This window comes from Rickettsia sp. Oklahoma-10, assembly GCF_039954865.1.
GTDB classification, from domain to species: Bacteria; Pseudomonadota; Alphaproteobacteria; order Rickettsiales; family Rickettsiaceae; genus Rickettsia; species Rickettsia oklahomensis.
In genome coordinates, this window is the sequence record NZ_CP157197.1 from 824,902 (window position 1) to 882,572 (window position 57,671).

The following is a 57,671-nucleotide window of genomic DNA, read 5'->3' on the forward strand; positions in this document are numbered from 1 at the left end:
TACTTCTGTTGAAGAGGTTTTATATCCTGCTATGGAAGATTTTGAGCTTGATATAATTATTGGTGAAGGACCTGCAGCAAGATCAGTGAAAATAAATTTACCACAATTTACTTTAATAGGAGCTACCACTAGGCTTGGACTGCTTAGTAATCCTTTGCGTGATAGGTTCGGTATTCCTATGAGGCTTAATTTTTATAATAATGAGGAGCTTAAGATAGTTTTAAACAGAGTGAGTAAATTACTCGATATTGATTTGACAGAATCTGGTTCTGAGGAAATAGCTAAAAGAAGTAGAGGAACGCCAAGAATTGCATTAAGATTGCTGCGTCGTATAAGAGATTTTGCAGTAGTTGACGGTAAACCGGTAGTAGATAAAGAAATAGCTGATTTTGGTTTAAATCGTTTGGAAGTTGATCATATAGGGCTTGATAGTAACGATTATCGTTATTTAAAATTCATAGCGGCTAATTATAAGGGCGGTCCCGTTGGCATTGAAACGATTGCAGCCGCCTTATCTGAACAGCGTGATGCACTTGAAGAAACTATAGAACCTTATCTTATACAGATAGGTTTACTGCAAAGAACGCCCAGAGGTAGGGTAATCACGATTGCCGCTTTTGAACATTTAAAAATGCCGGTGCCAAATCAATCGCATAATCAATTTAATATTTTTAACGATAATGAGTGATAATAATTTAAATGATAGTTACACAGCGGTTGACGTTATAAAAAGGTTGATAAAAGAGCATGTTAAACCTTATGTAAGTAAAATATATTTTGCCATATTTTGTATGGCTATTGCAGCAATTTGTACGGCTGTGATAGTTCATGCAGTCCAACCTATTATTGATAAGATTTTTTTAACGCATGATAGGAAAATGCTTGTAATAATGCCGATAGTGCTCACAGTTACTTTTTTTATAAAAGGGATTGCAGAATATTATCAGAATTATCTAATAAAATTTGTAGGGCAGAGGGTATTAAATGATTTGCAGATGAAAATGTATGAGCATTTATTATTTGCCGATATTTCTTTTATTCAAAAACAATCTTCGGGGCGTCTTATATCTCGTGTTACTAATGATATTTCTTTGATGCGTGGGGCTGTTTCTAATTTGCTTATTGGGTGTGCTAAACATTTCCTAACGGTAGTATTTCTGATAGGGATGATGTTTAAGTTAGAACCAGTATTATCTTGCATAGTTTTTCTTGTTTTTCCGCTTGCTGTTTATCCTGTACAAAAAATGGGAAGAAAAATACGTAAAATATCATCACAATCCCAAGAGGAGCTAGGACATTATACTTCTAAGCTTGATGAAACATTTCAGTCAATTAAGATTATACAATCTTTTGTTGGTGAAAAAATAGAAAGCAATAGAGCATCATTGATTGTTAATAATATTTTAGAGTTTTATAAGAAAACTTCTAAGTTAGATGCGATGGTTTCGCCAATTATGGAAGGGTTAAGCGGTCTTGCAGTCGGGGGGATGGTATGGTATGGAGGTAATTTAGTTCTTGAGGGAAAAAGTACGCCCGGTGCTCTTTTTGCTTTTTTGGCGTCTTTTGCAGCGGCTTATAGGCCGTTTAAAAGCTTAGTATCGTTAAATGTCAATTTGCAAGAAGGAATTGCAGCTGCTAAGAGAGTATTTAATATTTTAGATAGCGAGCCTCTTATTAAAGATCGTGAAGGTGCTCAAGAAGTAGATTTATATAATTCAGAAATTACTTTTGAAAAATTAGCTTTAAGTTTTGAGAGTAAAATAGCTATAAAATATATAGATTTAAAGCTAGAACCTCATAAAATGATTGCATTTGTCGGGCGTTCAGGTAGCGGTAAAACTTCGATTAGTAATTTATTAGTGCGTTTCTATGATCCAAATGAGGGAAGAATTTTAATTAATAATCATGATATTAAAGATATTAAGCTTACTTCACTTAGAGGTCAGATTTCCTTAGTGACTCAAGATACTCATTTATTTGATACAACAGTTGCCGAAAATATAGCATATGCTCAAGCTTATACTACGCGAGAAGAAATAATTAGAGCAGCAAAATATGCTGATGCTCATGAGTTTATTATGCATCTGCCGAACGGTTACGATACTATGATAGGAGTGCAGGGGATAACTCTATCAGGTGGTCAACGTCAGCGTTTATCGCTTGCTAGAGCTTTCCTAAAAGATGCACCTATTTTAATTTGGGATGAAGCAACGAGTAGCTTAGACCAAGCTTCCGAACAGAAAATTCTAGAATCTTTAAAGAAATTACGTCAAGGAAAAACTACTTTAATTATTACACATCGTTTAAGCAGTATTACCGATCTTGATAATATTATTGTAATGAAAAACGGTGAGATTTGTGAGCATGGTACTCACAGACAATTACTTAAGAATAAAGATGAGTATTATAGGTTATATAATAAAGAATTAAGAGAAAATAGTTGATTTATAACATAAATAGTTTATACCTCTTATTTTTTATTAAATAATTTTGTATATAATTCGTAGCTAAAATCAGAATTCAGTAATTAAATAAATACAAATAATTAAAATTATGCAGGTGATTTTACTTTTTTCTCCTGCATTCGCGGGAAAATGACATAGGAGTCATAAAACAATGCTTAGCCTATGGGTCATGGTATCATCAACACAAGGAATAATATAATGCTTATTACCAAGATTTTTAAAGATTATCAATTATTTGAAATATTTATTTTAGGGATAGTTAGTGGTATGCCGCTGGTTATAATTTTTTCTACTCTTTCTGTATGGTTAAAAGAATCTGGTATAGATATCGCTATTATTACTACTTTTGCGGTTGCAAGATTATCATATTCGTTAAAAGTATTTTGGTCACCGTTAGTCGATAATTTTAAAATACCTTTTTTAAGTAGGTGGGGGCATCGAAAAAGTTGGCTTATATTATGTAGCTCTTTAATGGCTTTAGTGTTAATGGCTATAAGCAAAGAAAACCCTGAAGTTTCTTTAACTTCTTTATATTTTTTAACTATAGTATTAGGCTTTTTATCTAGTACTTTCGATATTGCTGTTGATGCATTGCGTATAGATAAGTTTGATCAGGCAACGCAGGGCATAGCTGGTGCAACTGCTGTACTTGGTTATCGAGTCGGCATGCTTATTACAGGGGCGGGTGCTTTATATATTGCAGAAATAACTGGCAATAATTGGCAACTAACTTTCTTTGTTATAGCTATAATATTTGCTATTTCTGTTGTTTTTATAATAACAGTAGATGAAAAAGAATTAGTAAGAGAAAAAATTAATATTACTTCTATTACTTCATGGATTTATACAGTCATTAATCCTTTCAAAGATTTTTTCACAAGAGAATTTGCTATAACTATTTTACTTGCAGTAATATTTTTTAAATTAGGTGATGCTATGCTTGGAGCGGTTGCTTCACCATTTTATATAGAGCTTGGTTATACAAAAGGTGAAATAGCAATAATTGCTAAACTTTATGGGTTGATTGCGACCTTAGTCGGTGGTTTTACCGGTGGTATTGTAATGTATAGGGTAGGGAATTTTAAAGGTTTAATTATTACCGGTATTGCTCAAAGTTTAACGCATTTTGCATTTATTTGGCTTAATCACCAGCCTCCTGCTTTTGAAGCATTGTTAATTGCTATTACTATAGAGAATTTTGCTGCCGCTATGGGTGCTACTGCTTTAGTCGGATATATCGGTAATTTATGTAATAAGAAATATTCTGCAACGCAGTATGCTTTACTTAGTAGTGCAAGTAGTTTATGTAACAATACTGTCACTATTTATGCTGGTAAATTAGTAAATATCCTTGATTGGGATTTTTTTTTCATCTTTACTATAATTTTAGCCTTACCCGCTTTATTTATATTAATGTATCTTAATAAAAAAGTTAAAGTATAGTAAGTATTATTGTCATACCGTGGTTTTGACCACGTTTAAAGTACTAATAATTTTAGTATTTTTCACAGGTTCCGCGATCACAAGTCACGTGATTACACAAAAAGAAAAAACATAATCCTGCTTGATTTAATTCAAAAAATATTTTATTTATTTAAAATGTTTAGTAAATTTTTATTATCCTATATTTTTATTGCAACATTTTTCTTTACTCCAATAAGCGAAGCAAAGAAAGCTGTACAAAATACCTATAAACCGCCTGTTCAAACTAGTTTAGTAATTGATGCAAAAAGTGGTAAAGTGCTGCAGGCTCATAATTCACAAATTCGGATTTATCCTGCTTCTTTAACTAAGCTAATGACTCTATACTTGATGTTTGAAGCAATTGAATCCGGTAAGTTTCCTTTAGATAAAAAATTACTTGTATCAGTAAAAGCTTCACAAATGCCGCCTTGTAAGCTTGGTTTAAAAGCAGGGGAAACTATAACCGTTCGAGAGGCAATTAATGGGTTAATAATAAAATCAGCTAATGATGCTGCTGTAACTGTGGCTGAGAATATGAAGGGTTCTGAGAAAGCTTTTGCTCACTTAATGAATATTAAAGCTAAACAGCTTGGTATGAAAAATACCTATTTTAAAAATGCTTCAGGTTGGCATGACCCATTACAGCAAACTACCGCAAGAGATATGGCTAAACTTGCTATGGCCCTGAAGAGAGATTATCCTAAATATTACCCATTATTTTCTAAAACCAGCTTCATATTTCGTGGGAACATAATAAACGGACACAATAGAGTTACTAAAAATTATCAAGGTGCGGAAGGTATGAAAACAGGCTTTCATACACCTGCAGGTTATAATTTAGTAACTACTGCTTCTAGAAACGGTAAATCATTGATTGCAGTTGTTACAGGTGGCAAAAGTGCTGTATCTCGTGATCAAAAAATGATTAGATTATTGGATCAGTATTTTAATATTAAGCCTATAGCCACTACTAAGCCTTCAATCAAGCTTGCTTCTAAGCATAAAGCTACTACAAAAGATAAATCAAAAATAATAAAGAAAAAGAATATACGTAGTTGATATATTATTTTTTGCTGTATTGCCTTTTTAGCTGTTTTATTGCATGGCTCATATTTTTGTCATTGCAAGGAAAAACTATAAGTTTTGACAAAGCAAAGAAGAATAAAAATGCTATAGCATTTTTATTACTTTTTCTAGATTGCTATGTTTCTTTTAGTGCTTGCAATGACACTTTTTGAGCCATACAACAAAGTTTAAATTTTATCGTAATGATGACTTAATATCTATTGTACCTTCTAGGGACTTACTGCCAGCTTATATTTTAAATTCACAAGTTTTATATGACAGTTAATACTACATTTACCATTTTTTGCTAATTTAGTAGATGAAGATTTTTGAGAGCTTTTAGCTACACTTTTACTTTGTATTTTTTTTAAATTAATATTTTTTAGAAATTGTTCGGTTTCATCAGGTAAATATTCTATTTTTACTTTAGTAATACCTTGATTTTTAAATGCTAAAATTTCAGCTGCTTTTTGAGAAACATCTATTATACGATTTTTCTTAAAAGGGCCTCTATCATTAACCATTAAAATTACTGATTTATTATTAGCTTTGTTGGTAACTTTGACTAAACAGGGAAGTGGAAGAGTTTTATGTGCAGCAGTTAATAAGTTTCTATTAAAGCTATCGCCGTTAGCTGTTTTCTTACCGTGGAAACCGTCTTTATACCCACCATACCATGATGCATAGCCTGTTTCAGTAAAAGATTTAGGATTGTGAGGTTTATAAGTTTTCCCATTTATTTTATAATTTTTACCAACTTTATAATGCCCTTTATAAGTTAAATTATAAGGATCATCTTTTGATAATTCTTTGTATGAATATTTGCAGGAATAAGGTAATTTTTTTGAGGTATTACAACCACTTAGACTAAAACAAAAAATTAATAAAATTAATAAACTAAGTTTATGGTGTTGTATCATCATCATACTTATTAAAGTTATCCATTATTTTAGTGTAACACACAACTTTTTCAACCCCTTTTATTTTTGATGCAATAGAAGCGAGTTTTTCTAGCTCTTCTTTTGATCGTGCAACTCCAAATAAATAAACAATATTATCTATAGTTAGAATAGTATAATTAGCAAATTTAATGTCTTTTCTGATTAAATTTTTAGCTTTAATTTGTGTGGTTATCATACTATCTTTAGTATATTGGGCTAAGTCAAAATGATTACTGTTTTTATTTACTTTTAATTCATTAATAACTTCTTTGACGCCGTTTTGATTCCAAGCAATTTTTACGGCTTTTAATGCATCTGGTTCTTTTTGAATATTTCCTGTTAATAATACTCTTCCTTGTGATACTTCGACTTTTATTTTAGCTCCTAAATCTCTAAAATTATTTTTTACTAAATCAGCTTTAATACTCGCAGAAATCCTTGCATCATTTAATGTTTCAGACATTGGTTGATCTTTTGAGGCAACAATACCGGTAGTGGTTGCTACGGTAAATATGGTAGGTAAACAAGCAGATAAATTAAAAGAGAGAGCTATAAAAATTAAAACCCTTAATAAACTGCTTGCATAACCTCCTTCTAAAGGTAATTTGTACATCAACCCAGTACTAGCATCTTCGTGATTGTATATATATGCTGCAGTGTTTCCTTCGAATTCCTCTTTATAAGATTGTTTATACAAGAAGTCTAATATATTGTTTATATAAATCATATCTTACTATCCGGTAATTTATTTTTTAATAAAAGCGGTAATTGCAGTAAAATAAATATAAAGGTAATAGGTATTACTCCGAATACTTTGAATTTGACCCATGTTTCATCTGAGAAATTACGCCAAACTATTTCATTAACTACAGCCATAAAAAAGAAAAAAGCTGCTGCCCTATAGCTTAAAGTTATCCAACTTTCCTCTTTAAGACGTACTATGCTCTCTAAAGCATATTTAATAAAAGGATTTTTCCTTATACCGCTCATGAGAAATATTATTCCAAAGATAACATATAATATAGTAGGTTTGATTTTTATATACATCGAATCGCCGCTAATTAAAGTTATACTCCCTGAAACTAATAAAACCGATACAGAGATAATAGAAAGTTTTGATACTTTTTTATCTACAAAATAACAAATAGTGACGCAAACAATGGCTGTAATAAGCATATAAAGAGTAGCGTTTTGTATACCGCCTCCATAAAAAAAACCTGCAAAAAATGCTATTACCGGACCAATTTCTGATGAAAGTTTTAACATATTTAATTTAATTGCTCTCTTTAATAAAATTAATTTAGTTCATTTTTGTAATAAAATTGAGGTATTTTTGGAATACCTTAATTTTATTTGTATGAAAATATTTATTAATAATATAGTAGTAAAATAAGCAAGTACTTGCAGTCCGTTAGGTCTTGCAATATAACCAGTAACAATATGTAAGATTTTGCCTACCATACTTCTATCCGCTACTAACCATGAACTATCCCAAAGTTGATCGGATAAAAACATAATTAGACCGGAAGAAGTTAGAATACCTGCTGCACTTGCTGCAAATCCCCCTGCTATTAGCATCAATAATATGGTAGAAATTTTAAAAATATATTTTTGATTAGCAATCTTAATTAAACCAAAATATATTACTATGCCAAGTAAGAAACCACTTGTAGCACCTATAATTACTCCTTGTAAGTAAATACTGCTTGATATTGTTTCAACTGAAGATATGCTGTATACTAAAATAATAATTTCTGCACTTTCTCGTAATATAGTAGTAGCAACTAAAAAAACCAACATGAAATAACTAGCATTACCTTCATGAATTTTTACTGATAAGTCGTTTATATGTTGTTTTACTTTTACACCGTAACCTTGCATCCATATTATGGTCCAGCTAATCAAAATTGTTATTAGTATCATAATTCCGGAATTGAATAACTCGTCTCCTATGCCACCAAAAGATAAAGATAATTTACGTGTAAAAAATGCAAAAATTGAAGCAAAGACTACTCCAAGCATTACTCCGGCAATAATATAAAGACGAGATTTTTCTATTTGTTTTGTTACAGCGAGTATTACACCAAGTAATAACGATATTTCTAAACATTCACGAAACACTACTAAAGCAATTTTAAACATATTCTTATCTAATCATTAACAATTATACAACCCTGATCTTGATGAAAATCTCCAAAAAATTCATATTTTCCAGGATTAAGTGGTGCAAGTATAATATTTATTGATTCATTTGGCATAACTATTTTTTCACGATGCAAATCATGACTTTCAAATTCTTCTATCGTATCATCTTCATTATGAACAATTAACTTTATCTTGGTAGATTTTGGTACTTCAACTATATTCGGAACAAATTTATGATCTTTTATAGCTATCTTTACTTCTAATATATTATCATTTATTTTATTGTTCGCACTCTTTATAGAGATATAAATGATTGTTGCTAGCAATATTACACCTACTATTATAATAGTATTTTTGTTTTTTTTAATAATTTCCATACTAAACTCATAGTTAATGAAAGTTTAAAGTAAGATTCTTAATATACTTGTTTAATTTGAAAAGTTGGTGTAAAGTTTTAATATAATAATATACTACCCTCTGAGGAATTTAGACCAATTACTCTTTTCCACATTAAATATTCTTCAGTTATGTTTCAAATTTTTAATAAACACACAATTTATCCTTCAATTTTTATGAAAGTTATAAGATATACAATTATTATCATAATGACAAGGATAGATAATAAAATATAATTTTTTTGTTTTTTGTTATCCGATATTTTATGTTGTTTCATATTTATTTAATTTTGTTTAAAATCATTAAGTTCAAGTAAAAGATATTCATTTATCGGTAATGATTCATGAGAAATAATTTTATTTATATTAGAACCTAAGGCTTTAAAAGTTTTGCCTTCAGCAATAACACTGCGTGTTCCAACCGGTACTTTACCCTGTAAGGCATAAGAAAAAATTAAAGGATATGTAATATCGCCGATTTGCATATCTATTTTTTGTCCTTTTGCTTTTGAGTCATATAATATTTTACCGTTTGATAAGCGAGTAATTTTAGCATTAAAACTTACTTTTTCACCACATAATAAAGGAACACGATAAGCTATCTCATCGTCATAAATTTTGACTGCATTACTTTTAACAAAATTTTGTGGTAATATAGATTTTAATATTATATTAACTTTATAATTATAAGCATTATCGAAGATAATATTATTACTATTATTAATGGCGTATTTTGCCGGAATAATTGCTTCGCGTGCTTCTCCTACCATCATACCTATTATTACATTATCTAAGCCAAGCATTATAGGAGCAGAGCCTAAAGTAAAAGTTCTAGTATCTTCCGATATTAAATTATTATTGATATCCAATATTTGATAAAATACGGTAACTACATGTCCACAAGAAGCGGGACCGATATTGCCGCTACCAAGAGTATTAATTTTAAACAGCGTTTTTACTAAATCCTTACGTACTTCAATAGTGTAATCATTAGGATTGATAGGTCCATTTAATGGCTGTAAAATATTTTCAAAGAATGCTTTCCCTTCTTCGGTTTTAAGAGCATTTATTACTATTTTTGAAACCGTACGTTCAAATAAATTGCCGTTTAATGAAATAGGGGGTTCATTATTTATACTAGTTTGGTTTTCATTGGTAAATGTATTATTTGAAGCCGATTGCTCTATAGTTATAGGATTATCGTTGTCTGGAGATATTTTTAATTTTACTATGTTGTATAGTATTAGAATTACAATTATTAAAGATAAAAATTTTTGCATATTGCATAATATATATTTTGGTATAACAAAGTTTACTATAACAATCAATTACTGAATAATCAAATGAGAATAAAAATAATTTGATTAATGTAAATAATTGATCTAAGATTTAAATGCAGATATTTAATAATGTTAAAATGGTGAAAAGTGCAAAAATTTATATTTTGTTTTTTATGTTTATGGACATTAAACATATTTGCTGTTTCTAAAGCTTACCCTAATAAGCTTAATCATTGTACAATTACTAGAAATATCTTTAACGATTATGAACCAAAAGTTTTTGACACTACTAATAATTTATTACGTAAAACAGGAAGATTGTCAAAATTTTACGGTGAAAGAATATTAATTAAAGGAAAAGTATTAGATCAAAATTGTGTACCGGTTGCAGATGCTAAAGTTTATTTATGGCAAGCAGGAAGCGGTGGTAAATATCCTTATGAACCTTTAAAAACTAGAGTTGATAAAAGAAGATTTACAAGTGAAGGTAATTCAAGCTTTACCGGTTCCGGTACTGCTACTACTAATAATAAAGGAGAATATTACTTCATTAGTATGTTGCCTTATAAATCTTCTCATCATTTAAGAAGTGCAAATATAAGAGTAGAGCATCCTAGTCTTACTACCTTAGATACTCGCTTAGATTTATCTAATAAAAATATATGTAATAATGAGTACGGTGAAGTGAATCCAATATTGATTGAACTGCAACAAAATATAGTGTCATATTGTTTTGATTTAGTATTACAAGGTACGACCTTTAAAAGGTATTAATAATGTTATGCTAGTTCCTTGACCAGGTGGGGTGTTATTACATAGATTGAAAACCACAATCTAGGTCATACTGTGACCCCTCCATAGTATCCAAAAAATTAAAAAAGACTGATCCTGCATCAAGGCATGGGATGACAGTAGTGTTTCCTTCTGTGGTGCTTCTAAAGGTTTTTTTATACCGCAACCGCATAATATAACGCATATAAGCGTTAATAAGAATAAATAAAATGTTTTCATTACATAAATTAGTATATGACCTTAAGAAATTATAATAAATATTTTTTATATATTATAGCCTTTTTATTATCTATAACAATTTTTATTCCTAAAATTTATGCTAAGCATCAGGATAAATTAAAATTTTTAAGAGGTTCAAGTGTTCCTGATAACGTAATTTTTTTTGATGAAGAAAACAATCAATATTCTCTTGATCAGTTTGAAGGAAAGACTATATTATTAGTATTTTGGGCTACTTGGAGTGCTTCATGCGTTAATGAGATTCCAGCTCTTGATATGTTGCAAAAAGATTTCAGGAATTTACCTTTTGCAGTAATTCCGATTTCAGATGATTATCAAGATATAAAGGTTATTAAGGAATATTTTAAAAGTTATAAAATAAGGTATTTACCGATTTACTATGATTATAGAAATCAACTGTTTAAAGCTTTAAGTATAGTAAGTCGACCTACTAGCATCTTAATAGACCCAAATGGTAAAATAGTAACTAGTTTTGTCGGTAATACGAATTGGTATGATGAGAAGACTAGAGAAACCATTTTATCATCTATCCCAGGAAATTATCCTGAGCCTAAGAATAGTTATAATGAGCAATCTCTTAATAAACTGTCCAGGCCTTTGCAGCCAATAAAAAATGATACAATGAAGGAAATTAACATACAAAGTAACAATGAGCAAAATTAATGAATGAAGTTAATAAATCAACTATTGCAGGTGCTGAATTTGATCAGATAATAACCAAACGGCAGATAAGTAAATTAGATCAACTAGTTGCTTCAGTTTTTGGTGATTCTAAAGATGTGATTGCAGTTTTGCGCCTTAGCGGTGTTATTGGTAAAGTCAGTACTGTGCAATCAGGGCTTACGTTAGAATCATTAAATGAGCTAATAGAAAAAGCTTTTAAAATAAAGAAGTTAAAAGCATTATGTTTAATTATTAATTCTCCTGGTGGTTCTCCAGTACAATCTGAACTTATTGCAAAACGTATTCGTAGCCTTGCTACAGAACATAAAATAAAAATTTATAGTTTTATTGAAGATATGGCGGCTTCAGGCGGATATTGGCTTGCTTGTAGCGGTGACCAGATATATGCTTTGTCAAGTTCGGTTATTGGTAGTATTGGAGTAATATCAAGCGGATTTGGTTTTCATAAAGCAATTAATAAACTTGGGATAGAGCGAAGAGTTTATACTGAAGGAAAAAATAAATCAGTATTGGATCCTTTTCAGCCTATTAATCAAGATGACCTTAAAATTATCAAAAATTTGCATAAGCAGGTTTACGAGCATTTCATAGATTATATAAAAACAAGAAGAGCCGGGAAGTTAACTCAGCAAGATGAAATTTTATTTAACGGCGAATTTTGGGCGGGACAAACAGCTCTTGATTACGGCTTAATTGATGGAATAGGTGATATGTATAGTGTAATGAAAGAAAAGTTCGGTAATAATATTAAGTTTCAATATTTGTGTGTTAAACAACCTTGGCTTAAAAAGAAACTTGGCATGGGAATGAAGATATTAACTGATAATCTTGCTAATTCTTTAATTAATGCTATTGAAAATAAAATTATTAACGATAAATTTGATATAAAGTAATATGACTATAACACAATTTAAAATTCAGAAACTAGAAAATTTTTTTGGTGGTTTACCGGAATATGCTACAGAGCGTAGTGCAGGGATGGATTTAATAGCCGCAAATGCGCAACCTATAATTATAAAGATCGGCGAAATACAACTAATCCCGACTGGTATTGCTATAGCATTACCTGATTCGTTTGAAGCACAGATAAGACCTCGTTCGGGTCTTGCTGTTAAACACGGTATTACGGTTGCTAATTCACCGGGTACTATTGATGCCGATTATCGAGGCGAAATAAAAGTTATTCTTATTAATCTTGGTAAAGAAGATTTTATTATAGAAAAAGGCATGCGAATTGCTCAAATGATAATCTCCAAGTACGAACGTATATTATGGGAAGAAAGTATTACACTTGATGAAACAGTACGTGGTAGCAGCGGCTTCGGCTCTACAGGTGTTTAGTTAGCTCTTATATCATTCCCGCAGAGGCAGGAATCCAGAATAAATAAATATTAAATATTCTAATATAGTACCTATTTGACAAAATAACCATATAAAAACTTATTTTACATGTTTTGCTGGATTTCTGCTTCTGTAGGAATGACATAAAAACTATGAATAAGCTTATATATTTATGAAAATAAAATTATTAATTGCTATATGTTTATTAGCAGTTTTAAAGGTAAATGCTAATTTTGATCCTGTAGATAATATCAAACAAATCTTTACCTATATTGATCAAAAAAGTTGGTTGCAAGCTGAGGATTTAGCTTTAAAGGTCAATAGTAAAGTTTTAACAAAAATTGTGCTCTCGCAAAAATTATTGGACAATAAATATTCAGATAATAGTTTTGAACAGGTAATAAAGTTTTTACTTGATAATCCGGATTGGCCTCAAAGTAAGTTGCTTGAAGAAAGGGCAGAAGAATATTTAAATAATAGTACAAATAAAAAAGTAATTTTTGATTGGTTTAGTAAACATCTGCCTCGTACCGGTAAAGGTTATAAATTTTATGCAATTGCTGCAAGTAGTTTAATCAAAGATCAGAAAATATTATTACCTATTATTAAGGAAGTTTGGGTATATGCCAATTTTACTCCTGAGGAAGAAAATGCATATTATAATAAGTGGCATAAATATTTAACTGCAAGTGATCATTTAGAGCGAATAGAAGAACATTTATGGAAAAATGATATTAGGTCTGCTGAGCAATCTCTAAAATATGTAGATCAAGGCTATCGTAATTCTTTTAAAGCACAAATTGCGATTATAAATAAATCACCAAATGCTGAAAAATTTTTTAGAAGTGTTCCTGAAAAATACTATACTTCCGGTTTATTATATCGTTATTTAGATTCTAAAAAAACGCAAAAGCCGACTAAGGAAGTTATTACTTTATTTAAGAAAGCCAAAAATAATCGTAAACATTTTGCTAAATGGTGCCGCATTCAATCTTATTATGCTCGTAAATTTATCGATTATAAAGATTTTGCAAGTAGTTATAAAATGGCGATACTTCCTTTTGCTACTTGTCCTGAAACCGTAAGAGAGCAGGAGTGGCTTGCCGGCTGGCTTTCTTTAAGTTTTTTAAAAAAGTCTGATCAAGCATTAGTACATTTTAATAAGTTTATTAAAGTTGTTAAGACTCCGATTAGTTTGGCACGTGGGTTTTATTGGCTCGGTCGCACTTATGAAGCAAAATGTGATAAGCAAATGGCTAGAAAATTTTATGAGCAAGCAGCAAAATATTCTTTTACCTTTTACGGGCAGGTAGCAAATATTGAATTAAATAGGACAAAGTTAGTGTTGCCTTCTATTCCTGTAATAACTTCTGAAGAAAGGGAAACTATAGAAAATAAAGAGATTATTAAAGCAATAAGGTTACTGGTTAAATATAATAAACACTACTTAGCCATGATATATTCCAAGTCAGCGATTAAGAATACTAAAAATCCTGCAGAAATTCAAATAATTGCAAATATTATTAAAGTAAATAATAATATTAATTATATGGTTGAGGTGGCAAAAATTGCTGCACAAAATCATGCTTTTATTCCGGATTGTGCTTTTCCAACTCCATATAATCTAGCAGGGTTACCTATTCCACCTCATTTAACTTATGGAATAATTAGACAGGAATCGGTTTTTGATCATAAAGCAGTAAGTTATACAAATGCTATGGGTCTCATGCAACTTATTAAAGGTACTGCTTGTGATACTGCAAAATCCATAAATGTTAAATGTAATATAGCTGATTTAACTAGAAACCCGGTATATAATATTAAACTTGGCTCGTATCATTTCAAAAAATTATTAGATGATCATAAAGGTTCTTATATTCTATCTATTGCTTCTTATAATGCTGGAAGTCATAATGTAATAAAATGGATAGGTAGGTTCGGTGATCCAAGGGACATAAAGGATACAAGAAAAGTTATTGACTGGATAGAACTTATACCTTATAGAGAAACAAGAGATTATGTTCAAAGAGTACTTGAAAATGTCCAAATTTACCGCACAATCTTGAATAAAAATAATAATTTTTATTTTAAACGTGACTTACATGCTTGCTGTGTATCAAAAAGTTGATTTTTATATTTTGACATATGATAATATAATATGATAGGAAGTAGTTGCAAATATCAATAAAGAAGCTACAAGTAACACAGCCAAATATGAAGACTTAAGTATTTAACTGGAATTCTAGTACTAAAGATGCAATTGAGTCTAATATTAAGACTAATAATATTACTCGCACACAAGTCAAGAAGAATTAGTAAAAACGGCTTTAGTAGAAGTGAAACGTATTATTAAAGTACATGATATAACTACTGAATTTAAAAATTATTTCTCAAAATTAAATTTGGATTCTGTAGCATCGTTTATAAATACTGCTAGTACACTAGGTATTAATCTTAAGGATATGGGGCACTATTCTGCAAAAATGGGGAAATATTCTAATGAAAGAGTTGGTAGAAAAATATGATACAAATCCACATGTCTCTTGTGAGAATAAAATAGAACTAAATGTACAAGTACAAGATGCAGATAAATGAAAGATACCCTGAGTAAAGAAAATTCTGATTCTGTGTCGGATATAGAAGTTATATCAACACCACTAGAATCTGAAGTGACACTTACTTAATGGTGAAAAGTATAATGTTGGAGACTTTATAAAACTATTGAAAGCACAAGAATTTGAAGCATTGGAATTTTATCAAGGGTTGTTGCTTACAGAATTTAAATATCCAATACAAAAAGAATTAGAGTTAGTATTAGCACAGATGTTGTGTAAAAAACACGTAGGTTTCAAATTTGCAAAAGAAATTGCGCAAAAAGCAAATGCAATAATGCTTGGTTTTGAAACAAGAATATAACTCTTTGTAAAAACTTATAGTGATACACAAATTCATTAAGAAGAAATGGCAATTTCTAAAGTTTCATATTTATTTGATTGTGATTATAACGGCTAATCAATTTTTATTCACGTGACTTAATCATGGGATTCAGTGATAAAATTATTAGTATGATAAGTTACTTTTTTAGATACTTTAGAGGGTACTTGGTATGAGACACTGAGTATACTTTACGATCTATTTAACAAAGTCCTTCTGTAGAGGAATGACATAAGAAAAAGAATAATACCCACAAATACATATCAATTATATTTATGATTCTTAAAAATTTATCTTTACTAATAATATTATTATTTTCAATTTCAGCTTTTTCTGCTGCTAATAGTCTACAAAATATCCCTATTACCATTGTTGCTACTGCTTCGGGGGCTGATAGTAAAACCTTGTCAAATTTACAAAATATTCATGGACTAAATTTACAGATTTCCTCTAAATGTTTTGCTAAAAGTAAGTTACCGTTTCTTGCAAGTAGTGATGAGATACGATTTAATTGTTTACAAGATGCATTATTTGATGATTCCAATTATATAGTATGGAGTTTACGCGGAGGTTATGGCTCGGCTAGATTAATTCCATATTTACAAAAACTCTCAAAGCCTCTTAAAGAAAAGTTCTTTATAGGTTATAGTGATATAACGGTTCTACATCTTTTTTTATCACAAGAATGGGGATGGAAAACTATTCATGGCAGTAATATAGCTGATTTATTAAAACCTGATAAAGATCAAAGCAATTTTACCAAGCTTGCTGAAATATTGAAAGGTAAAGTCAAGCAGGTTACTATAAATAATTTAGTGCCTCTTAACGATATAGCAAAATCAAGTGATCTTGTTAACGGCAAACTAACAGGTGGTAACTTAACTATGCTGCAAACTAGTATAGGTACAAATTGGCAGATAAACACTAAGGGAAAAATTCTTTTCTTAGAAGATGTAAATATAGTTGCTTTTAGATTAGATCGTGCGCTTGTGCACTTAAAGCAAGTAGGGTTGCTTGAGGGTGTGAAGGCCATAATATTTGGTTCATTTGATCAAGATTCTGAAGGCACAATGTTAGTGCTTAGTAATTTTGCAGATAGTTTAAATATTCCAGTATTTAAAACAAATAGATTCGGGCATGCAAAAATTAACGATCCGATTATTTATAATACAGATAGTAAGATTATTAAAAATAAAGGATTTAAGTTAGTGATGGGGTTGTATTAGTAGATCTTGCTTGTCATAACGCAATTAAGTTGCGGTATGACATCGACTTAAATGCAAATAATCATTATACTTTGATAAATTCAAATCATAAGAAAAGAATTTATTTGTAATATAATGTTCAAGTAATTTTACTAATCCTGCTTTATGTCTATTTAAAGTTTCAATATTTAAAGCTATTTCCGTTATTTGTATATAAGGATTGATACTAGTTATTTTTACATAAGCAATAGTGATTTCATGATTTATAACTGGATTCACGTGAAAGCAGGAATGACATTCTGTAAATCCATTTTCGAGTAACATTAAGCTTTCTATAATAAGTTGAGGTGAGAGTCCAAGCTCTATTTCTTTTTTAGTTGCAATAGTGCCGGTTTTATAATCAAGTATAGTTATATTGTTTGATTTGCTTATTTCAATTCGGTCAGCTATACCGATTATTTTTATATCCTGACCTGCAACATTTAGTCGTAATTCCCCTTTAACCTCAAAATAGATTTCTTTGCAATTTTTTCGGCGTTCTATGTCAAATAGAATAAAGGCTTTACTGAAAGCTACAAGTTTTATTTGCCAAGCTTTTTTTGTGTATACCGGTAAAATAGTATTATATAAAATATGATTACCAATATTTATTAAAGCATTTTGTTTATCAAGCAAATTTAAATTAATATATTGTTTGTCATAATTTTTAGAATATTCCTCTAAAACTTTATGAATAAAATTACCAAAAGCTGATATTTTAGGCTCTTCCCATATATTATCTTTTTTACGTAATCCAAGAATTTTCTTAGCATAAAAACCGTATGGGTTTCTTATTAATGTTTCTATATCGGTTACTGATAAGGTAGGTGGAAAAAAGGTATTGAGGGCTGTAGACTCATTGTCATACCGTGGCTTGACCACAGTATCCATATAGTGACTGGATCCTGTGATCAAGTTGTGGGATGACACACAGTCCTTCTGTAGCTTCAAAAATAAATTAGAAGTGTTTGTTAATTTTTCATCATATTTTTTAGCATTTAGTATAATTACTTGTTTATTTTGTAGAAATAAATTGAAGTAATCTGAATATAGAGTAGAGTCAATTTCATCGTAATCTATATTTAGTATCTGCAAAGCTTTCTTGCTAAGCCATGGGTGAACTTTTTTATTAGGAGACCAGTTGTCAGTATTAAAATGCGGTAATATAATTAAGTCAAATTCGCATAATACTAGATCTGTAGGCGAGCCAATAATTATATTGGCAGATTCGGTATTTTTGTAAAATTTGATATTGGAAAGTAAAAAAGAGAAAATTTTATGAAAATCTTTTTTATTCGTTAGATTTATATATTGACTATATGCAGTTAAATTTGTTAAAAATTCAAGTAATTCGGCTCCTCCTTCTTTTTCCCAAATAGTAGGCAAAAGTTTTTCAGCTATTTCTTTAGCAGCTATTAAAATAGCTTGTATATTACGTGGGGTATCAGTAAATAAAATATCTATTAAGTTATGGCAATATTCCCTTATATTCTCATTATCAAATTGTAATTGCAATAAATATTCTGGTGAAGATATAAAACGGTTTTTATTAGATAGCATTAACTCTAATTTTTGTATCATTGGACAATTAATCAAAGGATTTTTAAGTAATAAAAATAAGATTTTTAGATCAAAATTATTACATAATATTTTAATAATGGAAGTGAGTAATGCACTGATATTAGTAAGGCCTAAATCATTACCTATTAGATCTTCATATTTGTCTAAAAAATTACAATATACTCTTTTAAGCTTATTATTATCTGTAACGATTGCAATTCGTTTATCTTTATTACGGTTACATATATAAGCTATTTGTTTAGCTTCTTCATAGATATCATTGGGTTCTAAATAAGATATATTATTAAGACTTTTTGTATAACTTGCTTCTAAGGGTAATATATGTGTTGATCTGGTACTTGAGTCCTCACATATGTCTGTGTACATTGTGGTTCTGCGTTCTGTGTCTCCTACAGATTCCTGTTTATTAGCTACGTTATGTAAGAAGTCTATTGCACTTAAGTTTGGATTATAATAAATTATATAATCTTTTAATTCTTTCTCAAATTTTTTTAGGAAAGGATCAGGTTTAAATATTCCGGCAAGTATTATCTGCTTATGACCATTTTTTATCTTTATTATTTCTTCTTGTAATAGCTTTAATTTATAAACTGCTTTATTTTGTTTTTGAGTATAGTGAATTGATCCCCACTTCTTGGTGCTTCGTTGCTCATAGTATTGCCTATTAATATATAGGTTTTTCTTCTCACACCTGTCACCAAATGAGCTTGAGTTCACTATAAGTGATATTTCCTCTTGCCATCTCAAAAAACAATATTCTAGAAATTTATAAATCTTGTGCCAATAGTTAGAATTATTATAGAATTCAATTAATTTTATATCGATATTATTGAGTATTAAATCATTAAACAATTTTCTTAGAATTTCTGCAGCTTTTAGTGATGATGCAATATTAAAAGGGAATTCTTTATATTCATTGATGATTTCCGATAAAATAAATAATTCTTCTATTTTAGATACATAATCCGAATTGTGATTTTTTTTTGAAATAATAGAAGTAAAAGGAATAATTACAGGTAATTTGATTTTATATTTATCGATTAAAAGCTTCTTTAATTCTAAACATAAAAAATTATTAGGTAATATTATTTGAACCTCTGCACCTTTACCTAATTTATCAATGATATATTTAGCAAAACTTTTCAAAAAAGAATAATCAGTAGCCATATATAATGTTTTTACAATAAATATAGCAGATCACAGATCTAAAATAAATCTTATTTAAAATGATAATGTAGTAGATGATTATTCATTTTTTATTAAGAATCTTAAAAATATATTAATTTGAATTTTATAAATAAGGTATCTGAAAATTTATATTTATTTACTATTTAGTCTCTATAACATTAGGAGCTTATGCTAATGATTAAACTCCCATATAGCTTATTGTGATAATATACAGGTAGCGCAATAAGAAGATTTGGTAATACAAAAATTGGTTAAACTATTTCCAACTGAAACAAATTGTATTATTGTTGGTTGTTTATGAGATGTGTAAGCTAATCAGTTAAAATATTTAATTGTTTGGCAAGAACAATTTGGACCTGTAATTTATGGTCAGTATCAACTAGGAGATAATGTTAGAGGTTCTACATTTGTATGTGAACGCTCTAAAAATCCGTATGTTGGTTGACCGCTTGGATATGAATATAAGACAACATTTGTAATATGTTCATTTGATAATATTGAAAACTAGTATTTAGTTAACATGAATAGCAAAGAATTACATAAGTAATTTGCTATTGGTAACATTTACTAACTCTTTAAATAATTCTAAATCTATTCTATTTGCATTAAAATATTCAGGATGCCACTGAACGCCTATAACAAATTTATGTTTTGTTGATTCGATGGCTTCAATTACTCCATCTTCTGCTTTTGCAGATACGATAAGATTATTACCAAGTTGTTTAACAGCCTGGTGATGGCTCGAATTAACCATTGTTCTTAGATTATTATTTGCTATCCTAGCAAGCTGAGTATTTGCCTCTATATTAATTGCATGCGAAACTATATTTTTAGGTGGAGGTTGGGTATGATTAATTATAGTTTCAATATCATCAGGAATATGTTTAATAAGCGTACCTTTGAAAATAACGTTTAATAACTGCATACCTCGGCATATACCTAAAACAGGAATATCTCTCTCTAATGCTTTCTTTAAAACTAATATTTCAAAATTATCACGTTCTTCATTAGACATTACTACATATTTAGCGTATTTCGGCTCATAAAATTTAGGATGTATATCCTCATCACCGCCTGGAATTACAATGCCGTCAACAAGGTGTATAAGCTGATCTATGGTTTCACTTTGATAAGGTAATAATAGCGGTATACCGCCAACTGCGATAATCGCATCAGTATAGTTTTTTCGCAAGGCATACCATGGAAAAGCAGCGTAAGTATATTTTTCACAATTTTGAACTAAATCAGGTGTAATACCTATTATTGGGTTTTTATGCATTTTTATTGTCATTTTACTACTTTTCAGTTATGTAATTTCTGAATAGGTGGACTCCAGCTCTTTGTCTTTATTATACTGTGGCTTGCACGGTATCCAAAAAAATAAAAAATACTGGATCATACTATAAGCTTGCGGTATTATAGATTACTGGATTTGTACTTTCCTATATTTATAGGAATGACATATAATATTTACTCTTCAATACGCGGTGGTGTTTCAAATGTATGAAATGGTGGTGGAGAGGTAAGTGTCCACTCAAGCGTATTGGCACCTTCGCCCCAAGGATTCATTGGACAATCTTTGCCATATTTTAAAGTATAAAAAACGATAAATACAAAATAAAGAGCAGCAAACATAGAGATGCCTGCTCCTATCGAGGAAACCATATTCCAGCCGGCAAAAGCGTCAGGGTAATCCGGTATTCTTCGTGGCATGCCTGCAAGACCTAAGAAATGCTGCGGAAAGAAAGTTAAATTAACGCCTATAAAGGTAATACAAAAATGCATTTTACCTAAAACTTCTGGATATTGTTTACCTGACATTTTACCAAACCAATAATAAAATCCGGCAAATGCTGTAAATAAAGCACCGAGCGACATCGTATAATGGAAATGTGCAACAACGTAATATGTATCATGTAGTACTCTATCAAGTGCCGAATTTGATAGAATTATGCCGGTTACGCCGCCAATCGTGAATAATATGATAAATCCTATTGAGAATAGCATAGGTGTTGGAAACGTAATAGAACCACCCCACATAGTTGCTATCCAGCTAAATATTTTAATACCTGTCGGCACTGCTATAATCATTGTTCCGGCAGTGAAATATATAAGTGCATTATAAGAAAGTCCAACCGTAAACATATGGTGGGCCCATACAATAAACCCGACAAAGCCTATTATCACCATAGCCCCAACCATACCTTGATAGCCGAATATAGGTTTGCGTGAAAAAGTTGAGATCACCTGACTTACTATGCCAAAGCCTGGAAGTATTACGATATATACCTCAGGATGACCGAAAAACCAAAATAAATGCTGAAATAATACAGGATCACCACCGCCGTCGGGTTTAAAGAAAGTAGTACCAAAGTTACGATCAGTAAGTAGCATAGTGATAGCTCCACCAAGTACTGGCATTGCTAGAATTATGAGGAATGCAGTTACTAAAATAGACCAAACAAATAACGGCATTTTAAACAACCCCATTCCTGGTGCTCTCATATTAAAGATAGTAACGATTAAGTTAATTGATCCAAGGATTGATGAAAGACCTGTTAAATGTAAGCTGAAAATAGCCATATCGACTGCTGCCCCCGGGTGACCGCTTAAGTTACTTAAAGGAGGGTAGAGCGTCCAGCCCGTTCCTGGCCCGCCGTCAACAAAAGCTGATCCCATAAGTAAGATAAAAGCAGGAACTAACAGCCAAAAACTTATATTGTTAAGGCGTGGAAATGCCATATCAGGTGCTCCTATTAATAGAGGTACAAAATAATTACCAAATCCACCAAATAAAGCTGGCATAATCATAAAGAATACCATAATAACTGCATGTGCTGTGATTAGTACGTTATATAACTGGAAATTATGGTTAAGGAATGTTCCACCGGGTATTGCAAGTTCTAACCTAAAGAGAATAGAAAATAACCCGCCGACAATTCCGGCAAAAACGGCAAATATGATATACATAATGCCGATATCTTTATGATTAGTAGAAAAAAGCCATCGACTCCAACCATGAGGGATATGGTGGTCATTGTGAAGTATATCTTTAGTAATTATATCCATAATTATTATTCATGCCTGTGTTAATTTTTTAATATCTGATCCAAATTGTTAGAATATTTCTAGTGATTTTCTCATTCTAATCCCACCATTTAATTTCAAGTAATTACACGATTATATCATCAAAAAATCTATAGCGTATTATCTTTGTAGGATTGCGGGCAACAATACTAATATGGTGGTAAATCCTTATTTACTACTGAGTAAGCATCAATAATTGCCCTATCTCCAATATTAATCCCCGGCTACATTAGTAGCGTTTGTATTAAACCATAGATAGCTTTCAACTATAGTATCTCTTCTGTTATCATAGGAAGGAGTATAATTATCCAATTTTCAAAAATAAAGAAAGGATAAGTAGAAAACCAGTCCATAGGATGATTTATTATTATTGGTTATAAAACTAGTACCCATAAATAACACAAAATTTTCCTATAATCAATTTAACAAAATAAGCTTCTCTAACATTTGCATACTCAAACCTTTCATGAGGTGTTTAGGATCATTATTATAGGTATAATTACATACTATTATGTTAGCATTAAAATGCTTTAAAAATATTATTTCTTTTGTTTGCTTGGAGTAAACATGGGAATAAGGATTATTGTGACTATTCATATATAAAAAATTTAGTATATAAATGTATCTAACTTGGATACTGTTGTATTAATTATTTAAGGAATGTGAATTTCTATTAAATATAATTAATTAGCTGCTAGTTTTGGATTCTCATAATTTAGTGTAACTTTATTTTTACTTGCAATCCAGTTGTCAAAATCTTCTTTACTTACTACTTCTATAGCAATCGGCATAGAGCCGTGATTGATACCACATAGTTCTGAGCATTGGCCATAATACACACCTTTCTTAGCAACTCTTGTCCACGTTTCATTAATTCTTCCAGGCACTGCATCTATTTTAAAACCAAGCGATGGAACAGCAAAACTATGTATCACATCACCTGCAGTAATAAGAAATCTTACATTAGTGTTTTCAGGGATAACAATTCGATTATCAACATCCAATAATCTTTTTTGGTCAGGTTTTAAATTCTCATCAGAGATCATTACACTATCAAACTCCAAATTATTATGATCAGGATATATATAGTGCCAATACCATTGATAACCTACTACTTTGATAGTTAAATCTGTTTCGGGTATTTTTTCGGCATGATGCAATATTCTAAAAGACGGCACTGCAATAATAACTAAAATTATTATAGGTATTACAGTCCAAATTATTTCTATTAAAACATTATGTGAAAATTTGGCCGGTATGGGATTATTTTTTGCATTAAATCTGATACATACAAAGCCAAGTAATCCAGAAACAAATAAAACAATAGCTATTGAGATATAAAGCAGAAAATTATAAAAATGATGTAATTCCTCCATAATCGGACTTGCCGCTGGCTGGAATGTTACTTGCCAAGGTAACGGCTCGGAAGCAAAGCAAATATTGCTAAAAATCAATACACTAATTATAATAATATTTTTCATAGCATATACTAGGTTCTTTATATTTTAAATATAAATGTATATTAATTTTTATTAAAGTAAAAATCGATAAATTTTTAGAAAACTATATTTTTTTAATAAAATTTGAGTTGGAAAAGGTGTACCTATTTAAGATTTTGTAGTAAATCAATAACTTTTATTACTGTCATATTATTAATGCTGCTTGAATTTGTTTAGTTATTAACTGAGGATAGTGCTTTGTTACAGCGATTACAGAAGGACAATTATTTTGCACCAACTGCGCATAATCATTCAAATCTTTCAGTTTAGGTAATATCAGTACGCTATCGAATAATGTGAAAGAACTTAAAATGTTTGCTCGTTGTAAATTGATTATGAATAAGTTGACATTTTGTATTTTTATATTTAATAATTGTTTCATCTGGTTCTTAAACACCAATTAGGTGGTTACCTTGTTTTTTAGCTTTGTGTAAAATTCTATATGACTGTAATGTAATAAATCAAAACCGCTTACTAGAACTATTTCACTATTTATAGGACAGTTTTTATTTAAAGACATATTCTCATGTTGGACAATGTGACAGTATTATGGTTAGATGAATAGGAGATAAGATTTATAAAATAAACTTAAAAAATTTAATTTTAATCAATGAAAAACTAATAAAACAAAATTTTACAATTGTCTATTGTAATTGATTTGTATATAGTTCATATTGTTATTGATGAAAAATTGATTCAAATAATCTTCAGAGCAATTTTAATGAATGATACCGCACTATCTTATGATTTTAATGATATATTACAATCGTCTTTTATTAGTGCACGTCTTAGGAACACCATCACTTATACCTCTTTATTATTATTTATAGGATTAGTTGTTTTTGTCTCTTTTGCCGTTAATAATTATGTTAACAACACTTTATCTATAACTTTAGTACAGCCTGATAGTAGTGCAGAAGAAATGATTTCATTTAAAGAAGTAGTAGTAAAAAAAGGTGATACTATAAAGTCAATTTTGATAGAACAAAATATTCCTAGAAATGAAATAGAAAAAATTGTAAATTTAGTAAAAGATGGTAAATTATCCTCTTTACTTAAAATAGGGCAACACATTACTTTTGAATATGAAACAAAAATTATTGAAAACGAGGGTGAAGATTTAACCTCAGAGATAACATTCTTAAATAAAATCATCATAATTATTGATAAGCTAAAAACTATTCAAGTAATTAGAGAAAGTGATAGTTTTAAAGTTGAAGAAATTGTAGTACCTTTAAATAAAAAAGTTGCTAAATCGTCGGTAAGTATTGAATCAAATTTTATGTCTGCCCTTAAAAAACTTGGTTTATCAAATAATAGTATAATAGAGTTGATTAATGCTTATGCCTATCAAATCGATTTTCAGCGTCAAATAAAAAACGGTGATACTGTAACTGTAATAACAGAAAAATATGTAACGGAAGACGGTAAATTTGCCCACCACGGTAAAATTCTATATGTTTCATTAAACCTTTCAGGCAAAGAATATAATATATATAATTATTCCCATGATAATAACACAAATAATTATGCATTTTTTTCTGAAGACGGTAAAAGCGTAAAAAGAAGCTTACTTAAAACTCCGTTGAAAGTTATAAAAGTTTCTTCATATTACGGTAATAGAAAGCATCCAATACTCGGTTATACTAAAATGCATAAGGGAGTTGATTTTGCAGCTCCAGCTGGTACACCTATATATTCTGCAGGAAACGGAGTTATAACGGAAATAGGTTGGAAGTCAGGTTATGGAAAATTTATTCAAGTCAAACATAGCGGTAGGCTATCTACTGCTTACGCTCATGCTTCACATTTTGCAAAAAATTTAAAAGTGGGAAGTATAGTAAAACAAGGGCAGATCATAGCATATGTCGGCAGTACGGGTAGAGTTACAGGGCCACATTTACATTATGAAGTTAAAATTGATGGCAAACACGTTAATCCTATGTCGGTTAAAACAACACCGGGTATAGAATTAAATGGAACAAAATTAGAGAAATTTAAACAATTTAAAAAAGAAATAAACACTTTAAATGTTAAGCTTGATAAGGAATTGCAAGCTGATAAAACAGTTGCGTGTCTCTGTGATACTTGATGAATTTTAAAAATTAGCGTTGTCGTTTTCTACAAGAGTTTCAGTTCTAACGTATTTAAGTATACGCAACTCACCTTACATTGTGAACTCATAGCTCTTTTTAGAATTGACCTGCGTATCATTTGTCATAGTACCGGACAATTTTTGAAACATGCGTGTGATGTTATTCTGTTGATTAGGTGATTTTATTGGATTCTTGTTTTTAACTAGGCATGACATAAGAGCCATTATTCATTATTTATTCACACAACCTCTATGCTGTTACTACTAAAAAAAATCTATCTAACATTTGCTCGTAGTAGTCGTATAATAATAACATTAGTTATTATTGACCAGTTAAGTAAATGGTGGTTTATTAATAGTTTACGATGGAAACCTGGTTTAATGCTCAAGGTTACTACTTTTTTAAACATGGTTTATACTTGGAATTATGGTATTAGTTTTGGATTAATGCGTGAATACTATCAATATAGTAATGCTGTGCTTATATTAACAAACTCGATAATAGTCTGTTACTTATACTACTTAATGTTGCGTTCAAAAACGCTTGGGGGATTTGCAGGTTATAGTTTTGTAATTGGCGGTGCCGTCGGTAATCTAATTGATAGATTTTTTAGAGGGGCGGTATTTGATTTTATTCATTTTTATTATAAGAATTATAGTTTTCCTGTATTTAATTTAGCTGATTGCTTTATTACAATGGGAGTAATTCTATTAATAGAAGATTATTATAGTACTAAAAAAATTATTGAAGAAAAGGCTAAAGAGGATTATAATAATGCTCAAATTGAAGCTCTGGCTGAAACAATTCGTCACACTGATCATAATGGTGACGATAAAATATAATTTTAATTAAAGGTGTTTAAGTGAAAAAGATTTTTTTGTTATTTACTGTTTTATTAATTACTTCTGCGTGTAGCAAAAAATTAAAAGAAACCGTAGGTATATTAACAGCCGGACCTAATGAGTATCAAGTACAGCGTGCTAAAGCACTGGAAGTTCCTCCTCATTATTATTTACCAGATCCTAGGGATAGTCAAACAATTGATAATAATATAAAAAGACTAGGTGAATTTAATGAAGGGGAACAAGCATTAATGCAAGAGATAAATTAGTATACTCGATCAACTTCAAAAATTAGTTTTGTCATCCTACCAGAGCTATGGTACCAACTCAGTATACGCTGTGTTTCTCTCCTTGTGGGTTCTTTGCTCTTTTTAAAGTTAATCTGCATTTACCTGTTCTTGGATACTAAGCTGCAATGTTCTTTCAAATTAACTCATGAATTCTCATACAAAACAAAAAATAGGTATTTTTGGGCTTGGTAAAACCGGTATGTCGGTTTACGAGGAAGTACAAAATAAATATGATGTCATTGTCTACGATGATTTAAAAGCAAATAGAGATATATTTGCAGAATTATTTGGAAAAAACCTTATTGTTGCTTTATCTGATTCAAGATGGCAAGATTTAGATAAAATTGTCTTAAGTCCTGGAGTGCCGCTGACTCATGCAATAGTAAGGATTGCTCATCATTGCAATATATCAATTACTTCTGATATAGATTTATTATTTGAAAAATCAAGAAATTTAAACTTTATAGCTGTAACCGGTACAAACGGTAAAAGTACTACTACTGCTTTGATAAGCCATATTTTAAATAGTAATGGTTTGGACTATCCGATTGCAGGTAATATAGGGGTTCCGGCTTTAAAAGCCAAAAATAGTAAGTACGGATATGTACTTGAATTATCTTCTTTTCAGTTAGATTTAATAAAAACATTTACAGCTAAAATAGCAGTACTTCTTAATATTACTCCTGATCATTTGGATAGACATAAGGACATGGATTACTATATTAAGGCAAAATCTAAGATTTTTGATCGCATGGATAAGAATAGTTATGCAGTAATTAATATTGATAATTATTATTGTCGTAAAATTTTTATGACATTGCAGCAAGAGCAGTGTATAAAATTAATTCCCTTTTCTGTTACCAAAATGCTTGAAAAAGGTATATTGGTAGTTAATGACATAATTAACGATAATTTTTGTAGTAATAGTAGCTTTAAATTACCATTTAATAAAAATCTGCAGGGAATGCATAATTGTGAAAACATTGCAGCAAGTTATGCAGTAGCTAAGATAATGGGATTAGAGTCTACAAAGATAATTAAAACTATCAGTAGTTTTCAAAGTTTACCTCATAGAATGCAATATATCGGTAATATAAATAATATAAGTTTTTACAATGATAGTAAAGCAACAAATGCCATATCTGCCTTGCAATCAATTAAGGCGCTTGATAATATTTATTGGCTTGCAGGAGGAATACCAAAGGAAGGGGGGATTGAGGAAATAAGACCATATTTTAACAGAATTAAAAAGGCTTATTTTTATGGACACGCTAAAGAAATATTTGCAGATGCAGTTAAAAATATGGTGGATTTTGTAATATGTAATGATCTTAAGCAGGTTTTTGATCTTGCTTATAAGGATGCAGTAAGTAATACTGCAGAAGTGAAAAATATTTTGCTAGCACCTAGTTGTAGCTCATATGATCAGTTTAAAAATTTTGAAGAGCGTGGAGAGTTATTTATCAAATTATTTTTGGAAAAAACTAAAAATAAAAAAAATACCATATAGGTTTAGTTGCAATAAAAAACTATTTATGTATAAATCTTTGTATCTAGTCCTTGTAATTCATTTAAATATTCTTCTAAATTTACTAGATTAATGGCAGTAATTTGTTCACATTTTGTTAATTTCATTATAATTTTTTTATTAAGATAATTGCAGGAATAGTATGATATTATATGGACCATGATTTTTGGTCTATAATAAACCATTTTACTGTTTTTGATTTTCCATTTTTGTATTGACCTTTAATGATCATATATATCACCCATTCATCAATACCGAAATAGTTGAATAAACTACATAAAGTTTGCTAGCTAGCAAACTTTATGTTTTATTTTTTTAATCTTACATGTCAAGATAAAATCCACATATTGAAATGTAAGGTAATATTTTTCATTCCACCAGCAAAAATTTTAACCAGTAATATTTAGATAATAAGTTAAAGTTTGGTACATCACAGTTTGCCATCCAGCTATTATACGATCAGTTTGTAAATATTATTTTGTGTCTGGATAAAAATTTAACGGTTTACCTAGCAGTTATTGTTAGATCTTTTCTGTTTTTTATATACCTAAATATTAGGGAATACATAGAATTAAATTCATATTTATAATATTCTAATGTAGCTGAAGATAAGCATGGTACGGTACTTGCTTCGGTAATAGCTAGACATTTTTTGTGCTGTCATATTATTTAATAGATTTAATTAATCTATAGCAAATTTGCGTACAAATCTTCTGCAATCAGCTAAATCAATATAATGCATACCAAGTATAATACTAGCTAGTGCAACATTATTAATTATTTGTTCGAAAGGACTGCAAGTTAAAAGGTTTTAATTTTTGTAATTGTGCCGTAATTTCTATATTTATGTAAAAGTAGCTAACAGGATGATTTTGTTCTATATCGTGTTTTAATCACACACTCTGCAAGAATAAGTTGTACATTAAAATATATTAAGTCTTTTGGCGATCTTACTACTAAAATTTCCCATAGCACCTATAATATCATAACTTTTTTAATCATTATAAAGAATTTATTTTAAATTTACCTGTGCATTCAAATATGTAATTTCTCAATTCAATTTTTATAAATCATATAAATTTCTTTTAAAGAATTCAGTTTGATCAATAAAATAAAAGTAGCGCATATTAGTTAATTTGTTATAATATTCTTGCGTCATATAAGCCTAGTTTAAGTGACTTGAGCAGTTTTACAGATATCCAAGGTGTGTTAAATAACAAAATAAAGATTTTATAACTATAAAATGTTTAAAAATAATGAAATATCTAATAACTTTATTAAATTATGGTGGCGGAGTACCGATAGGCAAATAATAATTTCTTTGATAATTTTATTTGCTTTTAGTTTAATGTTGGTTACTACTTCAGGTTCAGCAGTAGCAAGTAGAATAGGACTTGAAGAAAATTATTTTGCATCTAGACAAATATTGTATTTAGTTGCCGCTTCAGGGCTTATATTATTATTTTCATGCTTTAATAAGAAATGGTTAAGGCGTTTTGCAATACTTGGGTTTATTGCTAGTGTGGTTTTATTAATAGCAGTTAAATTTCTTGGTTATGAAGTGAAAGGAGCAGTACGATGGATTAATATTCTAGGTATATCTATTCAGCCTTCAGAATTTATTAAACCGTTTTTTGCAGTTGTTACAGGTTGGATATTATCGTTAAAGTTTAATGATGATTTTCCAAGTGTTACGATTTGTGTAATACTTTATTATATTGTGGCTATTCTCTTAATTATTCAACCAGATTTTGGAATGCTTGTAATGATTACGGCAGTGTTCGGTATTCAGCTGTTTATTGCAGGTATGCCGATATTTTGGATTGTTCTAACAGGTTTGTTAGGTATGATAGGAGTAACTATTGCTTATTTTTGGTTACCTCACGTAACGCAAAGAATTAATTCATTTCTAGATCCTGATAGTAGTGAGAATTATCAGGTCAGTAAGTCTCTTAAGGCTTTTGAGCATGGCGGTTTATATGGACGTGGTCCAGGGGAGGGGGCAGTAAAGCAGATGCTACCTGACTCACATACAGATTTTATTTTTGCCGTAGCAGGTGAAGAGTTTGGAGCTATTATTTGCCTGATTGTTATAGGTATATTTGCTTTTATAGTATTAAGAAGTCTTGTTAAGCTATTAAGTGAAAAGGATAAATTTATACAATTCGCTGCTAGCGGTATAATTGCCCAATTAGGGCTTCAGGCAATAATTAATATAGGTGTAACTTTAAATTTACTTCCTACTAAAGGTATGACATTACCATTTATTAGTTATGGTGGTTCTTCAACACTTGCAGTTGCTATCGCTACTGGTATGCTTCTTGGTTTTACAAGACACCGAACCCCTTTAAATTCATACAAAATTCATAATATTGAAATATGAAAAAAATCATTTTGGTAGCAGGTGGTACGGGAGGGCATTTTTTCCCAGCAGTTGCTCTTGGAGAAGAATTAATAAAACTTGGGTATGAAGTTCATTTTATTATTGATTTGAGATGCAAGAAGTATATAAATCAGGATATGAAGGTAATTTTTCATATAATAGATTTAAAACGATCAGATAATATTTTTTTGTTTTTACCAAGATTATCAATTGCAGTTTTAAAAGCTATTAGATTATTATATAATATAAAGTCTTCAGTCATTGTGGGATTTGGTGGTTATCCTGTTATTGCCTCGATGTGTGCGGCAGTTTTTTTAAGAGTGCCGATTATAATTCATGAACAGAATTCTTACCTTGGCAAAGTTAATAAGTTTTTTGCAAGCTTTGCTAAAAAGATAGCTATTTCTTATGAAAACGTAAAAAATTTACCAGAATTTGCAAAAAGTAAAATAGTAGTTACCGGTGGGATAGTTAGAAAAAATATTAGAGATCTCGGTTCCTTGGTAGGGGGAGCACGGAATGACAAGCTCTTTACAATATTTATTTTTGGCGGTAGTCAAGGAGCTAAACTGTTTTCAGAGTTAATACCTGCAAGTATCAAAATTTTAATACAAAAAGATCCGCAACTGAAATTACATATAATTCAGCAAGCAGCATTAGATGATCAAGTAAAAGTAAAAGATATATACTCGGAATTAAACATTACTTATGAACTTGCTGAATTTTTTGATAATATTGCATTGCAATATAAAGAAGCCGATTTAGTGATTTCAAGAGCAGGGGCTTCAACTATAGAAGAGTTGACCTATATAGGATTACCTGCAGTCTTTATTCCGCTACCTAGTGCTGCAGATAATCATCAATATTACAATGCAAAATTGTTGGAAGATACAAAAGCAGGATGGTGTTTAGAGCAGAATAATATTTCTGCAGGAAAATTAGCAGATAAAATACTTGATTTGATAAGTAATACAAAGATATTAGAGGATGTTTCACAAAATTTATTAAAAAGAAAAAAAGAAGGGCATAAGTTATTAAGTCATCTAATAGAAGAGGTGATTTAAATTTTGTTTTATAGGCTTTGTTGTATTATGGATCGAGAAAGATTGTTATACTGTGGATTTGGACTATCCAAAAATACTAATAATTTTAGTATTTTTAGTTGGATCGTGTCATCAAGTTGCGGATAAACAATCGGGAAATTAATTCATGCCACAAGACCAAAAATACCTTAAAATAATAATGATTTAATTAAGCGTATAGAACTTTGGTGCTTTATTCTTGCAAGTTTGGTTATTATATGGCATTAATCATAATAAAATTTTGGAATAATATAAATATATGTTTAAAAAAATTATAATATTATTTTTAGGAATGTTCTTACTGTCAGGTTGTACCGATAATTTTAGAAGTTACTTTCAAAAATCTGCAAATAATAGATTGGTTGATAGTAAAGGTGCTAAAGGTAGTAAAAGAAAACCTTTATATAATAATAAATATATTACTTTAGCTAAAAAGAATATATTAGAAGATAACCTTGATTATGATAACGACTATGACAATGATGATGACTATGATAGCGATAGTTTTTTCAGAGGAGAGAGAATAGATCCTGTAAAGAGAAATCGTGAGATGTATCTTAAGATGATTAAAAGAGATATAGCAAGGCAAAAAGCAGAAGCTGGTGAAGTTGAATCCAATGATAATATGACTTTAAGTAGAATGAATAAAAAAGTTAGAAAAGACAATAGCGATAAAGAAAAAAAGATGCAAGAGGAATTAAATCAGATAAAAGCAATGCTTAGAGAAACTAAGCGTGATATATCAAAATATACTTGTCCAAATGCTACAGTAAACCAAAATTATGCACCACCGGTAAAAAATAATAAGCCATATAATAACAATTCTAAGGTAAAGCAAAAATTTATCCGTGAAGATGATGATAACGGTAGTAATGCTTGTTCAATATAATGTATGTCATTCCTGTGCAAGCAGGAATCTATCATTTTAAGCAAGATAACATTTTAATTTTCTAATACTATTGCAATAATTTAAATTGCATAGTATATTTATCACTCTTAATAGGTTTATTATTTTTAAATAAAAATTAATTTTTTATAGAAAAATGTTAAATTTATTAATAAAGTACCATTAGTCTTACCTCTATAAAAGGCCTTTAAAATCCTGTTGTTTCTGAAATAGCAGAATTAACAAAAAAATACATTTTAAAAGATCAAGAGCTTAAAAAAAGCTTATGGAATTGTTTCTAGATGATATTTTCTATTCAAGTAACAAGAGTACAGATATTATATGCTTTAAACACTGTGGAATCTGTAAAACAACATTTGACAGATGAGACGCAAGAATTTTGTAATAAATTAAATGACTATGGTATTTGTATGGCTTGTTAATGTGCTAGTTATAAAATAAGCGGTAAGGACATAATTAGAATTTATATCACCTCATTTATTAAAAAACGCCTCCGATATAGAATATATTAAGGCATATATTCCTGAAGGATATATAAAAGAGAGTAATATGAATATACTATGGAATTGCTTGGTAAACAACTACTGAGATCAAAAATCTTCTGAGTTTTAGTAAATAAATCGCTTGTACTGTCTATCCCTATACAAAATAGATGCATTAAATTATGATAGTGATGAAATTACAGTGGTTGGAGAAGAGTAAACGACACCGAATACTGGACAAGCTTGATATAACTGACCTCTATGGTTTAGTAAAAATCCATATATCATCTTATTACTTTTGAAAACTATATGTTTTTTTTATTCTTTATCTCAACTTCAGTCAGTTATGAATTAGAAGTAGGATGCTATTAATTAACAAGAATAAATTTTAGGAGAAACTCATAGCCCTAGGTTTATAAAGTTTTACTAATGAGTTATATAGCATGAAATGTTATAAATATAACTCCTATATTATTAATATTAATTCTAGCTCCTGTTGTAATGCTAAGTAGGTATATACCCTAACATTGACGAATCTGTTTAATATTGAGGATCTCATTTTAAAATAACGTCATCTTGGGTTTGTCATGGTATGTAATGTTAAAGTTTGCTCAGAGCCGTTATATTAAGAGATTTTGTATTTTAGCTGATATATCTAATTTTATAGCTTGATATTTATCAATATTGTATTAAAGTTTGCAGTTGTGCTATTTATAAATCGGACGTTACATCAATAAAACCGGCAAGAGTTGCAAGCTTGTTCTTTAGGGGTAGGGGCAAAAGTAAAATCGCTTCTCTTGATCAAGTTCTTACATAGTATTTTGTAGTATTTTGGCAAGATTCAGATAAGATGAATTGAAAGGTAGGTACGCCCCTGTACAGTGTATAAAACGTGAGTATAGGCGAGTCCTACAAAATTTGTTTATATCAAGCTTTCTAAAATATACTGTAACTTTTTAGAAACAACCTGAATATCATAATTTTGTTGTAATTTTAGATAGGCATTTTTAGAAAATACCTTCGCTTTTTTAGGATTATCTATTAGATAAGCAATTTTTTCTGCTAAATCTTTAATTGACCCGGCTTTACAAATAAGTCCGTCTTGCATGTTGCTTAAGATTTCTGTAGGTCCTTCAGTATCTGTACTAACAATAGGAATATTTGCCTTCATTGCTTCAAGTACTATAATGCCAAACGGTTCATGTAGTGATGGAAGACAAAAAATATCGCTCTGCTCAAAGAATCTATCTTTATCGTTAATCCATCCGGTAAATGATATTTGATTTTGTAAATTAAGTATACGTACTAAAGCAATTAAATTATCTTTTTCTTCTCCTTCTCCACCTATAACTACCTGAATATTATATTTTTTTTCTTTTAAAATTTTTATAGCTTTAATGAAAATATCAACACCTTTTTTAGTAACAAATCTTGCTAATACACCAATTACGATAGGTTTTCCATATATTAGACTTCTTGTATAATGTGCTTCTAAAGGTAATTTATACGTTGAGCTGGTACTCGAATCCTCGCGTAGTGTTGTATACGCTGCAGTTCGAGGTAAAGATTCTCCTTCAAATCTCTCTTTATTAGCTTCCTTCTGCAAGAAGTCTATTTTATTTGGAGCAAAATCTTTATTAATATTTATCATGTTTGGTAGAATAAATATTTTAGATTCAGCAAAGTTATTTTTTAGTAAAAATGCGTGCATATGATGTGTCAGAGCAATAACAAAATCACATTTGCGTAGTCCTTTTAAAGTATAATTATGAGCAATACCGATTAACTTAACATTAGTTATTTTAGCAAGTTTGCTAAAATTTATTGCTCTATTACCGTGTGCTATAATTATATCGGGCTTAGTTTTGTAAATTATATATTTAAGAATAAGTACCGAGAGTAAATCAAACGGTACTATATTTGGTAGTTTTAAACTTTTTTTAGATAAAAAAGAATTTATTTTTGCTTTGTAAGCAGTGGTATTTATAACTTCAATTTTTTGCATTTCAAGGGCAGTGCTATAATCTAAAAATGCTTGTTGAATTCCGCCAAGGTCACGACTTAGCATGATATTGAGTACTTTCATTTCTACTTTAATTGCTTGATTTCATTTTTGGTTAAACCGGTAAAATCTATAATGTCATCTAAAGGTCTATTTTTTTATAAGCATTTTTTTGCTAAATTGCATTTTATTTTCTTTTAATTTAGCTTCTCCTCTAGACTCACCTATAGCCATTCCTTTAGTTTCAGCATCCATAATTTTCTGTTCCTATACGCCTAAATTAGCCATTTCAGTTTTTATAATTTTTTCATAGGTATTTAAATCTTTTTCAGATCAGTTAGTTTCATCTAAAGCATAAAAAGGTTTTTTAATAATAAAATCATGACCTATCAAATATTCTATTCATTCTAGATTATTTTCATGTGCATGTTTAAAGAAATATGCCCATTTTTCTTGCAGGTTCTCTAAATTGATCTAATGCTTTATTAAATTTTCTAGTTCTAAAAAGATAAAATGACAATCTTGTAAGTTGTACTCATAAGTCTTAGTATCAAGTAACCTATGATTTGATCTCCAATCTTTTTTGGAGGGAAATAAAATGAAATCGGCAATTGCTAAAAATATTACACCTCGGAGTTGTGCATATACAGTCATTTTTTTGTACCAGAATATGCATAGTTATTTTTAGGATCTAAAAACGTGAAATGAGCATAGAAACGTATTTTTATATATAATAACTTCATTATAGCAAATTTCTTAGAATTTGCTATAATACAATCTTAAATATTATAATTGATTATGATGAGTAAAATTAATTTTGTAAAAATGCATGGTCTCGGTAATAATTTTGTTATTGTTAATAAACGAGAATTATTAAATTTACACGATTTACCACAGCTAGCAAAAAATATTGCGGATCGTCATACTGGTATTGGTTGCGATCAGTTTATTCTTTATGAAGATCATAATGATTTTTATGAAATGATTATATATAATATAGATGGCTCTAGTGCTGAGTTATGTGGTAATGCTACAAGATGTTTAGCCAAGTTAATTTATCTTGATACGGGAAAGAAAGATATTATCATAGTAGTAGGCAATAAAGAATTACTATGCCGTATTGAAGACGAAAATGAGATTAGCGTTAATGTAGGAGCTGTTAGTTTTAATGAAGCTTGGATGCCGAGTCGTGATAAGATTTGGGAATTTGCAGGGCGTTATATGATTGATTTAAAGGAAACTATTTGTGTGGATGTTGGTAACCCGCATTTGGTTATTTTTAGTAAGCTAGCGCATCAAGATCAAAAAATTGTCGGTGCAAAATTACAGGATAAAGAATTATTTGCTAATGGTATAAACGTTAATTTTGCTGAAATTAAAAATAATAAGATTTATTTATCTGTTTGGGAGCGAGGAGTAGGGTTAACGCTTGCTTGCGGAAGTGGAGCTTGTGGTAGTTTTGCTGCTGGTTTAAAGCGTGGTTTTATCCATTCACCAAGTACAGTAGTGTTTAAACTGGGTAGTCTGAATATGAAGGAAGAAAACGGCAATATAATAATGCAAGGACCTGCTACGCTAATAGCTGAAGGGAGTATATTATTATGAATAACTCTCTAAAACAAGATGTAGTAACGTTCGGTTGTCGGCTTAATATTTATGAAAGTGAGATAATAAGGAAAAATCTTGAATTATCGGGTCTTGATAACGTCATGGTATTTAATACTTGTGCCGTAACTAAAGCAGCTGAGAAACAAGTAAGACAAGCTATTCGTGGAGCTAAAAAAAATAATTCTGATTTAAAAATTATCGTTACAGGTTGTAGTGCTCAAACGAGTCCGCAAATGTATGGTAATATGCCAGAAGTTGACAAGGTTATAGGTAATGAAGAAAAGCTATTACCTAATTATTACCAAATTAACGATGACAAAATAGCAGTTAACGATATAATGTCGGTGAAAGAGACTGCAGGTCATTTGGTAAGTAGCTTTGATGGTAAATCTCGTGCTTTTATTCAGGTACAAAACGGTTGTGATCATTTTTGTACTTTTTGTATTATTCCTTATGGTAGAGGTAAAAGTAGATCGGTACCGATAGGAGCTATAGTAAAGCAGGTAAAACATTTGATGTTAGAAGGTTTTAAAGAAGTGGTTTTTACAGGTGTTGATGTTACGGCTTACGGTTCAGATTTACCTGGGAGTCCAACCTTTGCACAAATGATTAAACGAGTCTTAAATTTAGTTCCTGAGTTAAGAAGGCTTAGATTATCTTCAATAGATGTTGCAGAAATAGATGATGAACTTTTTGAGCTTATAGCTTATAGTGAAAGGATAATGCCGCATTTTCATATTAGCCTGCAAGCAGGTGATAATATAATATTAAAACGTATGAAACGACGACATAATAGAACAAACGTAATAGAGTTTTGTTGGAAGTTGCGGGCAATAAGACCTGAAGTATCGTTTGGTGCGGATATTATAGCAGGTTTCCCAACGGAAACTCCGGAAATGTTTGAAAATACAAGAAGATTAATTTCAGAAGCAGAATTACAATATTTACATGTTTTCCCTTACTCAGAGAGAGATGGAACACCTGCAGCGCGTATGCCGCAAGTACCAAAGGCTATAAGGAAAGAAAGAGCAGACATTCTAAGGCAAGAGGGGCAAAATCAGTTAACAGAGTTCTTTAAAAAACACATAGGGCAGAAAGTAGAGTTATTAGTAGAGAATAATAATATCGCCCATACCGAGAATTTTATTCCAGTGAAGCTCGAAAAACCTTTAGCAATAGGGCAGATATTTAAAGCAAAGTTAGTGGGTATAGAGGAAAAGCATATGAGATGCGCTGTCATTCCCGCATAGGCAGGAATGACAGCGAGAGTCACGCAACAAAGTCCCACATATGTAGGAATGACGTATAAACTACACTAAAAGACAAACAAGTAAGAAAAAACCATGGAAAATATAGCCACAATATTAAGGCTTGCTGAGGAAAAAATCTTATTAGTACAAAACTTAAAAGATCTGCAAGAATATAAAGTAGAATTTTTAGGCAAGAACAGTATAGTGACCAGTGAGCTTAAAAAATTAGGCAGTTTAAATAAACAAGAACGTAAAGCGTTTGGATTAAAAATCAATAAGTTAAAAGATAAAATACAAAATATAATAAAAGTCAAAGAAGAAATTTTAGTAGAACAAGAATTAAATTTGAAGCTTGCAGCTGATAAAATTGATCTGACAATCCCTGCAAGAAAATATAAACAAGGTTCTATTCATCCTATAACGCAGTGTATTGAGGAGTTAATACAAGTGTTTTTGCAGTTTGGTTTTACTATAGAAAATGGACCAAATATTGAAGATGATTTCCATAATTTTACGGCTCTCAATTTTGAAGATGATCATCCAGCAAGGCAGATGCATGATACTTTTTATTTAAAAGAGCATGAAGGTAGTAAGCCAATGCTGCTTCGTACTCACACCTCAACTGTGCAGATTAGAGCTATGAAAAACGGTAAACCGCCCTTTAGGTTTATAGCACCAGGTAGGACTTATAGATCCGATTCGGATATGACGCATACGCCAATGTTTCACCAAATAGAAGGGCTTGTTATCGATAAAAATATCAATATGGGGCATTTAAAATACGTTATCACGGAATTTATAAGAAGTTTTTTTGAAAATTCCAATATTAAATTACGCTTTAGACCTAGTTTTTTTCCGTTTACCGAACCTTCTGCCGAAGTTGATATTTGGATGAATAAAAACAATAAATGGCTTGAGGTTTTAGGGTGTGGGATGATTCATCCAAACGTGCTGAAGAATGTGGGAATCGCTAACAGCGAGTATCAAGGTTTTGCTTTTGGGCTTGGAGTAGAGCGTTTTGCAATGCTAAAATATAATATTAAAGATTTAAGACAATTTTTCCAAGGAGATATGCGCTGGCTTAAACATTATAATTTCTGTGGCTTTGATATACCGCATCTAGCTGGAGGATTAACGAAATGAAATTTACATTATCATGGTTAAAACAATTTTTAGATACATCTGTTTCAGTTGCTGAAATTGCTGAAGCGCTAACAGCTATTGGTCTTGAAGTAGAAGAGGTGATAGATAAGGCAGTGGAGTTACAAAAATTTGAAGTAGCACATATTATAAATGTTAAGCCTCACCCATCAGCTAATAAGTTAAAGCTTTGCAATGTTGAAACTAAGAATGGAGTTCTACAAATAGTTTGCGGGGCAAGTAATGCAAGGGCAGGTATAAAAGTAGTGCTTGCAAATATCGGAATAGAAATACCAAATGGCAAATTTAAAATTAAAGAATCCACAATTAGAGGAGAAAAAAGCTGCGGTATGCTTTGCTCTGAAGAGGAATTGTTGCTTGCTTCAGAGTCTGAAGGGATTATGGAGCTGCCTGAAGATGCCGTGGTTGGAGAGAATTTTACTAAATATTGTGGTTTAGATGATCCTATATTTGTGATTAATGTTATTCCTAATCGTGGTGATGCACTTGGAGTTTATGGTATTGCAAGAGATTTAGCAGCAAAAGGACTTGGAACACTTAAAGAGTTAGAAATTCCGGAAATAAATAGTACATTTATTTCTAAAATAAAGCTGCACGTGCAAGATAAAGCAGCCTGCCCTTTATTTACATTTAGAGAAATAAAAAATTTAAAGAATAAACCAAGCCCTGATTGGTTACAGAAATTATTGAAAAATGTCGGGGTGAAAACTATTTCAAGCTTAGTCGATATAACAAATTATATTGCCTATAGTTTCGGGCAACCTATGCATGTTTATGATGCAGATAAGATAAAAGGGGGGATTATTGTAGGTCATTATTATGAGGAAAAGCAATTGTCCTCTCATGGCTTTGCTGCAGGATCCAATGAAATTACTAGTGCTGTAAATTGTTTTATGGACCCCGCGATCAAGTCGCGGGATGATACTGGACTAGGGTATGACAACAGTAACATAGTTAAATTCTATGCCCTAAATGGCAAAGAATATTTACTTAGTGAAAATGATCTAGTTATAAAAGATGAAAGTGGTATTCATGCCCTTGCCGGTATCATTGGCGGGGTTGATAGTAGTTGTACCGATGGTACAACTAATATAATACTTGAAGCTGCTTGCTTTAATGCTAAAATTATTGCAGCTAGTGGGCGAAGATTACAAATTGATACAGATGCTAGATATCGTAATGAGCGTAATATTGATAGAAATTTTACGGAGAAGGCTTTGGATATAGCAACGGATCTTATTTTGTCAATATGTGGAAACGGTGAAATATCGGAAATAGTAAAGGTTGGTAAAAAAGAACCGAAAAAATCCCCTTTAGATTTTTCAGCGTGCTATTTAGAAAAAATTACAGGAATTAGACTCAATCTCAAAGAGATAGAGTCTATATTAAATAAATTAGGTTTTATTACGAATATTAAGGATGATGTTATAAAAGTCATAGCTCCTTCATGGCGTCACGATATAACTATTTTAGAAGATATAGTGGAAGAAATCGCACGTATTTACGGTTATGATAAAATAGAGAGTATAAAATTACCTGAACTAGAGCAAAATAATCATAAGCTCAGAGAGCACAACAGAATCTCTATTTTTAAAAGAATATTAGCAAGCAAAGGTTATGATGAAGTAGTAACTAACTCTTTTATGAGTAGTGAAGATGCAAAGTTGTTTGCTGAATTAAAAGAAGAGTTATTTTTGCTTAATCCTATAAGTGTAGAAGAGAATTATATGCGTCCTACTATACTGCCAAATTTGTTAAGTATAGTCAGTAAAAATTTAGCACGCTCTATAAAAGATATGGCTTTTTTTGAAGTTGGGCCGCATTTTATAGATTTAAATACGGAATCTACTTATTTAACAGCAATTATAACCGGTGCATATAATAATAAGAGTCCTCATTCGTCAGGACGTAGTTATGATATTTTTGATCTTAAAGGTAATTTAGAGCAGGTGTTTAATTATGCAGGGTTATCTATAGATAAATGTATAGTAGCAAATGGGGCAGCCACTCCACAATATTATCATCCGACTAGATCAGTAAATTTAGCACTAGGAAAAAATTTATTAGGCTATTTTGGGCAAATACATCCTAAAATCTTGAAACATTACGATATTAATCAGGAGATATTTGCATTTGAGTTAAATATTACGAATTTGCCTGTAATAAAAGCTAAATTCGGTAAAAGAGAAGAATTTGTAGTATCAGATTTTCAAGCTAATTTTAGAGATTACGCATTTATTGTTGATCAAGATCATAGAGTTGGTGAAATAATCTCATACATAAATAATTTTAATAAAAAGCTTGTCAAGTCAGTTATATTATTTGATATTTATAAAGGTGATAAATTGCCTCGAGGTAAAAAATCTATAGCGATTAAAGTAGAGCTGCAAGCTGATGATCGTACTTTGTCTGATACTGATTTAAATTTATTCAGTAAAGATTTAGTTACTGCTATCTCGCAAAAATTTCAAGGCACATTAAGAGAATGACAATATGTTAAAATTAATAGTTGAAACAAAAACGTTAGTTCAGTCCTTAGGGTTTGCAAGTTCTATTGTTGAAAAACGTAATATAATACCTGAATATGCAAACATTAAATTATCAGCAAAAGACGGTAATCTAGAGCTTAGTTCTACTAATATGGATTTGTACTTAAATCAAAAAATAGCAGTACAGGTAGCAAGTGAAGGTGAACTTACCGTTTCTACTAAAACTCTAAACGATATAGTTCGAAAACTTCCTGATTCTGAGCTTGCATTAACTGATCTTGGTACAATGGGACTTGAAATCAAAGGCAAAAATTGTAAATTTAATTTATTTACTTTGCCAGTTAGTTCTTTTCCTACAATGGACAGTATTAATCCTGAAGCAAGTTTTAAAATTGCATGCACGGATTTTGCTAAAATAATTGAATCAACAAAATTTTCAATTTCTTTAGATGAGACTCGTTATAATTTAAATGGTGTTTATTTACACATAAAAGATAAAGAGTTTTGTTCAGCAAGTACTGATGGACATAGGCTTTCAATTTCATGGGTAACATTAGAAAAACAAATAAAGAATTTTGGGGTTATATTACCACAGAAAAGTGCAGAGGAAATTCTAAAAATAGTTAAAGATCCTAAAAATATAAACGAAGATATAGAAATTTTACTGAGTAGCAATAAGATTAAATTTATATGTAATGAAAATACTATTATGCTATCAAAGCTTATAGATGGTACTTTCCCTAATTATAGTGCTTTTATTCCAGAAAGCAACAACTTAAAATTAGTAATTAATCGAAAAATATTTGCAGATAGCATTGACCGAATAGCGATAATAACCGTTGAAAAATTTAGAGCAGTAAAATTATTTTTATCTCGTGAAACCTTAGAGATTAGTGCTGTCGGTGAAGCAAGAGGTAATGCAAAAGAGATTATTAATTCTTCACAAGATAAGGCAAGTTTTTATGAATATAATAGCGATGAGTCCTTAACTATAGGCTTTAATCCGCAATATTTAGAAGATGTCTTAAAAGCTGTGAAATCGGATTTAGTAGAATTATATTTTTCAGATGTTTCAGCACCGGTACTTATTAAATTTCCTGGCAATCCTAAAGATATTTTTGTTGTCATGCCTGTTAAGGTATGACAGCGGTAGATTCCTGCTGTTAGCTAAGCATGACATTGAACGCTTAAGCCAAAGTTAGTTTAAATAATTTTTGACTAATAGCTAAAGCTCCTCTATTATTTTCCTTAAACACACTAATTTAATATTGGTTATGAAAAAAATTATCGGATTATTTTTTGTAATTAGTGCAATAAGTAGTACTAGTATCTTAGCAGATGATTATCCAAAAACAGAACGAGAGCAGAAATGGGACGAGGTAGGTTCTATAACAGGTGAAGAAGGATTAGTTTTTAGACCAGGTAGGGTAAAAAATGAATCTACTAAAGCTGTAGGAAGCTCAGTTAATAAATATCTTTGGCAAGCAGCATTAGAGACTATAAGTTTTGTTCCTCTTGCATCAGTTGACTCAAACGGTGGCGTGATTATTACAGAATGGTATAGCCCACGTTCTAATCCTAATTTTCAATTTAAAATAAATATCTTTATTAAAGATGATGTAATAAGTCCGGATTCAATTGAAGTAAAGGTGTTTGAGAAAATGCTAAAAAGTAAACAATGGGTACTTAATCAAAATACTTCAAATCTTGCTATTACGCTTGAGGAGAAAATTTTAAGAAAAGCTAGAGACATATATATTAATAGTACAAGGTAATATGTTATTTCTGCATGAATCGATTTTATTCTTGTGTAGACATTGTTTATTGTATGGAGCAAAAAATGTGTTTGGTGTCATACCGTGGCTTGACGATATCAAGAAAGAAAAGACTGGATTCTATGATCAAGTTACGGTATGACAGTAATAAAGACATACAAAGAAAACAATATGAATCAAATAGAACAAAAATGGCAGCAAATTTGGCATAACGAAAAAGCTTTTGAGGTATCAAATGAGTGTAATAAGCCAAAATATTATGTACTTGAAATGTTGCCTTATCCTTCCGGTAAAATCCATGTAGGTCATGTACGCAATTATTCTATAGGTGATGTTATTGCAAGGTTCATGACTATGCAAGGCTTCAACGTGCTTCATCCTATGGGCTGGGATGCTTTCGGTCTGCCTGCAGAAAATGCTGCAATAGAGAATAATTCTCATCCAAAAGAATGGACTTATTCTAATATCAAGGATATGCGGCAGCAGCTAAAATCTATGGGTTTTTCTTATGATTGGTCTAGAGAGATAAATAGTTGTGATCCACAATATTATAAATATGAACAGAAATTCTTTTTGGAGCTTTATGCACGAAATCTTGTTTATCAAAAAGAAGCGCTTGTTAATTGGGATCCAGTTGATAATACTGTGCTTGCGAATGAACAAGTTGTAGATGGACTTGGTTGGCGTTCAGGTGCAATTATTGAAAAACGTTATTTAAAACAATGGTTCTTAAAAATCACTGATTATGCTGAAGAGCTATTAAATGAAATTCAGAATTTAAAAGAGTGGCCTAAAGCAGTTCGGTCTATGCAAGAAAAATGGATTGGTAAGTCTATAGGTGCTAATTTTCATTTTAAAGTTAAGGATAATGAGGATGCTCTCATAGAGGTGTTTTCCACTAAACCTGAAACTATTTTTGGTGCTAGCTTTATAGGAATCGCTTTTAATCATCCAATAATAGAGAAATTAATTTCCAAAACACCTGAAATATCAAATTTTATAACTAAGTGTTTGCATATTACAGGAAACAACGAACTAGAAAAGGCTGAAAAAGATGGTATACTTACCGGTCTTTATGTTATTCATCCTTTTGATCCTAATATAATACTGCCAGTTATTATTACGAATTTCGTGTTAATGGATTATGGCACAGGTGCAATATTTGGCTGCCCTGCTCATGATGAGCGTGATCATGCATTAGCTGTTAAAATGAATCTACCTATTAAACAAGTAATTGAAGCAGATATTGATGTACAGAAGGCCGCTTATATGGAAGACGGAATTTTAATTAATTCAGATTTTCTAAACGGCTTAACTAATAATGAAGCAAAACAAAAAGTCATTAAGGAGTTTGAAAAACTTCAAATAGGTAAACGTAGTATAAATTATCGCCTAAAAGATTGGGGAATTTCAAGACAACGTTTTTGGGGTTGTCCTATTCCTATAATTTACTGCGCAGTTTGTGGTATAGTTCCGGTGCCTTACAAAGATTTACCTGTTACTTTACCTAATAACGTAAAATTTGACGGTCACGGTAATCCACTTGATCACCATCCTACTTGGAAACATGTTAATTGTCCAAAATGTGATAAGTCAGCTATTCGTGAAACTGATACTTTTGATACATTTTTTGAATCATCTTGGTATTTTACTAGATATTGTAATAGTCATGCGATAGAGATGACTGATAAAACAGCTTGTGATTACTGGCTACCTGTCGATAAATATATAGGCGGCATTGAACATGCAGTGATGCATTTATTATATGCAAGGTTTTTTACTAAGGTAATGAACGAACAGAATTACGTAAGCGTTCGTGAACCTTTTAAAGGGCTATTTACTCAAGGTATGGTATTACACGCTACTTACAAAGATGAGCATAATAATTGGTTATATCCTGATGAAGTAATCAAAAAGGGTAACGAGTTTTTTCATAAAAAAAGCGGTAACCGCGTCGTGCAGGGACGTATAGAGAAGATGAGTAAATCTAAAAAGAACCTTATCGATCTTGCAACTATGCAAAAGCAATACGGAGCAGATGCTATTAGGCTTTTTGTGCTATCAGATAGTCCTCCTGAGAAAGATCTGGAATGGTCGGCAAGCGGTATTGAGGGCTGCTCACGTTTTATTAATAAGCTTGAGTACATGTTTAAGGTGATAGCTTCTTTAAAAGATAATGTAACTGAAATTAATAAAGAACTTAGTAGATTAGTACATCTGACTATAAAGCACGTTACTGAGGATATAAAACATTTTGCACTAAATAGAGCAATAGCACGTATGCGTGAGCTTTTTAATGCTATATCCTCTGAGTTTAGTAAAGAAGTCATCGATGTGAAAACTGTAAAATATGGTTTTAATATTTTACTACAGCTGCTTAATCCGTTCATACCCCATATTACCGAAGAAATTTGGCAGAAGCTTGGCAATAAAGAGCGGTTATATAAGTCAGCTTTTCCTACATTTCATGAGTCAATGCTAGAGTTGGATACATATGTTATGGTAGTGCAGGTTAATGGTAAGCTTCGCGATACCTATGAATTTAATAATTCTGCAAGTGATGATGAAATAAAGCAAATTATCGTCAATTTGCCAAAGGTACAAAAGTTCTTAGAAGGGGCAGAACCGAGGAAGATTATTTTTGTTCCCCGTAAAATTGTGAATATTATTGTTTGATTTGAAGCTTATATTCTTATATTGGTCGAAAAGTAGTTAAAATGTTATACTCTGTGGCTTGGAACACGGTATCCAGAAAAAATTAAAAAAGCCTGGATACTGTTATCAAGTTGTGGTATGACAATAATATCTAAAGAGTTGTATAATAACTTGTTATATTATTTTTTAGTATGCTAATCCAGGCACAGTAGTAGGGTATCAGAGTCAGGACTGGATAAAGCCATATGTTTGTCTTACTGGTATGTACCGGATCCTCTATAATGTAATTAAAAATACTTTCTAATAATGATTTTACTACATAAATTTCTGCCCACCAAAATGTAGCACAAAAATCATCGGCATCTTAAAGTACTTTGGTACTTAACAAGTTCTGTAACACCTGGATAATCAATATTATAGCGCTAGAATTACCTGTAGTTATTAATTTAATTAAAAAAATCAATTAGCTACTAAAATAGTGTGCATGATTTTATACCTGAAGCTAATAAATTCATATAATTTAATTAAGATTAGTTAATTTTACGATACATATCTAATGCATGAAAATATCGATTTCATTCCAGCCAAGTAAATCTAGATTAGCTCTTGTCGGTAAAAAACGGAAAATATCTTGTGCAATTTCAAATCTATTTTCTTTAAGTAGCATTTTTTGTAAAATATCTCTTAACTGGTGCAAGTAAAGTACATCTTTAGCTGCATATTCTTTTTGCTCTGAAGATAAATTGTCAGCTCTCCAATAGGAAGATTGTTGTTGTTTTGAAATACTTATATTAAGCAATTCTCGACATAAATCCTTAAGCCCGTGGCTATCAGTATAAGTTCTTACTAGTTTTGAAGATATTTTAGTACAAAAGATATTTTCTAACTCAATTTCTAAATATTTTTTTATAGCTGCTAGATCAAATCTTGCAAAATGAAATATCTTACATCTAGTTTTATCTGATAGTAAGGCTTTTAAATTAGCTGCGTTATAATTTTGATTTTCAAAATGTACCAGATGTGCTTCGCCGTTGCCGTTACTAAATTGTAGCAAACATAGCTTATCTCTATGTAGATTTAGTCCCATGGTTTCGGTGTCTATGGCAAGATCCCCTTCAAGCCTAAAATTATTCGGTAAGTCGTTTTGATAAATCTTAATGTTCATAATTTATGTTCAATTTCTTTTAATCAATAGTGTTGTTGCGTGGTTCATTTTTTTACTGGGTTGCTACGCGATCTTCAACCGCTCACAATGTGACTAATATATCTACCTTTAGTTAGGAATGGTTTTTGTTGTAAATACTTGCTCATTTGGAGCAGCTACGCCTAAAACTTTTTTTGCTTGTTCTTCTAACATATCTTTATTTAATGATTCTGTGCGTAGTAATTTGACGTTATGTTCAAGTTCTACTCTTGCTGCCCGCAAGTCTTTTAATTCATCATAAGCTTTTTCAAGTTGTCTATTTACTTTTAAATATGCAATAACCCCTTTATTGCCATATATGCAATGAAAAACAAAATATCCAAGTAGTAAAGCTAAAAAGATGTTTAAAATTATTTTTTTAGAATTGTTATTTAAATATATTAAATTTATAAGCATCATAGTATCTTAGTAAATTTGTATTGTCCATCATACGAGCTTGTAGCGGTAGTATTTTTATTACTTAGTTGGATAGGATACCGTGAAAAGCCACGGTATGACACCATATGCATTTTTTGATCCACACAATAGTGTCTGCGTGGAAAGGATATAAAAAGGTCAAGAATATTATTCATAAAATATTGCTTATAAAAAATAATACAGGCACAGTTAAAATAATACTATCAAATCTGTCTAGTATTCCTCCATGACCGGGTATTATGTGACCACTATCTTTAATGTTAAATTTTCGCTTAAAATATGAAATAAATAAATCACTTAATTGAGCTATTAATGCTAATATACAACTAATTATAAACAAATAAACTTTATTTGAAAAATAATAATTTTTAATATGAAATCCTGATATAAAACTAACTAATACCGCAACTACACCTGCTGATAGTATTCCTGTAATCAGACCGCTCCAAGTTTTTTGAGGACTAATTTTTTTGGTAAGTTTTGCTCCTTTAAAAGTTTTGCCGCCAATCATTGCAAAAGTATCTACGGACCAAATAATACAAAAATAAAGCATAATAAGCCAACTATTGGTATCTTCCGTATTTAATAATATTAATAGACTTATAGGGATAGGAATAATAATTAGCCCAAGTAATAAATACATAGTAGAAGAACAGGTCATATTATACCATTCAATTAACATCCCCATGCCCACTAATATCATTAGGCCATAGAATAAAGGTTTAAACCATAATATAGCTGAGACAAATAACGGCACTAAAATTATACTGGACAAAATTCTTAAATATATGTTTTGTTTATCTTTTGCCAAATGTTCTGTTCCTTTTTGAGTAATCATTTATAGCTTTTTGTATATCATCTTTATGAAAATCAGGCCAATATTTGTGTGAGAAATATAATTCAGCATAAGCTGCTTGCCAAAGTAAAAAATTACTGATGCGATAAACCCCACCTGGTCTTATTAATAAATCTACATCCGGCATTTTAGGATCATAGAGAGCGTTTTGTAAATCGCTCTCGTTTATTTCTTTTTTACCGCTTGCAATAATTTTTGTGCAGGCATCAACTATTTCTTGGCGACTTCCATAACTAAAAGCTATACAAAGCGTTATTTTATTATTATTTTTTGTTAATTCTATAGCATTATTTATTTGTTTTTGCAATGAACTATTAAGTAAATTAAGTCTACCTATTACTTTTATTTTGACGTCATTTTTATATAAATTGTTTAATTCAGTTTTTAAATAACTACTTAATAGTTTTATTAAGAACTCTACTTCTGTGCTTGAGCGTTGCCAATTTTCAGAAGAGAATGTATATAAAGTTATATAAGGTATCCCAAAGTTAATAAACTCTGGTAGTAGTTCGCGAATTTTATCGGCACCGGCTCTATGCCCTTCAGATTTCGGTAAATTATTTTTGCCTGCCCAACGTGCATTACCGTCCATTATTATTGCTAAATGTTTTATATTAGTCATTATTAAAAATTAAAACTATAAATTATATTTTTTTAGGTATTTCAATTCTAACTGATAAACCGCCTAAATCCTTGCTATCTTCTAAATAAATAGAGCCTTTATGATTGTTTATTATTTCTTTAGTAATAGCAAGCCCAAGTCCTACATTACTTGCATTATCAAGCTGTCTTGCTTTATCCGATCTATAAAACGGTTTAAATACAAAATGTTTTTCCGCATCATCTATACCGGGACCATTATCCTCAATAATTATAGTTACGGTAGATGAATTATCTTTTAAAGATATCTTAATTTTGGTTCCATATTTTATAGCATTACCGATTAAATTAGACAAGGCTCTTGCAAAAGAATGCGGCTTAATTTGTACTTCTAATTTATTGAAATTAGTAGATTTTATAAATTCAATATTTATACTTGATGAATTTGAAACATTGGCTATGTAGTCTTTGTAAGTCTTTGGATGTTCAAGTATTAATATGCGCTCTGCTCCTTGGCTTACATACTCCTTACTCTTTTCAAAGTTGATCTTCATATTACTATTCCTTATTTTACCAGAATATATATGCGACCATTTGTTTAGAAAATGTTCAATCCAAGGTAATAATAAAATTACTTCAAATTGTTCCGTACTCTCACCCTTAGCAAAATCTAAATACGAATTTATAATTTGCTGCATAGTTAATATATCTTGTTTTAATCCTTGTATTTCTTCGTTTTCTTCCATTAATTCAAGTTGTAGTTTCATTCTCGTTAAAGGAGTTCTCAGGTCATGTGAGATCATAGCAAGCATAGTGGTTCTTTTAGTAATTTGTTTTTCAATACGTGCTTTCATTTTTAAAAAAGCAAGCCCTGCTTTTCTTATTTCTAAGGCTCCTGAGGGTTTAAAATTCTTACCTTTTAAAACACCTTGACCAAATTTATCCATGTGATCTGCGAGAGCAAGTATTGATTTAATCTGATTTTTGGAGAAAATAATAGAGACGGAAAGTAATATAACAGTTAAAGATATAATCCATAAAACGAAAATATATACCGTAGGATTAAGTAATAATTTTGCAGGAAAAGTAATATATAATATTCCATCTTTTAATTCTAACAATACTTCAATTTTATTTTCTTTATTTAGTTTAACTATATTTTTTTCATGGATTTTTGTAGCTAAAATGTTTTTAAATATAGTTAAAGGCTCACTTAATTTAGGCTGTTTTATAGGTAACTTTTTATTGAGCTGAAATTGATAAGATAAATTAAGATAATTTTCCAATAAATGGGTTATCTCTCTTGAATTATTTCTATGTTCTTTAATCAGCGATTCTATTTCATTGATAATAATAGTACTAGTATAATATGAAACATTATACCAATGACGATCGTAAAACAAAAATATAGCAACAATCTGCCCTATTAAAATCGGAATGATTATAATGAACATAAACCGTATAAACAGTGTTCTTGGTAATAATTTAGATATAAAGTGCATAGCCCTCATTACGCACGGTTTTTAAATATTTTGGTTCTTTTGGATTATGTTCTATTTTACTTCTTATTCTAGTAATTTGTACGTCTATAGAACGTATACTAAGACCGCCCATAATTTTTGAAAGTTCAAAACGACTAATGGATTTACCGGAATTTTTTATTAAAATCTCAAGTAATTTTTGTTCAGTAGAACTAAGAGATACAAGTTGATTATTCTTAGTAAATTCTTTTGTATTAAAATTATAGAAATTATTGCCGAATTTAATTATATTCGTTTCTTTTTTAAAGTTATTATAATTATTGATTAAATTATTGATCCGTAATAATAATTCTCTCGGTTCAAAAGGTTTAGTTATATAATCAGAGGCACCGGCTTCAAGCCCTTTAACACGGTCATCAGCTTCCGATAAAGCAGTAAGCATAACTATAGGAATATTATTGCCGGCATCCCTTATAGTAGTAGCAAAATCAAGCCCAGTTATTTCAGGTAACATAATATCTAAAATAATTAAATCATAATTGGAAGTGTTTAATAGATTTTTAGCTTCTATGACTGAGCTTGCCGTTGATATCAGAAACTCATTTTTATTTAGAAATTGCTTTAAAAGTGCTAATATTCTGCTATCATCATCAACGATTAAAATATGTGCCTTGTATGTATGCATTTATACTCGTTTAATTTGAAAAGTTGTCTTAGTTGTGTGTTTTATTCTCCTGAGGTATGTTGTATCGATCAGTAAAAATCTACAGTGTTATCCTGTAGCTTGTGACCACCACAGGTTTCAAAAAAAATAACTTAAAATACTAATAATTGTAGTATTTTTAACTGAATCCCACGATCAAGTTATGGGATGGTAAGAATAGGCATTATATAAAAAATGCAACTAAGTTAAATCTACTTTAATATAAAAATAGGTTGATGACAATGATAAAACTAGAACAAAATTTTTGGCATGTTTGGATTAACGGTAATTTAATTCCTTATGAAGTTGCAAGGATTCACGTTTTGACTCATAGTCTGCATTATTCAGGATCGGTATTTGAGGGTGAGAGAGCTTATAACGGTAAAGTTTTTAAATTAAGAGAACATACAGCAAGATTAATAAAATCAGCAGAAGCATTAGGTTTGGAAGTACCTTATAGTGTGGATGAAATAATAAAAGCTCATAAACTTGTAATAAAACAAAATAATATTAAGGATGCATATATAAGACCGCTTATTTGGTGCGGAGACGAATCATTAAATATTACTAATCCTAATTTATCTACTAATCTTTTGATTGCCGGTATTCCATCTATGACAAGGTCTTTTGAGAAAGGTATAAATTTACATATAAGTCGTTGGCGTAAAGCAATGCCTAATAGCACGCCGGTACAATCTAAATCCGCCGCTCAATATAATATGGCAATAACTAGTAAAAAAGAGGCTAGAGCTCTTGGTTATGATGATGCATTATTACTTGATTATGAGGGTTATATTGCCGACTGTACTACAACAAATATTTTCTTTGTTAAAGATAAAATGTTATATACTCCGATTGCTGATAGATTTTTAAACGGTATAACAAGACAAACTATTATTGAAATTGCAAAAGATTTAAGTCTAGAAGTAAAAGAAGAGCGTTTGAAATTAGAGCAAATAGAGAATTTTACTGGATGTTTTGTTACAGGTACGGCAATCGAGGTACAAAATATTAATTCTATAGACCTGGGTAAAAAAAAGATTATTTTCGATGATCATCAAATTGCAAATACCCTAAAAAAAGAATATGGTCGTATTGTTAGGGAATAGAGAGATATTGTTCTAAAAGCTTTCATCCTGTGTCCCTCCCCGGGATCCATATCAACAACTTGTTTAGGATTTTAACTGATCCTGTGGAGGGGACACAGGATGAAATTAATAATTAAAAATTATGTATAATATATTTAAAGGTTTAATTACCGCAGCTATAACCCCTTTTAAAGATAATAAATTAGATTTAGATGCTTTAGAGAAAATTTTAGAACATCAAATAAAATATGAAGTCGATGGGGTATTAATTGCAGGTTCAACCGGTGAAGGTAGTAGTTTAAGTTTTGAAGAATATAAATTATTACTGCAAACTAGCGTAGAAATTGTTAATAAGCGTATTCCTATAATAGGTGGATGTTCATCAAATAATACTGCTTATGCAAGAGAACTTGCAGTGGAATCTACAAAAATTGGGGTTGACGGTTTTATGGCTAGCCCTCCGTCCTATATAAAACCTACTCAAGAGGGGATTTATAAGCATTTTGAAGCATTGCATGAAGCATGTAATCTACCTATTATGTTATATTCGGCACCGACTAGAAGCGGAGTAGATTTTTCTGATGAGACAATATTAAGACTTACTAAGCTATCACGTATTTTAGCATTAAAAGATTCCGGAGTAGATTTAGAACGTCCTATGCGGATTAGAGCAATAGTTAAAGAAAATTTTAATCTTTTGACCGGTAATGATGAAGTAGTATTAGCTTTTAATGCTCAAGGCGGGGTAGGGTGGGTTTCAGTAGCCTCAAATATTGCTACCAATATATGTAAAGAACTATTAGAGAAGTGGTATAAGAATGATGTTACAGCAGCTCTTGAAATCCATCAGAGATTACTACCTTTATATAAAGCTTTATTTGTAGAATCTAATCCAATTCCGATAAAATATGCTGCACATTATTTAGGCTTATGTGAAAATAAAATTAGATTACCTCTAACTGAAGCAAGCTATAAGACTAAAAAACAAATTGAACACATTATAACATCACTATCTATAAAAATATGACCGGGTATAAGAAAGTTATTGTACAAAATAAGAAAGCACTTTTTAATTATTTTATTGAAGAAAAATTAGAAGCAGGTATTGTATTAAAGGGTAGTGAAGTGCAGTCTCTGCGCCAAGGTAAAGTGTCCATAGAAGAAAGTTATGCAGCTGATACCGGACATGAGTTATTCTTATATAACTGTCACATTGCAGAATATGAAAAAGCAAACAGATTTAATCATTCTACTAGAAGACCGCGTAAATTATTATTGCATACTAAAGAGATAAAGAAAATTGTCGGTAGAATTAAAATAAAAGGCTATACGCTATTAGCTCTTTCTATGTATTTTAATAAAAAAAACAAAGTGAAAGTTGAGCTTGGTATTGCTAAAGGTAAGAAATTACATGATAAAAGAGAGTCAATTAAAGAAAAAGATTGGAAAAGAGATCAGAGCAGATTGCTAAGACAAAAATAAAGTAAAAATAATATAAACTTAAAGGTTATTTATGCAGCATATTATAGGTAAAATATTGGCTATATTATTGGCTATATTCCTAATTATTATAGGTGTTTTATTTATTTTTAAAACAATGAAAACTCAGTCTACAAAGTCATTTTCAGTGGAGGTTAAACAAAGTGAGAATGCAGGAAAATGTGATGAGGAAAGAGTACAAGAAATAATCAAAGATTATTTGCTTAAAACTCCTGAAATAATAATAGAATCAATTGAAGGTTTACAAAAACGTAAAGTACAGAACAATAAGACTAAAGTTAATGATTATCTAAAGGATAACAAGTTAGCTATTGAAGATAGCCAAAGCTTTCCTATTATAGGCAATAAAGACGCTGATATAACAATAGTGGCTTTTTATGATTACAATTGTTCTTACTGTAAGAACGGCAATATTTCTATAAGTGCACTATTGCAAAATGATCCAAAAGTTAAAGTTGTATTAAGACCACTTCCTATCCTTGGAGATGCTTCCGAATATCTTGCAAGAATATCGTTAGCGGTTTATAAGATTAATTCAGGTAAATTAAAAGTTGTACATGATGCATTAATGAAAATAAGAAATGTTTCTAAAGAGTCTGTAAAGGAGTTATTAACTGAGAATGGCTTAAATGCTATGGAAATTGAAGAAACTGCCGATAGTATGGAGATTAAAGATTTAATTACTCAAAATATAAAAATAGCTAGAAAACTTAAAATTCAAGGAGTACCTTCGTATATAATTGATACAAAATTAATACCGGGGTTAATAGATTTCCCACAATTAATAAACATAGTTAAAGAAATTAGGGATAATAAGAGTTCTTAAGAAGAGATTAAGTGTCATAATACTATATCCTTTCCACGGTTTCCAAAAATACGGCTTATAATGTGCACATGATGACTATTGTTCCTGAATCGCAGGATGACAATGACAAATCCAAAGACCGACAACAATACCTGCTTACAAATGACAACTTGAGTATCAATGTAACAAAAGCCAATGCCATGCTGGAATTCGACTGCTATTGAATAACTTTAACCTTTATTTAACAGATCCAACATAGTTTTACCGATATCAGCAGGGGATCTAGTAATGGTTATTCCGGCACTTTGTAAAGCTTCAAGCTTATCTTCAGCACTTCCTTTTCCTCCAGCAATAATAGCTCCGGCATGCCCCATTCTTTTACCGGGTGGTGCTGTAACACCTGCAATAAAGCTAACAATAGGCTTCTTGATTTTTGATTGTTTAAGAAAGTTGGCTGCATCTTCTTCTGCATTACCGCCAATTTCACCAATCATAATAATTGCTTTTGTTTCATCATCTTTCAAAAACATTTCAATACAATCAACAAAATTAGTCCCGTTGACAGGGTCACCGCCTATACCGACGCATGTAGATTGTCCAAGACCTACTGCTGTTGTTTGAGCAACGGCTTCATAGGTTAGAGTACCTGATCTTGAAACAATACCTACTATTCCTTTTTTATGAATATGTCCCGGCATTATACCAATTTTGCATTCTCCTGGTGTTATAACTCCTGGACAATTAGGACCGATTAATCTAGTTTGAGAACCGACTAAAGCACGTTTTACTTTTACCATATCAAGTACCGGAATTCCTTCCGTTATACATACTACTACTTCAATTTCAGCATTGATTGCTTCTAATATTGAATCAGCAGCAAAGCTGGGCGGAACATATATAACGCTTGCATTTGCACCGGTTTTTGCTTTTGCTTCATGTACGGTATTATATACCGGTAAATCAAGGTGAGTATGACCGCCCTTGCCCGGTGTAACACCCCCAACCATGTTAGTACCATAAGATATCGCTTGTTCAGAGTGAAAAGTGCCTTGTGCACCTGTAAAACCCTGACATATGACTTTTGTTTTTTTATTTATTAATATTGCCATGTTAAATAATTAATTTTATTTTATGTTATTGCCCGTGAGGCATGAATCCAGTAAAAAATATAATAAAGTAGTTTTTTATAGGTTAATTTTGTTATAATTTTATACGGAAGTAAGATTATTTTTTCTAGACTCCACCTCCAATGGAATGAAACCGGTCGCTATGCTTTTCTACCTTTATAGCCTTAACTATTTTATTTGCAGCATCTGCTAAATCATTTGCCGGTATTATTTCTAAACCAGAATTTGATAAAATTTTTTCACCTTTTTCAACGTTTGTACCAGCTAAACGTACCACTAATGGCACTTTTATACCTATTTCTTTTGCAGCTGCAATAATTCCTTCTGCTATAATATCACAACGTATAATGCCGCCGAAAATATTAACTAAGATCCCTTGTACTGCTTTATCGGATAAAATTATTTTTAAAGCTTCTTTTACACGCTCACGATCGGCTCCACCGCCGACATCCAAGAAATTAGCAGGTGAAGCACCGTAAAGCTTAATAATATCCATAGTAGCCATGGCAAGACCGGCGCCGTTAACCATACAACCAATATTACCGTTCATTTTTACATAACTAAGTCCTGCATTTGCTGCTCTTGTTTCTAGAGGATCTTCCTCATCGTGATCACGCATAGCGGTAATATTAGGGTGTTTGAATAGGGCATTCTCATCAAAAGTGATTTTTGCATCTAAAGCTAGCAAATCACCGTCGGTTTTTACAATTAAAGGATTAATTTCAATTTGTGTTGCATCGGTTTCAATAAAAGCATTATAGACCGATTTTACTATTGCTTTCATCTGTTTAGTTTGGTTATCCTTAAAGCCTAGCTCATATGCTATGCCTCGCATATGAAAATCTTGTAAGCCAGTTGCAGGATCAACAGAAAATTTAACAATTTTTTCCGGATTTTTTTCTGCTACTTCTTCAACATCAACTCCTCCTTCAGTAGAAGCTATGCAAGTAATACAGCTAGCAGATCTATCAAATACGATACTAAAATAATATTCT

General features: G+C 30.6%; 50 protein-coding genes and 2 pseudogenes (2 of these 52 only partly in view). 31 read left to right on the forward strand and 21 right to left on the reverse strand.

Going from position 1 to position 57,671, the window contains the following annotated elements; all coding sequences use genetic code 11:
* From ruvB to AAGW17_RS03715, 4 genes are all read left to right on the forward strand, one after another.
* Window positions 1-688: the 3' portion of a Holliday junction branch migration DNA helicase RuvB gene (gene ruvB, locus AAGW17_RS03700; RefSeq protein ID WP_347938706.1), read on the forward strand. Its footprint begins 341 nt before the window's first position; only the last 688 of its 1,029 coding nucleotides appear in the window; its start codon lies off the left edge, out of view; it ends in the stop codon at window positions 686-688.
* The gene (locus tag AAGW17_RS03705) at window positions 681-2,444 is read left to right on the forward strand and encodes an ABC transporter ATP-binding protein (protein WP_347938707.1); all 1,764 of its coding nucleotides are present in this window, start codon (window positions 681-683) and stop codon (window positions 2,442-2,444) included. The genes ruvB and AAGW17_RS03705 overlap by 8 nt, the downstream gene beginning before the upstream one ends.
* A 219-nt stretch (window positions 2,445-2,663) precedes the next feature.
* Window positions 2,664-3,908, forward strand: coding sequence for an AmpG family muropeptide MFS transporter (locus tag AAGW17_RS03710; protein WP_347938708.1), 1,245 nt, complete (start codon window positions 2,664-2,666; stop codon window positions 3,906-3,908).
* Window positions 3,909-4,064: 156 nt separating this feature from the next.
* Window positions 4,065-4,988, forward strand: a complete 924-nt coding sequence (locus AAGW17_RS03715) for a D-alanyl-D-alanine carboxypeptidase family protein (protein ID WP_347938709.1) — start codon at window positions 4,065-4,067, stop codon at window positions 4,986-4,988.
* Window positions 4,989-5,224: 236 nt separating this feature from the next.
* Here the strand turns inward: AAGW17_RS03715 and AAGW17_RS03720 are convergent, their stop codons facing one another.
* The 6 genes from AAGW17_RS03720 to AAGW17_RS03745 form a co-directional block, all read right to left on the reverse strand.
* Complete coding sequence (locus AAGW17_RS03720) at window positions 5,225-5,914, reverse strand: septal ring lytic transglycosylase RlpA family protein (RefSeq protein ID WP_347938710.1); 690 nt, start codon at window positions 5,912-5,914, stop codon at window positions 5,225-5,227.
* Window positions 5,898-6,548 (reverse strand): BON domain-containing protein, encoded by a 651-nt coding sequence (locus AAGW17_RS03725; protein ID WP_410528117.1) that lies wholly within the window; start codon window positions 6,546-6,548, stop codon window positions 5,898-5,900. The genes AAGW17_RS03720 and AAGW17_RS03725 overlap by 17 nt, the downstream gene beginning before the upstream one ends.
* A 110-nt stretch (window positions 6,549-6,658) precedes the next feature.
* Complete coding sequence (locus AAGW17_RS03730; protein ID WP_347938712.1) at window positions 6,659-7,201, reverse strand: septation protein A; 543 nt, start codon at window positions 7,199-7,201, stop codon at window positions 6,659-6,661.
* A 39-nt stretch (window positions 7,202-7,240) separates the two neighbouring features.
* Entirely contained in the window at window positions 7,241-8,077 is an 837-nt protein-coding gene (locus AAGW17_RS03735; protein ID WP_347938713.1) for an FTR1 family protein, read from the reverse strand.
* Between the two features lie 8 nt (window positions 8,078-8,085).
* Window positions 8,086-8,457, reverse strand: a complete 372-nt coding sequence (locus tag AAGW17_RS03740; RefSeq protein WP_347938714.1) for a cupredoxin domain-containing protein — start codon at window positions 8,455-8,457, stop codon at window positions 8,086-8,088.
* 302 nt (window positions 8,458-8,759) lie between these two features.
* Window positions 8,760-9,755 (reverse strand): FKBP-type peptidyl-prolyl cis-trans isomerase, encoded by a 996-nt coding sequence (locus tag AAGW17_RS03745; RefSeq protein ID WP_347938715.1) that lies wholly within the window; start codon window positions 9,753-9,755, stop codon window positions 8,760-8,762.
* Between the two features lie 147 nt (window positions 9,756-9,902).
* Here AAGW17_RS03745 and AAGW17_RS03750 point away from each other — a divergent pair, with 147 nt between their 5' ends.
* The 8 genes from AAGW17_RS03750 (at window position 9,903) to AAGW17_RS03785 (ending at window position 16,972) form a co-directional block, all read left to right on the forward strand.
* Window positions 9,903-10,529, forward strand: coding sequence for a dioxygenase (locus AAGW17_RS03750; protein ID WP_347938716.1), 627 nt, complete (start codon window positions 9,903-9,905; stop codon window positions 10,527-10,529).
* 252 nt (window positions 10,530-10,781) lie between these two features.
* The gene (locus AAGW17_RS03755; protein WP_347938717.1) at window positions 10,782-11,450 is read left to right on the forward strand and encodes a TlpA disulfide reductase family protein; all 669 of its coding nucleotides are present in this window, start codon (window positions 10,782-10,784) and stop codon (window positions 11,448-11,450) included.
* Complete coding sequence (locus tag AAGW17_RS03760; protein WP_347938718.1) at window positions 11,450-12,364, forward strand: S49 family peptidase; 915 nt, start codon at window positions 11,450-11,452, stop codon at window positions 12,362-12,364. The genes AAGW17_RS03755 and AAGW17_RS03760 overlap by 1 nt, the downstream gene beginning before the upstream one ends.
* A 1-nt stretch (window position 12,365) precedes the next feature.
* Window positions 12,366-12,812: a dUTP diphosphatase gene (gene dut, locus AAGW17_RS03765; protein ID WP_347938719.1), complete on the forward strand. Its 447-nt coding sequence runs from the start codon at window positions 12,366-12,368 to the stop codon at window positions 12,810-12,812.
* A 172-nt stretch (window positions 12,813-12,984) separates the two neighbouring features.
* Complete coding sequence (locus AAGW17_RS03770) at window positions 12,985-14,940, forward strand: lytic transglycosylase domain-containing protein (protein WP_347938720.1); 1,956 nt, start codon at window positions 12,985-12,987, stop codon at window positions 14,938-14,940.
* Between the two features lie 208 nt (window positions 14,941-15,148).
* Window positions 15,149-15,337, forward strand: coding sequence for a hypothetical protein (locus AAGW17_RS03775; RefSeq protein ID WP_347938721.1), 189 nt, complete (start codon window positions 15,149-15,151; stop codon window positions 15,335-15,337).
* 196 nt (window positions 15,338-15,533) lie between these two features.
* Entirely contained in the window at window positions 15,534-15,728 is a 195-nt protein-coding gene (locus AAGW17_RS03780) for a hypothetical protein (RefSeq protein ID WP_347938722.1), read from the forward strand.
* A gap of 293 nt (window positions 15,729-16,021) precedes the next feature.
* Window positions 16,022-16,972, forward strand: coding sequence for an LD-carboxypeptidase (locus AAGW17_RS03785; protein WP_347938723.1), 951 nt, complete (start codon window positions 16,022-16,024; stop codon window positions 16,970-16,972).
* A gap of 24 nt (window positions 16,973-16,996) precedes the next feature.
* Here the strand turns inward: AAGW17_RS03785 and AAGW17_RS03790 are convergent, their stop codons facing one another.
* The 4 genes from AAGW17_RS03790 to coxB all read right to left on the reverse strand — a co-directional run bounded on the left by AAGW17_RS03790 (window position 16,997) and on the right by coxB (window position 24,327).
* Window positions 16,997-19,738, reverse strand: a complete 2,742-nt coding sequence (locus tag AAGW17_RS03790; RefSeq protein WP_347938724.1) for a PD-(D/E)XK nuclease family protein — start codon at window positions 19,736-19,738, stop codon at window positions 16,997-16,999.
* Between the two features lie 556 nt (window positions 19,739-20,294).
* Entirely contained in the window at window positions 20,295-21,038 is a 744-nt protein-coding gene (locus AAGW17_RS03795; protein WP_347939412.1) for a gamma-glutamyl-gamma-aminobutyrate hydrolase family protein, read from the reverse strand.
* A 191-nt stretch (window positions 21,039-21,229) separates the two neighbouring features.
* Window positions 21,230-22,828, reverse strand: coding sequence for a cytochrome c oxidase subunit I (gene ctaD / locus AAGW17_RS03800; RefSeq protein WP_347938725.1), 1,599 nt, complete (start codon window positions 22,826-22,828; stop codon window positions 21,230-21,232).
* Window positions 22,829-23,529: 701 nt separating this feature from the next.
* Window positions 23,530-24,327: a cytochrome c oxidase subunit II gene (gene coxB, locus AAGW17_RS03805; protein WP_347938726.1), complete on the reverse strand. Its 798-nt coding sequence runs from the start codon at window positions 24,325-24,327 to the stop codon at window positions 23,530-23,532.
* 739 nt (window positions 24,328-25,066) lie between these two features.
* Between coxB and AAGW17_RS03810 the strand changes: the two genes are divergently transcribed.
* From AAGW17_RS03810 to AAGW17_RS03840, 7 genes are all read left to right on the forward strand, one after another.
* On the forward strand, window positions 25,067-26,437 hold the full coding sequence (locus AAGW17_RS03810; RefSeq protein WP_347938727.1) for a M23 family metallopeptidase: 1,371 nt from the start codon (window positions 25,067-25,069) through the stop codon (window positions 26,435-26,437).
* A gap of 255 nt (window positions 26,438-26,692) precedes the next feature.
* The gene (gene lspA / locus AAGW17_RS03815; protein WP_347938728.1) at window positions 26,693-27,283 is read left to right on the forward strand and encodes a signal peptidase II; all 591 of its coding nucleotides are present in this window, start codon (window positions 26,693-26,695) and stop codon (window positions 27,281-27,283) included.
* 20 nt (window positions 27,284-27,303) lie between these two features.
* Window positions 27,304-27,552 (forward strand): DUF3035 domain-containing protein, encoded by a 249-nt coding sequence (locus AAGW17_RS03820; RefSeq protein ID WP_347938729.1) that lies wholly within the window; start codon window positions 27,304-27,306, stop codon window positions 27,550-27,552.
* 166 nt (window positions 27,553-27,718) lie between these two features.
* The gene (gene murD / locus AAGW17_RS03825; RefSeq protein WP_347938730.1) at window positions 27,719-29,083 is read left to right on the forward strand and encodes a UDP-N-acetylmuramoyl-L-alanine--D-glutamate ligase; all 1,365 of its coding nucleotides are present in this window, start codon (window positions 27,719-27,721) and stop codon (window positions 29,081-29,083) included.
* 1,261 nt (window positions 29,084-30,344) lie between these two features.
* Window positions 30,345-31,484, forward strand: a complete 1,140-nt coding sequence (gene ftsW / locus AAGW17_RS03830; RefSeq protein ID WP_347938731.1) for a putative lipid II flippase FtsW — start codon at window positions 30,345-30,347, stop codon at window positions 31,482-31,484.
* Window positions 31,481-32,548: an undecaprenyldiphospho-muramoylpentapeptide beta-N-acetylglucosaminyltransferase gene (gene murG, locus AAGW17_RS03835; protein WP_347938732.1), complete on the forward strand. Its 1,068-nt coding sequence runs from the start codon at window positions 31,481-31,483 to the stop codon at window positions 32,546-32,548. Before ftsW ends, murG begins: the two co-directional genes overlap by 4 nt.
* A 277-nt stretch (window positions 32,549-32,825) precedes the next feature.
* Entirely contained in the window at window positions 32,826-33,455 is a 630-nt protein-coding gene (locus AAGW17_RS03840) for a hypothetical protein (protein WP_347938733.1), read from the forward strand.
* 1,422 nt (window positions 33,456-34,877) lie between these two features.
* Here the strand turns inward: AAGW17_RS03840 and AAGW17_RS03845 are convergent.
* Together AAGW17_RS03845 and AAGW17_RS03850 are read right to left on the reverse strand one after the other, a co-directional pair.
* Complete coding sequence (locus tag AAGW17_RS03845; RefSeq protein WP_347938734.1) at window positions 34,878-36,041, reverse strand: glycosyltransferase; 1,164 nt, start codon at window positions 36,039-36,041, stop codon at window positions 34,878-34,880.
* 390 nt (window positions 36,042-36,431) lie between these two features.
* On the reverse strand, window positions 36,432-36,611 hold the full coding sequence (locus tag AAGW17_RS03850) for a hypothetical protein (RefSeq protein ID WP_347938735.1): 180 nt from the start codon (window positions 36,609-36,611) through the stop codon (window positions 36,432-36,434).
* A 144-nt stretch (window positions 36,612-36,755) separates the two neighbouring features.
* Between AAGW17_RS03850 and dapF the strand changes: the two genes are divergently transcribed.
* From dapF to leuS, 8 genes are all read left to right on the forward strand, one after another.
* Window positions 36,756-37,562 (forward strand): diaminopimelate epimerase, encoded by an 807-nt coding sequence (gene dapF / locus AAGW17_RS03855; RefSeq protein ID WP_347938736.1) that lies wholly within the window; start codon window positions 36,756-36,758, stop codon window positions 37,560-37,562.
* Entirely contained in the window at window positions 37,559-38,815 is a 1,257-nt protein-coding gene (gene mtaB, locus AAGW17_RS03860) for a tRNA (N(6)-L-threonylcarbamoyladenosine(37)-C(2))-methylthiotransferase MtaB (protein WP_347938737.1), read from the forward strand. The genes dapF and mtaB overlap by 4 nt, the downstream gene beginning before the upstream one ends.
* 93 nt (window positions 38,816-38,908) lie before the next feature.
* A complete protein-coding gene (pheS, locus tag AAGW17_RS03865) occupies window positions 38,909-39,958 on the forward strand; it encodes a phenylalanine--tRNA ligase subunit alpha (protein ID WP_347938738.1) in 1,050 nt (349 codons plus the stop codon).
* On the forward strand, window positions 39,955-42,465 hold the full coding sequence (gene pheT, locus AAGW17_RS03870; protein ID WP_347938739.1) for a phenylalanine--tRNA ligase subunit beta: 2,511 nt from the start codon (window positions 39,955-39,957) through the stop codon (window positions 42,463-42,465). The genes pheS and pheT overlap by 4 nt, the downstream gene beginning before the upstream one ends.
* A 4-nt stretch (window positions 42,466-42,469) precedes the next feature.
* Entirely contained in the window at window positions 42,470-43,609 is a 1,140-nt protein-coding gene (gene dnaN / locus AAGW17_RS03875; protein ID WP_347938740.1) for a DNA polymerase III subunit beta, read from the forward strand.
* A 130-nt stretch (window positions 43,610-43,739) separates the two neighbouring features.
* The gene (locus tag AAGW17_RS03880) at window positions 43,740-44,240 is read left to right on the forward strand and encodes a DUF3576 domain-containing protein (protein WP_347938741.1); all 501 of its coding nucleotides are present in this window, start codon (window positions 43,740-43,742) and stop codon (window positions 44,238-44,240) included.
* A 1-nt stretch (window position 44,241) separates the two neighbouring features.
* Window positions 44,242-44,382: a hypothetical protein gene (locus AAGW17_RS03885; protein ID WP_347938742.1), complete on the forward strand. Its 141-nt coding sequence runs from the start codon at window positions 44,242-44,244 to the stop codon at window positions 44,380-44,382.
* Window positions 44,383-44,411: 29 nt separating this feature from the next.
* On the forward strand, window positions 44,412-46,916 hold the full coding sequence (leuS, locus tag AAGW17_RS03890; protein WP_347939413.1) for a leucine--tRNA ligase: 2,505 nt from the start codon (window positions 44,412-44,414) through the stop codon (window positions 46,914-46,916).
* A gap of 532 nt (window positions 46,917-47,448) precedes the next feature.
* Here leuS and AAGW17_RS03895 read toward each other — a convergent pair.
* The 7 genes and pseudogenes from AAGW17_RS03895 to AAGW17_RS03925 all read right to left on the reverse strand — a co-directional run bounded on the left by AAGW17_RS03895 (window position 47,449) and on the right by AAGW17_RS03925 (window position 52,138).
* Window positions 47,449-48,060, reverse strand: coding sequence for a ribonuclease D (locus tag AAGW17_RS03895; RefSeq protein WP_347938743.1), 612 nt, complete (start codon window positions 48,058-48,060; stop codon window positions 47,449-47,451).
* Between the two features lie 108 nt (window positions 48,061-48,168).
* A complete protein-coding gene (locus AAGW17_RS03900; RefSeq protein ID WP_347938744.1) occupies window positions 48,169-48,498 on the reverse strand; it encodes an FtsB family cell division protein in 330 nt (109 codons plus the stop codon).
* Between the two features lie 169 nt (window positions 48,499-48,667).
* Window positions 48,668-49,354, reverse strand: coding sequence for a phosphatidate cytidylyltransferase (locus tag AAGW17_RS03905; protein WP_347938745.1), 687 nt, complete (start codon window positions 49,352-49,354; stop codon window positions 48,668-48,670).
* Complete coding sequence (uppS, locus tag AAGW17_RS03910; protein WP_347938746.1) at window positions 49,314-49,994, reverse strand: polyprenyl diphosphate synthase; 681 nt, start codon at window positions 49,992-49,994, stop codon at window positions 49,314-49,316. Before uppS ends, AAGW17_RS03905 begins: the two co-directional genes overlap by 41 nt.
* 22 nt (window positions 49,995-50,016) lie before the next feature.
* Window positions 50,017-50,406: pseudogene (locus tag AAGW17_RS03915) on the reverse strand (sensor histidine kinase); the annotation flags it as partial.
* Window positions 50,407-50,556: 150 nt separating this feature from the next.
* Window positions 50,557-51,483: pseudogene (locus tag AAGW17_RS03920) on the reverse strand (histidine kinase dimerization/phospho-acceptor domain-containing protein); the annotation flags it as partial.
* Complete coding sequence (locus AAGW17_RS03925) at window positions 51,458-52,138, reverse strand: response regulator transcription factor (RefSeq protein WP_347938747.1); 681 nt, start codon at window positions 52,136-52,138, stop codon at window positions 51,458-51,460. The gene AAGW17_RS03925 and the pseudogene AAGW17_RS03920, both read right to left, overlap by 26 nt.
* A 254-nt stretch (window positions 52,139-52,392) precedes the next feature.
* Here AAGW17_RS03925 and AAGW17_RS03930 point away from each other — a divergent pair, with 254 nt between their 5' ends.
* The 4 genes from AAGW17_RS03930 to AAGW17_RS03945 all read left to right on the forward strand — a co-directional run bounded on the left by AAGW17_RS03930 (window position 52,393) and on the right by AAGW17_RS03945 (window position 55,570).
* Entirely contained in the window at window positions 52,393-53,265 is an 873-nt protein-coding gene (locus AAGW17_RS03930; RefSeq protein ID WP_347938748.1) for a branched-chain amino acid transaminase, read from the forward strand.
* Between the two features lie 121 nt (window positions 53,266-53,386).
* A complete protein-coding gene (dapA, locus tag AAGW17_RS03935; protein ID WP_347938749.1) occupies window positions 53,387-54,271 on the forward strand; it encodes a 4-hydroxy-tetrahydrodipicolinate synthase in 885 nt (294 codons plus the stop codon).
* Window positions 54,268-54,726, forward strand: coding sequence for an SsrA-binding protein SmpB (gene smpB / locus AAGW17_RS03940; protein ID WP_347938750.1), 459 nt, complete (start codon window positions 54,268-54,270; stop codon window positions 54,724-54,726). Before dapA ends, smpB begins: the two co-directional genes overlap by 4 nt.
* A gap of 31 nt (window positions 54,727-54,757) precedes the next feature.
* Window positions 54,758-55,570 (forward strand): DsbA family protein, encoded by an 813-nt coding sequence (locus AAGW17_RS03945; RefSeq protein ID WP_347938751.1) that lies wholly within the window; start codon window positions 54,758-54,760, stop codon window positions 55,568-55,570.
* Window positions 55,571-55,779: 209 nt separating this feature from the next.
* Here the strand turns inward: AAGW17_RS03945 and sucD are convergent, their stop codons facing one another.
* Window positions 55,780-56,658, reverse strand: coding sequence for a succinate--CoA ligase subunit alpha (sucD, locus tag AAGW17_RS03950; RefSeq protein WP_347938752.1), 879 nt, complete (start codon window positions 56,656-56,658; stop codon window positions 55,780-55,782).
* A gap of 124 nt (window positions 56,659-56,782) precedes the next feature.
* Window positions 56,783-57,671, reverse strand: the 3' portion of a protein-coding gene (sucC, locus tag AAGW17_RS03955) for an ADP-forming succinate--CoA ligase subunit beta (protein WP_347938753.1). It continues 317 nt past the right edge of the window; the window shows 889 of its 1,206 coding nt (coding positions 318-1,206); its start codon lies beyond the right edge, outside the window — the gene reads right to left on this strand; its stop codon occupies window positions 56,783-56,785.

Coding starts and splice junctions, on each gene's coding strand:
- pheT (WP_347938739.1), top strand. CDS start 39,955: ATGAAATTTACATTATCATGGTTAAAACAATTTTTAGATACATCTGTT.
- AAGW17_RS03720 (WP_347938710.1), bottom strand. CDS start 5,914: ATGATACAACACCATAAACTTAGTTTATTAATTTTATTAATTTTTTGT.
- AAGW17_RS03905 (WP_347938745.1), bottom strand. CDS start 49,354: ATGATTACTCAAAAAGGAACAGAACATTTGGCAAAAGATAAACAAAAC.
- uppS (WP_347938746.1), bottom strand. CDS start 49,994: ATGACTAATATAAAACATTTAGCAATAATAATGGACGGTAATGCACGT.
- mtaB (WP_347938737.1), top strand. CDS start 37,559: ATGAATAACTCTCTAAAACAAGATGTAGTAACGTTCGGTTGTCGGCTT.
- AAGW17_RS03795 (WP_347939412.1), bottom strand. CDS start 21,038: ATGCATAAAAACCCAATAATAGGTATTACACCTGATTTAGTTCAAAAT.
- dapA (WP_347938749.1), top strand. CDS start 53,387: ATGTATAATATATTTAAAGGTTTAATTACCGCAGCTATAACCCCTTTT.
- ctaD (WP_347938725.1), bottom strand. CDS start 22,828: ATGGATATAATTACTAAAGATATACTTCACAATGACCACCATATCCCT.
- AAGW17_RS03845 (WP_347938734.1), bottom strand. CDS start 36,041: ATGAAAGTACTCAATATCATGCTAAGTCGTGACCTTGGCGGAATTCAA.
- AAGW17_RS03725 (WP_410528117.1), bottom strand. CDS start 6,548: ATGTACAAATTACCTTTAGAAGGAGGTTATGCAAGCAGTTTATTAAGG.
- smpB (WP_347938750.1), top strand. CDS start 54,268: ATGACCGGGTATAAGAAAGTTATTGTACAAAATAAGAAAGCACTTTTT.
- AAGW17_RS03840 (WP_347938733.1), top strand. CDS start 32,826: ATGTTTAAAAAAATTATAATATTATTTTTAGGAATGTTCTTACTGTCA.
- AAGW17_RS03715 (WP_347938709.1), top strand. CDS start 4,065: ATGTTTAGTAAATTTTTATTATCCTATATTTTTATTGCAACATTTTTC.
- AAGW17_RS03790 (WP_347938724.1), bottom strand. CDS start 19,738: ATGGCTACTGATTATTCTTTTTTGAAAAGTTTTGCTAAATATATCATT.
- AAGW17_RS03755 (WP_347938717.1), top strand. CDS start 10,782: ATGACCTTAAGAAATTATAATAAATATTTTTTATATATTATAGCCTTT.
- leuS (WP_347939413.1), top strand. CDS start 44,412: ATGAATCAAATAGAACAAAAATGGCAGCAAATTTGGCATAACGAAAAA.
- pheS (WP_347938738.1), top strand. CDS start 38,909: ATGGAAAATATAGCCACAATATTAAGGCTTGCTGAGGAAAAAATCTTA.
- AAGW17_RS03810 (WP_347938727.1), top strand. CDS start 25,067: ATGAATGATACCGCACTATCTTATGATTTTAATGATATATTACAATCG.
- AAGW17_RS03785 (WP_347938723.1), top strand. CDS start 16,022: ATGATTCTTAAAAATTTATCTTTACTAATAATATTATTATTTTCAATT.
- AAGW17_RS03925 (WP_347938747.1), bottom strand. CDS start 52,138: ATGCATACATACAAGGCACATATTTTAATCGTTGATGATGATAGCAGA.
- AAGW17_RS03740 (WP_347938714.1), bottom strand. CDS start 8,457: ATGGAAATTATTAAAAAAAACAAAAATACTATTATAATAGTAGGTGTA.
- sucD (WP_347938752.1), bottom strand. CDS start 56,658: ATGGCAATATTAATAAATAAAAAAACAAAAGTCATATGTCAGGGTTTT.
- murD (WP_347938730.1), top strand. CDS start 27,719: ATGAATTCTCATACAAAACAAAAAATAGGTATTTTTGGGCTTGGTAAA.
- AAGW17_RS03900 (WP_347938744.1), bottom strand. CDS start 48,498: ATGATGCTTATAAATTTAATATATTTAAATAACAATTCTAAAAAAATA.
- dut (WP_347938719.1), top strand. CDS start 12,366: ATGACTATAACACAATTTAAAATTCAGAAACTAGAAAATTTTTTTGGT.
- AAGW17_RS03760 (WP_347938718.1), top strand. CDS start 11,450: ATGAATGAAGTTAATAAATCAACTATTGCAGGTGCTGAATTTGATCAG.
- AAGW17_RS03710 (WP_347938708.1), top strand. CDS start 2,664: ATGCTTATTACCAAGATTTTTAAAGATTATCAATTATTTGAAATATTT.
- AAGW17_RS03730 (WP_347938712.1), bottom strand. CDS start 7,201: ATGTTAAAACTTTCATCAGAAATTGGTCCGGTAATAGCATTTTTTGCA.
- coxB (WP_347938726.1), bottom strand. CDS start 24,327: ATGAAAAATATTATTATAATTAGTGTATTGATTTTTAGCAATATTTGC.
- AAGW17_RS03930 (WP_347938748.1), top strand. CDS start 52,393: ATGACAATGATAAAACTAGAACAAAATTTTTGGCATGTTTGGATTAAC.
- lspA (WP_347938728.1), top strand. CDS start 26,693: ATGCTGTTACTACTAAAAAAAATCTATCTAACATTTGCTCGTAGTAGT.
- murG (WP_347938732.1), top strand. CDS start 31,481: ATGAAAAAAATCATTTTGGTAGCAGGTGGTACGGGAGGGCATTTTTTC.
- AAGW17_RS03895 (WP_347938743.1), bottom strand. CDS start 48,060: ATGAACATTAAGATTTATCAAAACGACTTACCGAATAATTTTAGGCTT.
- ftsW (WP_347938731.1), top strand. CDS start 30,345: ATGTTTAAAAATAATGAAATATCTAATAACTTTATTAAATTATGGTGG.
- AAGW17_RS03945 (WP_347938751.1), top strand. CDS start 54,758: ATGCAGCATATTATAGGTAAAATATTGGCTATATTATTGGCTATATTC.
- AAGW17_RS03745 (WP_347938715.1), bottom strand. CDS start 9,755: ATGCAAAAATTTTTATCTTTAATAATTGTAATTCTAATACTATACAAC.
- AAGW17_RS03770 (WP_347938720.1), top strand. CDS start 12,985: ATGAAAATAAAATTATTAATTGCTATATGTTTATTAGCAGTTTTAAAG.
- AAGW17_RS03735 (WP_347938713.1), bottom strand. CDS start 8,077: ATGTTTAAAATTGCTTTAGTAGTGTTTCGTGAATGTTTAGAAATATCG.
- dapF (WP_347938736.1), top strand. CDS start 36,756: ATGATGAGTAAAATTAATTTTGTAAAAATGCATGGTCTCGGTAATAAT.
- AAGW17_RS03705 (WP_347938707.1), top strand. CDS start 681: ATGAGTGATAATAATTTAAATGATAGTTACACAGCGGTTGACGTTATA.
- dnaN (WP_347938740.1), top strand. CDS start 42,470: ATGTTAAAATTAATAGTTGAAACAAAAACGTTAGTTCAGTCCTTAGGG.
- AAGW17_RS03885 (WP_347938742.1), top strand. CDS start 44,242: ATGTTATTTCTGCATGAATCGATTTTATTCTTGTGTAGACATTGTTTA.
- AAGW17_RS03880 (WP_347938741.1), top strand. CDS start 43,740: ATGAAAAAAATTATCGGATTATTTTTTGTAATTAGTGCAATAAGTAGT.
- AAGW17_RS03850 (WP_347938735.1), bottom strand. CDS start 36,611: ATGACTGTATATGCACAACTCCGAGGTGTAATATTTTTAGCAATTGCC.